Origin of the sequence: Rhabdobacter roseus (genome assembly GCF_014202275.1) — a bacterium.
Lineage (GTDB): Bacteria > Bacteroidota > Bacteroidia > Cytophagales > Spirosomataceae > Rhabdobacter > Rhabdobacter roseus.
Window position 1 is genome coordinate 1,132,698 of the sequence record NZ_JACHGF010000002.1, and the last position, 56,597, is coordinate 1,189,294.

The window sequence follows — 56,597 nt, forward strand, 5'->3', positions numbered from 1 at the left end:
CCCCACGGGCATGGGGGTACTCTATGGCAAAAAAGAACTCCTCGACGCCATGCCTCCTTACCGCGGGGGCGGCGAGATGATCAAAGAAGTTACGTTTGAAAAAACAACCTATAACGAGCTTCCCTATAAGTTCGAAGCCGGCACGCCCAACATTGCCGATGTAGTAGCCGCCCGCACCGCTCTGGACTACGTAGATGAGCTGGGGAAAGAGGCCATAGCCGAGCACGAACACCAACTGCTGCGGTACGCTACCGACGCGCTGGAGGCTATCGAGGGGCTGCGCATCATTGGGCGCGCCAAGGAAAAAATTGGGGTACTTTCCTTCGTCATGGAGGGTATTCATCACCAGGACATCGGGGTACTGCTCGACCAGCAGGGCATTGCCATCCGGACCGGCCACCACTGTACCCAGCCTATGATGCAACGTTTTGGTATTCCCGGAACCTCCCGGGCCTCTTTTTCCGTTTACAACACAATGGAGGAAGTAGACAGCCTGGTGCGGGGCCTGCACAAAGTAAAGAAAATGCTGGGCTAGGCTCTAGCAGGATCAGCAGTGGCCCTCAAAATGGCGGGAAGCTATCCTTTCAACTACCTCACGAATCAGTAGTTACCGAAGTTGGAAAGAATATGAGCATCAACGAAATACAGGATGAACTTATCTCCGATTTTGAGTTGTTTGATGATTGGGAAAGCAAGTACGAGTACATCATTGATCTCGGCAAGCAACTACCCCCGCTCGAAGAACAATACAAAACCGAAGAGAACATTATCAAAGGCTGCCAGTCACGGGTGTGGCTGCATACCTACCTGGAGGGCGACAAGCTGCACTTTGCCGCCGATAGCGACGCGATTATTGTACGCGGCCTGGTAAGTATGCTGGTCAAGGTACTTTCGGGCCATACGCCCGAGGCCATTGCTAAGGCCGACCTGTACTTTCTCGAGCGCATCGGTCTGCACCAGCACCTGGCTCAGACCCGCTCCAACGGGCTGGCCTCGATGGTGAAGCAAATGAAACATTACGCCATTGCTTACCAGGCCGTTGACTAGCCGGTAGTGGACCCACAGAATCACCTTTTTTCGACAATAGAAATGACCGAAGCTGAATTAAAAGAGGAAGTAGTGAAAGCGATTAAGAGCGTGTACGATCCGGAAATTCCCGTTGATGTGTACGAGCTGGGCCTGATCTACGACCTGAAAATATTTCCCGTCAACAACGTTTACGTTTCGATGACCCTCACCTCTCCTTCCTGCCCCTCGGCAGGTACCTTGCCCGGAGAAGTAGAACAGCGGATACGGGAGGTAGAAGGCGTCAACGACGTGAGCCTGGAGCTTACCTTTGATCCCCCTTACTCCACCGAAATGATGTCGGAAGAAGCAAAACTTGAACTGGGCTTCATGTAGAAGCCCGGCCAAACGCAGATATTTCATTTAAAACCATAAACTTTCAATACTATGTATCCCCCCCAATTAGTAGCACCCATGAAGGCCGACCTGACCAGTGTGGGATTTCAGGAGTTGCTAACCGCCGACGAAGTGGATAGCTTTTTCAAAGATGCACAGGGCTCTACCCTGGTGGTCATCAATTCCGTCTGTGGCTGTGCGGCGGGTGCGTGCCGTCCGGGTGTCAAAGCGGCCCTGGCTCGTAGCGAAGCCAAACCCGACAACCTGGTTACGGTTTTTGCCGGGGTAGATCACGAAGCCGTCGCCAAAATGCGCGAGTATACGCTTCCCTATCCGCCGTCGTCGCCCGCCATTGCTATTTTCCGGGATGACGAACTGGTCCATTTCATCGAGCGCCACCACATCGAAGGCCGCTCGGCCGAAATGATCGCCCAGCACCTCCTGATGGCTTTTGAAGAATTCTGCGGCGAGAAAGCCTGAGGATGATTTGATTTTCGGGAAAAGTACCTAAAAGTACCCCAAGGCCTTGCCGACTCAAGCTGTCCGGCGAGGCTTTTTTTGTAAACTATCCTGCCTAAATTAACGTTGTTATTTCTGATTATCTCAGGTACTTATGCGCGGACACCGTTTTTTCAAATACATTCCCCAAGAGCAGGGAGGCAACAGTAAGTTCGATCAGCTGTTTTCCATTTTCCAGCAGCTGCTGCTCATGACTTCTGGCGACGTGTCGCAGGCAATGTCGTGGCTCAGCGAGCTCGATCGGCAGTATAATCTTACCAGCGACCAGTACGGTATCGGCGACTTCTTCGAAGACATGAAGAAGAAGGGGTACCTGACCGAAGAAAACGAAGAGGGCCGCGTGGTCATGACGCCCAAAAGCGAGCAGAGTATTCGCCGGAGCGCCCTGGAGGAGATCTTCGGGAAGCTGAAACGCTCCAAGTCCGGCGGGAACCACCACTCGCCCCACCTCGGTGCCGGTGATGAGCTCAGCAGCGACGTGCGGGCCTACCAGTTTGGCGACACGCTGGAACAAATCTCCATGACCGAGTCCATCAAGAACGCCCAGGTCAATCACGGCATCGGTGATTTTCAGTTAATGGAAAATGACCTGGAGGTGGTCGAAAAAGAGCAGAAGATCACCACGGCCACCGTGGTGATGATCGACATCAGCCACTCCATGATTCTGTACGGCGAGGACCGCATTACACCCGCCAAAAAAGTAGCGCTGGCCCTCGCGGAGTTGATTCGTACCAAGTACCCAAAGGATTCTCTGGATATTATTGTCTTTGGCAACGACGCCTGGCAGATCCAGCTAAAAGACCTCCCCTACCTGGAGGTAGGCCCCTACCATACCAACACCGTGGCGGGCCTGGAGCTGGCGATGGACCTGCTGCGGCGGCGCAAAAACCGCAACAAGCAGATTTTCATGATTACCGACGGCAAGCCTACCTGCCTGAAAGAAGGGATACGGTACTACAAGAATAGCTTCGGGCTGGACCGCAAGATCATTAGCAAAACCCTCACGCTGGCCGCCCAGTGCCGCCGTTTGGACATCCCCGTCACTACCTTCATGATTGCCACGGATCCTTATTTGAAGCAATTCGTACAGAACTTCACGCAGGTAAACAACGGCCGGGCCTACTACAGCAATTTACAGGGACTAGGAGGCTTTGTGCTGGAAGACTTTCAGCGCAACCGCCGCAAAAACATCCGGTGATTTTTGAGCGACCAGATACCATACAAACGCCCCGACTTCACCAGCCGGGGCGTTTGTTTTAAGGTATGAAAGTACCTCAGGAAGGTACCTGCCTAGTTCGTCACCAAATTCGGGATTCGAAGCACCTGGCCGGGGTAAATCTTATCGGGGTCCGAGAGCATGGGTTTGTTGGCTTCAAAAATGGTGGGGTACTTCATCATGTCTCCGTAGTATTCTTTGGCAATTTTTGAGAGAGTATCACCCTTCTCCACCGTATGGTACCTGGCCTCCGGCTTCGTTTCCCGGACCTTCATGCGGTTATCAACCACGGCTACGCCATCCACGTTACCTACGGCCAGCGTAATTTTCTCGGAGTCTTCCTGCTTTTCTACCTCCCCTTCCAGCACCACGGTATCTCCCGACGTTTTCACCGTAAGGTTATGGTAAGGCAGGCCGAGCTTCTTCACGTGGTTGAGCAGCACGCTCGCGCGTAAGGGCTCCGCTTCGGCTGCTTTTTCGGGGGTAGCGGCGGGTTGGTCTTTGGTCAATATTTTTTCACCGGCTCCTTTAAGAAATGAAAACAATCCCATCTTGTAGTTTGGTTTAAGTTCGTTTTTGATTGAGCAATCGCTATACGTTTATAACAATAGAACTTCTTAATAGGTTATAATACTGTGCCAACGGTAGGCTTTTGAAAGTAGTAGCTACTTTTTGAAGTCCTTAACCACCGACCGGTCACCCTGACATTGGTCAGTAAGGTACCTCCAAGGAATGCTTTTCGTCATGTTTGGGCTCTGAACGTTGCTATCCGTTCAATCTCTGCCTATACTAGCTCCCGCTTAGGAACATCCTACAAATACCACTCACAATTCTGTTAATGCCATGCAAGTAGCTTTTTTTAGTACCAAGTCGTACGACCGCACTTTTTTTGATCGCTTCAACAACGGGCATTCATTCACGTACTTTGAGAACAAACTCGACCATCGTTCCGTGGCCCTGGCCTCAGATCACGACGCCGTCTGCGTTTTTGTAAACGATGTCCTGGATCAACCCATCCTGGAAGCGCTGGCCAAAAGCGGCATCCGGCTCATTGCCCTGCGCTGTGCGGGCTACAACAACGTAGACCTGGACGCCGCCAAGCGGCTCGGAATCGGGGTAGTACGGGTACCGGCCTACTCGCCCCACGCGGTAGCCGAGCACGCCGTGGCCCTCATCCTGACCCTGAACCGCAAAACCCACAAAGCCTACAACCGGGTACGGGAGGGGAATTTCTCGCTGGAGCGCCTGGAAGGTTTCGATCTGTACGGAAAAACCGTAGGTGTAGTAGGTACCGGGAAAATCGGGGAAGTATTTGCTGGCATTCTGCAGGGATTTGGCTGCCGGGTCCTGGCGTATGATCCGTACCCGAACGCGGCTTTGGAAAGCCGGGGGATTGCCTACGTGGAAAAAGATACGCTTTTGGCGCAGTCGGACATTCTCTCGCTTCACTGCCCGCTCACGCCCGAAACCCACCATTTCATTGACGAAGCAGCGCTCCAAAAGCTTAAGCCGGGTATGATGCTCATCAATACCAGCCGGGGTGCCCTCATTGACACGCACGCCGTGGTGAAGGCACTAAAAGACCAGCGCGTAGGGTACCTGGGCATCGACGTCTACGAGCAGGAAGCCGATTTTTTCTTTCAGGACCTATCCGACTCCATCATCCACGACGATTTGCTGATGCGCCTGCTCACTTTCCCGAACGTGCTCATTACCTCGCACCAGGGATTTTTCACCGAAGAAGCGCTTACCCAAATTGCCCAGATCACCCTGGCCAACCTCTCGGCCTGTGAGCAAGGCAAGTACCTGGACGAAAATACCATCGTGAAGCCCGCCTGAGGGCATGGCGTTCATGCAAAAGGTGCTTGCTAAGGTACCTTTTGGTACTTTTTTTATTAAAATGCGTTAATTATCCTTTCAAGATGGTTAATCCCGCCACCTGATTGACTTTATAAGGGTAAGGAGGCCCGTTTTGGTTTCCGAAAGCCTACCCTGATCCACAAACGCATGAGCCAGCCACAACCCGAAACGGTACCTAGCGAAACGACCCCTTCCCACTACACCCACGGCGACCGAATCCTGGTAGCCATCGACTGCATCGTCTTTGGCTACGACGAAGAAATTGGATTGCAGCTCCTGCTCGTCAAAAGGCACATCGAGCCCGAGAAGGGAAAATGGGCGCTGATGGGCGGGCTACTGAAGCTACACGAAAACTTAGACCAGGCCGCGCAGCGAATTTTGCACCGGCTCACGGGCATGCACGACGTGTACTTAGAAGAGCTGAAGGTTTATAGCAACACCCAGCGTGACCCCGTGGAGCGTACCATCTCGGTGACGTACTTTGCCCTCATCAACATCCATAACTACCAGCACCAAATCACCGACGACTACGAAGCGCACTGGTTTCCGGTGTCGGATATCCCCGAGCTGATTTTCGACCATACCCAAATGGTGCAGCAGGCCAAGGAACGCCTGCGGTACAAAGCGGCGCTGCATCCCATTGGCTTCGAGCTACTTCCGGAACGGTTTACGCTTACCCAGCTCCGCAATCTGTACGACGCCATCTACGAAACCGAGCTCGACAAGGGTAACTTCCGGCGCATGATCCTGGCTACGGATCTGCTGATCCGCCTGAAAGAAAAGGACAAGGCAAACTCGAAAAAAGGGGCCTACTTCTACCAACTCAACGAGGAAAAGTACCGGGAAAATCTGACCCATTTTTTGAGCCTGCCCGCAGGTTATAAAAATTTTAATAAGTAGGTACTCGGCAACCCTTCTGCCCGGGTATTCCTATGTAAAGGAGGCTACAGGTACCTTTCCCTCGCTTCGCAAATTTTGGTAGCGTAAGTACTTTAATGCTTTCATTAGCGGCCAAAAGCTGGTAGTTTTGCATGGCCCTACCCCCTTCCGCATGAACCGCTCCCCCAATTTACGACGCTTACAAGAGGAAACCTTTGACATTTGTATTATTGGAGCCGGGGCCAGCGGGGCTGGCTGTGCGCTCGACGCCGCCCTGCGGGGCTACCGGGTAGCCCTAATTGATAAAAAAGATTTCGCCTCCGAAACATCTTCCCGCTCTACCAAGCTTATTCACGGCGGCGTAAGGTACCTGGATCAGGCCTTCAAAAACCTGGATTTTGCCCAACTCACGCAGGTACGGCACGGTTTGCAGGAGCGGCATATTGTGTTGAAAAACGCGCCTCACCTGGCCCGTCCGCTGGCCTTGCTCACCCCGGTTGGCTCCTGGCTGGAGGGCTTGTACTTCAGCATCGGCCTGCGGCTGTACGACTGGTTTGCGCAGCAGGATTCGCTTCCCGTCAGTCGGTGGCTCAACAAAAAAGAGGTACTTCGCCGAATGCCTACCCTCAACCCAAGTACCCTCCACAGCGCCGTGCTCTACCACGACGGACAGCTCGACGACGCCCGCTACTGCCTGGCGCTGGTGCAGTCGGCGGCGGAGGCGGGCGTAGCTGTGGCCAACTACCTCTCGGTCTGCGCTTTTGAGAAAGATTCGTCGGGCAAACTACAAGCCGCCCTGGTGGAAGATCAGCTCGGTGCGGGTACCTTCCCCCTGCGGGCGCGCCTGTTCATCAATTGCACGGGTCCTTATTCAGACTTTATTAGACTTCAAGCCAACCCGCAGCTTCCACCGCGGATTCGCCCCAGCAAGGGGGTACACGTGGTGCTGCCCCGAGAGGTACTTGGCAGCCAGGACGCCATGCTGATTCCGAAAACGAGCGACGGGCGCGTGGTGTTCGCCATTCCGTTTGAGGGGGAACTGCTGCTCGGCACTACGGATACGGAGTATACCCAGCTCGAAAAGGAGCCGGTGCTGGAGAAAAAAGAGGTGGATTTTTTGCTAAGTACTTTGCAACCTTTTTTAGCCCAAAAACTGGATCCCAGGCAGGTGAAGGCGGGCTTTGGCGGTTTACGCCCTTTGCTGGCGGCCGATCCCCGCAAGGCTACCAAGCGCCTCACCCGCGACCACGAGGTAGAACACGACGAAGTTTCCGGCCTGCTGAGCCTGCTGGGCGGCAAGTGGACCACCTACCGCCTCATGGCCAAGGATACCCTCGACGCCGCCGACCAGCTCCTGGGCCACCCCCACCCCTGCCGCACCGCCGACCATACCCTGGCCGGAGGCGAAGGGTACTCGTACGACCATTGGCAAACCCTCCAAAGTACCTACCAGCTCCCGCCCGACGTGTGCCAACACCTGGTTCTCAAGTACGGCTCTCGGGCCGAGCGAGTGGCCGGGCTCACCGTAGCCAACCCGGTACTGGCCGAGCGGCTGGTGCCCAGGTACCCTTACCTCAAAGCGGAGGTACTTTACGCTACCCAGCACGAAATGGCCGTCGTGCCCCGCGACGTGCTGGCCCGCCGCCTCCGGCTGGAGATCACCGACTGGCAAGCCACGCTGCACTGCCTACCCACGGTCGTAGCGCTCATGGCGCAGGTACTTGGCTGGGAAGAAAGTACCCAACAGCAGCACATCGAAGCTTATCAAAAAGAGTTGAATTTTTTTAGGACGGAAGCGGAGGGTTAGCTACAAAAAAGTCAACCCCAATTTGTAATCGAGTGCTGGCTCTAACTCGCGTTTAAAACGCTACATGACAGCGTCCTGATTACAAATCAGGACGAGCGGCAAATCAGGGAGAGCGTCATTCTAAAATAACATAAATTCCATTTCCCAGCCAAAGGTACCTACTCCGCCATCAGTTCCTGGAGAATTTTTTGGGCGGCCACCGAAATGATGGTACCGGGGCCGAAGATACCCTTCACGCCCGCTTCGTACAGGTAGGGGTAGTCCTGGGCGGGAATGACGCCCCCCGCAATGACCATTATATCCTCCCGGCCCAGCTTTTTCAGCTCCTCGATGAGCTGCGGTACCAAGGTTTTGTGCCCGGCGGCCAGGCTGGAGGCACCTACCACGTGCACGTCGTTCTCGGCGGCCTGACGGGCTACCTCCTCGGGCGTCTGGAAAAGCGGACCGACGTCTACGTCGAACCCCAGGTCCGCAAAGCTCGTGGCGATTACCTTAGCGCCCCGGTCGTGGCCATCCTGGCCCATCTTGGCCACCATGATCCGCGGACGGCGACCTTCCAGCTCCGCAAACTGATCGGCCATGGCTTGGGCCTGCCGGAAGTTCTCGTCATCGGACACTTCGGCTTTATAAATTCCTGAAATAGATCGTATCACGGCTTTGTAGCGTCCAAATATTTTTTCCATCGCATCCGAAATTTCCCCCAGGGTAGCACGCTCACGGGCAGCCTCTACGGCCAGGGCCAGGAGGTTGCTGGGCATGTCGGTACCGCCAGCCTGGGTGCAAGCTTCGGTAAGGCGAGCTAGCGTGGCCTGCACGCGCTCCGTATTGCGCCCGGCTTTTACTTCCTCCAGGCGCTTGATCTGCGCCAACCGCACGGCCTGGTTGTCGATGTCCCGAATCTCGATGGTTTCGGGCTCGTCGGTCCGGTACTTGTTTACGCCCACGATCACGTCCTTGCCCGAGTCGATGCGCGCCTGCTTGCGGGCGGCGGCCTCTTCGATCCGCATCTTGGGCAGGCCCGTTTCGATGGCCTTCGTCATGCCGCCCAGCTGCTCTACCTCCTCGATTAGCGCCCAGGCTTTCTGCACCAGCTCGTGGGTAAGGTACTCTACATAGTACGAGCCGCCCCAGGGGTCCACGGCCCGGACGATGTCGGTTTCGTGCTGCAGGAAAAGCTGGGTATTGCGGGCAATACGGGCCGAAAAGTCAGTAGGCAGGGCAATGGCTTCGTCGAGCGAGTTGGTGTGCAGCGACTGCGTGTGGCCCAGCACGGCGGCCATCGCCTCCACGCAAGTACGGGTCACGTTGTTGTAGGGGTCTTGCTCGGTGAGACTGTAGCCGCTGGTTTGGCAGTGGGTACGCAGCGCCAGCGACTTGGTACTTTGCGGGTTAAACGACTGCACAATCTTCGCCCACAGCAAACGCCCCGCCCGCAGCTTCGCAATTTCCATAAAATGGTTCATCCCAATGCCCCAGAAGAACGAAAGCCGGGGCGCAAAAGCGTCAATGGACATGCCCGCCTGGAGGCCCGTACGGATGTACTCCAGGCCGTCGGCCAGGGTATAGGCCAGCTCCAGGTGCGCGGGCGCGCCCGCTTCGTGCATGTGGTACCCGCTGATGCTGATGGAGTTGAACTTGGGCATCATCCGCGACGTGTACGCAAAAATATCGCCCACAATGCGCATGGAGGGCGCGGGCGGGTAGATGTAGGTATTGCGCACCATGAATTCCTTCAGAATGTCGTTCTGAATGGTACCCGTTAATTTTTCCGGAAGTACCCCCTGCTCCTCGGCAGCTACGATATAAAACGCCAGCACCGGAAGCACGGCCCCGTTCATAGTCATCGACACGGACATCTCGTCCAGCGGGATTTGGTCAAAGAGAATTTTCATGTCCTCCACGGAGTCGATGGCCACGCCCGCCTTGCCTACATCACCCACCACCCGCGGATGATCCGAATCGTAGCCCCGGTGCGTAGCCAGGTCAAAGGCCACCGAAAGGCCCTTTTGTCCGGCGGCCAGGTTGCGGCGGTAGAAGGCGTTGGACTCCTCGGCCGTAGAGTACCCGGCGTACTGCCGGATGGTCCAGGGGCGCTGCAGGTACATGGTGGCGTAGGGCCCGCGCAAAAAGGGCGGTTGGCCGGCCCCAAAGTTCAGGTGCTCGGCGTCCTGGGTATCTTCCGGCGTGTAGCGCGGCTTTACTTTGATTCCCTCCGCCGTTAGTGCCGGTTTGGGTACCGCGCCGGAAGGTACTTCTGGCGCTTCCGCGAACTGATAAAGGCTTGTATCAAAAAAATTGGGTTTCATAGGTGTACGGTGCTTACGGCTAATCCTGGTTAAGAAGGTAGGTTTCCAGCCGTCGGTCTGGTAATAGATCAAACGGAAGTACCTCGCTACTTGTATTCTTTTCGGAGGAAGGTACCTGTTGGTAAGTACCCCCCGGCTCTTCGGCCTGATACTTATTGACCCCTACCAGCACCCGTCCCTGGGCATAGGCCGCTTGTTTTTCTTCCCAGGCTTTTTGGATTTTATCCTGAATAAAATTTTGCTCAAAAGCTTTAATCAAGCCTCCTCGTTCTTCCACGTCCAGAAACAACGCCCAGGCCGCGTCGGCGAGTTGCAGCGTGAGGGTTTCCAGGTAGTACGAGCCCGCCGCCGGGTCCGCCACAAAGCCCAGGTACCCTTCTTCTTTCAACACCAAAGAAACATTACGCGCCAACCGCGACGAAAACGCCGTCGGCTCGCCCAGGGTGCTGTCGAAAGGCCGGACGCTCAGCGCGTCGCATCCGCCCACAACGGCACTCATGGCTTCCGACGTTGCGCGCAGCAGGTTGTTGGGCGGCAGGGAGGTCGTTTCGTACAGCGTGGACGTACGGGCGTGGACATGCGTACGGCATAGCGCGTCGGGTAGTTGATACGCCCGGCTAATGCGCCGGTAGAGGTACCTTAGCGCCCGCAGCTTCGCGATCTCGGTCAAATAAGAAGTACCTACGGAAATAGAAAAGAACAACCGGTTTACGGCCAGCAGCGGCGGCACGCCGGCCTCGGTAAGGGCATCGAGGTAGGCAGTAGCAAGTGCCAGCGTGAAGGCCAGCTCCTGCACCGGATCGGCACCGGCGTTGTGAAACACCTGACTCCCCACGGCGCAGGTCCGGAACTCCCGCATGGCTTTGGTAGCCGTCATGGCTTCACCCACGGAGGCCAGGCACAGCTCGTACGAAGTACCCCGCTGCATCCACTGCGCCAGGGGGTCGGCAGCGATGCCGCCTTTGAGGTAGTAAGGCGCGTTGCGCGTCAGTTCGGTTACCAGATCGGCCGGCAAAATCCCGGACGTTTCAAAAATAATCGGAACGTCCGTAAGCCTGATTTTATGGAGTGTTTTGGGTACTTCAGTTGCCAGCAAGGACGTAGTGCCCAGGTCGAGCCAGAGCGCATCGGCCCCGCGGTCCAGGGCCTCGAGGAGTTGCCAGTTGGTGTCCGGGCTGGTGGTAAAACGAACCAGGGGTTGGTTGAGCCAACCGGGCTGGCTTCGCTGCGCGGCCCTCACCTCCCGGGCCCGTGGCTCGTCCAGCTCAGCGGCGGTGTAGTAGGGCTCCAGCGCCGCGCCGCCGCCAACTACCTGTTGAAGAGACTCGTACGAAGTACCTTTGAGATCAGTCCGGACTTGTTGCTGCCAGCTTTCTTTGGTCATAGCAGAAAAATCCGGGAACAAACGCTGCGGCATAGTAGAGTTGATTGAAGTGAATCGAAGCGTGGACGCTTCCCAAACAAAGCTACGAATTTGCGATTACATTTTTTTAATTGGATTCCCCATTGCAATCAATCCACCCTTGGACGGCCTTGCATTATTCTACTAGTTTTATTCTGCGGCTTGATTTCGCCGCTACTTGGTGTTAAATTCAACTTCCCGTTTAGTAAGGTGGCAATTTTATTTACGCAGCAATATGTATTTTTCTATCTTTGCCCTCCCGAAAAAAAATGACACCTGATCACCTGAATTTTACATTGGAACGAGTTACCGCCCCTAGGGAAGTTGACGTAGTCTGGGATAAATGCCTTCGCATTGTGCAGGAAAGCATTCCTGTGCAAAGCTATAAGACATGGTTCGAGCCCATCCGTCCGCTCCGTATCCAGGGCAAAGTACTTACCATTCAGGTACCTAGTCAGTTTTTTTACGAGTGGCTGGAAGATAACTACGTGCATTTGCTCCGAAAAGCGCTGGACTATTCCATCGGCCGGGATGGTATGCTGGAGTACTCCATCATTGTGGATACGGGCAATGAAAAGCACCAGCCCCTGACCATGAACGTCCCTACGGTGAAAACGCCGGCTTCATCGCGCCCAGACAATTTTCAGACCGACCCGCGGCTGGCCGCCAATAACCACGTAAAAGATCAGGATTCGCTTCAGCTTGATACGTACCTCAACGGAAACTACTCCTTCGATAACTTCATCGAGGGCGATTGCAACCGCCTGGCGCGCTCGGCGGGCTTCGCGGTGGCGCAGCGGCCGGGGCTCACCTCCTTTAACCCATTGATGGTGTACGGAGGCGTAGGATTGGGCAAAACCCACCTGGTGCAGGCCATCGGGAACTACATCCGGAACCACTACGACGACAAAATGGTGACCTACGTGTCGTCTGAGAAATTCACCAACCAGTTTATCAATTCCATCAAGAACAACAAACTTTCTGACTTCACGGACTTCTACATGAAGGTAGATGTGCTGGTGATCGACGACGTGCAGTTCTTGTCGGGAAAAGAAAAAACGCAGGACACCTTCTTCCACATCTTCAACCACCTGCACCAGCTCGGCAAGCAGATCATCATGACCAGTGACCGCCCGCCGCGCGAGTTACAGGGCCTGCAGGACCGCCTGCTGTCGCGCTTTAAGTGGGGACTTACCGCCGACTTGCAAACGCCCGACTTTGAAACGCGGATCGCCATTATTCAGAAAAAACTCCAGTCAGAAGGCATCAACATCGAGTACGATGTGATTGAATACGTGGCGCATAGCGTCAATACCAACGTGCGGGAGCTGGAAGGGGTGATTATCTCGCTCATGGCGCAGGCGTCCCTCACCCGCCGCGAGATCGACGTGGAGCTGGCCAAGAATACCCTTAAAAACATTGTAATGGACGAGGAGAAGGAAGTAACCATTGATACCATCCAGGAGATCGTGGCCGACTACTTCGAGATCAATATTGCCAACCTGAAAAGCAAAAGCCGCAAAAAGGAGGACGTCTATCCGCGGCAGCTGGCCATGTACCTGGCCAAAGATTATACCGACCTACCCCTCAAGTCCATTGGCTACCACTTTGGCGGCCGCGACCACAGTACCGTGATTCATTCCATCCAAAGCATCAACGACCTCATGACGAGCGATCCGGATGTGGAGGAAACCGTTCAGAAATTGCGGAGCTACTTCAAGTAGGTACTTCGCGGCTGCACTTTCTGCCTTTTTTCTCGCTGCCATGCCCTCACCCGTTTTGCTCAGCCGCTCCCAGATCGACGATGCCCGCTGGGACCGGGCCATTGCGCTTTCGGCGCAACGGGTGGTGTACGGCTACGCCTGGTACCTGGACGTAGTAGCGCCGGACTGGATGGCACTGGCCTGGCCTTCGGCCGATGACTACCAGGTAGTCATGCCCCTTCCGCTGCGTCGAAAGTGGGGCCTGCGCGTGGTGCAGCAGCCTTTTTTCTGTCAGTACCTGGGGCCGTTCTCGCAAGTACCCCTCACGCCCGAGATGCTTTCTGCGTTCCTGGCGGCGCTGGGCCGTTCCTTTTCGTACATTTCCAGCTACGCTTTTCATCCGGCTCATACGCCCCTGCTGCACCAGCACCGGTCCCAACTACCCAATTATTCCTTCCGCCTGCACCACACGTACTGGCTCAACCTTAAGGAAACCTACCTGGATCTGAAGCAGAAGTACTACCACGAAGACCGCCGAAAAAACCTCAAACGAGCCCAAAAGTACACCTGGGAACGGGTGGAAGACACCACGGTGGAGCCGCTCATTGGGTGGTTCAGAACGTACCACGCCCCCGGCGTAGCCGGAGGTGTGAGCGAGGCCGCCTACGGTACTTTACGCCAACTTTACGGGGTACTTCAGAAAAAAAACTGCGTGCGGGTGAGCTACGCCCGGCGCGCCGGAACGTACCACGGGGGCATTATGGTAGTAGAAGAAGGAAACCAAAGTACCTACCTCTTCAACGCCGCCGATGCCACGGGTCGCCAAGGGAATGCCCGTACCTACCTGCTGGACCGGTACTTTGAGGAAAAAGCCGCGACGAAACGTTTTTTTGATTTTGAAAGCCCGGACATCGACTCCATTGCCCAGTTTTACCGGAGCTTCGGGGCGGAGCAGGTACCTTTTTACAGCCTCCGGCGAAACGCCCTGCCCTTTCCGCTGCGGGTACTTCAGGAGTGGCGCGTGCGCCGAAGTACCTAGAGCCACACGAGGTCGGTGCGAAGGCCCCGGTACGACTTCATGTCCATCTCCAGGGCCCCGATCACCAGATCTACCTGTACTTTGATGGGTACTTTGTTATCATCGTCCGACACCCAGATCCGCAGCGCATTTTCGCCTTTGAAAAATTTATTGTCCGGGATTTGGGGCGTTAGCTTCAAGACCTTTATTTTACCAAACTTGGTCTTAACTACGTCCCTGCCCCCGTAGCGCACTCGTAGCTTGTATACCTCTCCATCGAAAAACGTAGGTACCTCCACGATTTCTCCCTCACTCACCCGATTGAAATTAACGGTCCGGAGAAAATAGTAGCCACTGATGATGTCGTGTACGTTGTCAGGTACCTTGAAGGATTTTTTCTCGTCCTTTTCGCTAGCCTGCGCGGTGTTGTTTTTGTGGTTGAACACCACCGTCTCTTCCTTGCGGTAGTTATTTTCTTTGATTTCCCGGTAAAACATGTGCGGCAAAATGGCCGAAGTATCGATGTACGACCGCCACTGGTCGCGCACGCGGGACACCAGATCAAAAGCCCCGACCGTCCGGCCCGACACATTGACCCGGTAGCAGGGACGGCTATTGATGTACGAAATGGATTTGTTGACTTCTACGCGGGCTTCGGCGGCATTGATGAAGCCGTAGTGCACCCGGTACTCCATCCGCTCACCCGCGCCGAAACTCGTATTGGGAATGTACCGGTAGTTGTCGGCGGGTGTGAAAGCGAAAAGCAAGAAAACCAGGGCCAGCCCAGGGCTGAAAATTTTCGCTTTAGGAAGACATTTCATGGCGCTATTCGTTTGTTCACAACGAAGGATATTTCTTTTTCAGGTAGTCTAGGTAGTTTTTAAAATCTCCCCCAAACTTATTTTCAAACTCTTGCCGGAAGCTATTCTGCTTGGATTTATAGGTTTGGTAGCTAATAAAATACGCGTTATTGGGCAAAATAGTTTCGCCGTCCTTTTTCTTCTTAGTCAACGTAAGCTTACCGCCCAGTAGTGTATCGGCGTCCTGGACTATCTGCCGAATGAGCTGGAACTTGAGGGAATCCTTCTGCGCGTCGGGCTCCCGGTTGGGAAACGTATTGTACAAACTATCCAGGCGGTTGGCCCCGCGTAGTACGTGCTGCGCGTAGGCGTCGTTATAAACTTTAGAAAACTCATAGCGCTTCAACTGGGGCGAGTCGGGTCCGTACTTTTGGTTCAGGAAGCGTACAGCGCCCACATCGCCCACAAAGCTGGCCAGGTTCTCATTGAGTTCCAGGTCGCTTTTCACAAAGAGCGTTCCGTGCGTGAGCTCGTGCAGGATCAGGTTGGCCAGGCTGCCTTCCGACCGCGCCAGCATACTCGACAGGATGGGGTCTTTCAGGTACCCCAGCGTCGACCAGGCCGAGACCTCCCCGATGTCCGTATCCCAGCCTTCCTCCAGGAGGGCGGCTTCTTCGCGGGCCGCGCGGGTAGAGTCAAAAAAACCTTTGTAGGGAAAACTACCGATGATGGGAAAACTCCACTCCCGCGCCTTGATCCGGTAGCGCTCCGAGGCGGTGATCACCCACAGGATGGGTTTCCCCTGCTGGTCATAGAAAGTAGTATAGTTTTCGGAGGGCGTCAGGCCCAGGGAATCTACCCCGAAGCGCTTGATTTCTTCGATCAGTCGGATGCGCGCTTTGAGGGAATCCGGAAAGGCGGGATCGGCCAGTACCTTTCCGACGTCCTCCACCTTCATCAGGATGGATACCTGCCCTTTTGCCTGCATCCAGCCATAGCTGACAAGCTCCCGGTAGTATAACCCCACTAAAAGTAGGAACAAAAATAGGAAGAGCAGGACTTTCTTAACCATCTAGAATCAATTTTTCCCAAAGATGGCATTTGAAATGCGAACTACCCAAAAAACAACAAACCCGGCTTTGTAAAAAACCGGGCCTGCCTGCGTACTGTACCTGCGTCAGGCACCTTTACATGTAGTTGAGGTCGTTGTTGGGTTTGAGCTTGATCACGTGCAGGGCGTTCAGGAGCAAAATGAGTGGATAAGTTGGATCAAACTCGTGCCATTTGATGCCAAAATTGGCTCTACCGCCAAACTTGTGGTGGTTGTTGTGATAAGACTCCCCCATCATCAGGAAGTCGAACGGCATCAGGTTGCGGGCGGTGTCGTTTACTTTGAAATTCACGTAGCCGTACTTGTGCGCGTACCAGTTGATGATTACCCCGTGGACCGGCCCCATGAGGTAGTGAATGGGCAGCAACAGGAACATCCACCAGGCCGTGGCAAACTGAATATAGATCAGGGTATAAAGTACCCCCCAGCCCAGGCGCGACATCCAGCTGTCGCCCAGGCGCTCCATAAATTCCCAGTGAGGTACCCCTTTTTTAAAACGGGCCTCGATGCTATCCGTGCGGTGGACTATTTTGTTGTAATAGTTTTTGGTTTTCCACATCATATCAAAAAGATTGCTGGAAAAGCTGGGCGAGTGGGGATCATCCTCCGTGTCGGCGTGGGCGTGGTGGAGCCGGTGCATCACACCGTAGGCGTAGGGACTTAAAAACGAGGAGCCTTGAAAAATCCAAGTCAGGGTATAGAAGAACTTCTCCCAGCCTGGACTCATGGTGAACATCTTGTGGGCCGCGTAACGGTGGAGAAAAAAGGTTTGCATCAAAAGCGAAAGGTACCAGTGAGCTACAAAGAACAGAAAAATGACCATAGCGATTCTTAGGATATAACAATTAGGAGTACTTTTTTGACAAAGGTACCTTGGGTACTTTCAGCAAAGGATGAGCTAGGTCAGTTTTCAAAAATGAAGTACCTTTTTAGCGCGGAAGGTACCTGACGGCCCATGTACCCGAAGCATTTTCCGTGCTTACGGATCAAGAAAAAATAGCGTCAATCAAACCCAAAAAAAGTACCTACTAAGGCAAGAATTCATCGCCGGATATATTTGTTTTCTTGGATAAATTGCGCTAGATTTACATTCTTATATTATAATAGCACCAGGCGGTTTTGGCAGCATCCGTAACCGCCTTTTTTATGCACTAATCAACCAATTATCATCCCTTTATGGCACAGACCGTTGATAAAGACAGCAAGTTAAAAGCGCTGCAAACTACCCTGGAGAAACTCGATAAAACCTACGGCAAGGGGACCGTCATGCGCCTCAGCGACAGCAAGGTACTTGACATCCCGGTCATCTCTACGGGCTCGTTGGGCCTGGATCTGGCGCTGGGCATCGGGGGCGTTCCGCGCGGGCGGGTCGTTGAGGTATACGGCCCCGAGTCGTCCGGTAAAACTACCCTGGCCATGCACTGCATCGCCGAAGCCCAGAAAAAAGGTGGCCTGGCCGCCATTGTGGATGCCGAGCACGCTTTTGACCGCTCCTACGCCGAGAAGCTGGGGATCGACACCAAAAACTTGCTGATCTCGCAGCCCGACAGCGGCGAGCAGGCCCTCGAAATCACCGAACACCTCATTAGCAGCGGCGCGATTGACATCATCGTGATTGACTCCGTGGCCGCTCTGGTACCCCGCGCCGAGCTAGAAGGTGAAATGGGAGACAGTAAAATGGGATTACAGGCCCGCTTGATGTCGCAGGCGCTGCGTAAGCTGACCGGGGTCATTAACAAAACCGGTTGTTGCTGTATATTCATCAACCAGCTGCGGGAGAAGATCGGGGTGATGTTCGGAAATCCCGAAACCACGACCGGTGGTAACGCGCTGAAGTACTACGCTTCCATTCGGTTGGACATTCGCCGCGTGGGCCAAATCAAAGAAAGCGCCGACAACATTCTGGGGAACCGCACCCGCGTGAAAGTAGTCAAAAACAAGCTGGCGCCGCCTTTCAAAGTCATTGAGTTTGACATCATGTACGGCGAAGGTATTTCCAAAGCCGGAGAGGTCATTGACCTGGCCGTGGAGCTGGATATTATCAAGAAATCCGGTTCCTGGTTCAGCTACGACGGAAATCGTTTGGGGCAGGGACGGGATGCCGTGAAGGCACTCATCAAAGACAACCCTGAGCTGATGGAAGAGCTGGAAAACAAAATCCGGGCGAAAGTGGGCGTAGATGCCGACGTGCTGGTAGACACCAGTGAGCCTAACGTAGTAGACGAAGGCTCGCCCGAATAAGTCGAAGTTTAGTTTTTAAAGTAAGAAAGGGATCCTGTTCAGGATCCCTTTCCGTTTATAAACTAGAACAAGTTGGTATCATCATCCTCGTCATCCTCAAAATCAAAGTCTTCGTCGTCGCCCCCCGGACCCGAAAACATACTGCTTACGAGGTCTTTGAAATGCATGCCCTGATCCAGCGACTGCTTGCCAATGAGCGAATACTCGGCCATTCCGTGGAGGGCAAACTCCATCATGAAGAGCTTTTCTTCCCGGCTCAGGCGGGAGGTAAATTCATCCACAAAATCATCCAGTCCTTCGATGGTCTTGAGGCGTGCCTGGTACTCACGGTCTGTCATGTCGCTGAACAGGTCGATCTCGTTGCCACTGCCAAACCACTCCACAATTTTGGCAAAAAAGTTGCGCTTTCCTTTTTTGGCTTTTTCCGGGTCGGGAAAGAAATTGAGGAATTGAGTCCGAATGGCCTTGGCAATCAAGTTTTGTGCCACGATGACGGGTCCTTCCACCTCGCCTTCGTACACGAGCTCCACTTTCCCGCAGATGGCCGGTACCACGCCGTACAGGTCTGATACCCGCACGTAGGTAGACTTCTCGCCGTTTAGCAAGGCGCGTCGTTCGGCGGCACTCACCAAACTCTCGTAGGCCGAAATGGTCATCCGCGCCGAAACGCCACTTTTAGCATCTACGTATTCACTAGCGCGCGCCTCAATGGCCACTTGCTCAATAAGTACCTTGGCCAGGTCATTGACCTTCACCATTCCTTTTTGCTCGGTTTTGATGTGGGCCTCCTGGCCGGTAATTTTCAGTCCGGTTTCCAGCGTTTTGGGGTAGTGGGTCACGATCTGGCTGTCGATCCGGTCTTTGAGGGGCGTCACAATACTACCTCGATTCGTATAATCTTCTGGGTTAGCCGTAAAGATGAACTGAATATCCAGGGGCAAACGAAGCTTAAAGCCCCGGATCTGAATATCACCTTCTTGCAGGATATTAAAGAGAGCTACCTGAATACGTGCTTGTAAATCAGGCAGTTCGTTAATAACAAAAATACCGCGATGCGAACGGGGAATCAGCCCGAAATGGATCACGCGCTCGTCGGAATAGGGAAGCTTGAGGGTAGCGGCTTTGATAGGGTCCACGTCGCCGATCAAGTCAGCGACTGACACGTCGGGCGTAGCCAGCTTCTCGGTATAGCGATCGTCGCGGTGCAGCCAGGCGATGGGCGTCGCATCCCCGTGCTCAGCAATGATATCTTTGGCGTGGCGCGAGAGGGGCTGAAGAGGATCATCGTTCAGGTCAGTCCCCACGAGCGTGGGTATGTACTCATCGAGCAGGTTTACCATCATCCGGGCGATCCGCGTTTTGGCCTGCCCCCTTAATCCCAGCAAGTTAAGATTATGCATGGAGAGGATGGCGCGCTCTACGTCCGGGATTACGGTATCTTCATAGCCCCAGATTCCCGGAAAAACCTCCTCCTTGCGTCTTATTTTCTCAATCAGGTTATCGCGTAGTTCCTGTTTGATGGAGCGAGGGCGATAGCCTGCGGCTTTTAATTCACCAAGCGTAGCTAATTGTAATCGTTGTTGGGTACTTAATTGGGTATAGTTCATGAAATGGTAGTCAAGTAGCGGGTAGTTTCCAATGCACTAACAAGTGCTTATCCAAAATGGTTTTAGAAGGCGTTTGAATTAGTTTCTTTGAGCTGCAACTTTGTCTTTCCGGCTGCAACTTCGGCACTTTTTCAGCCCGTAGCCTCCGGCTATGCGCTAAAAAAATGCCTCGTTTCGCTATCATATTAATACTTCAAATACCTTCTTAGACCTTATAAAACTTCATAAGAATGTATTCGAAGAGACGGTCGGGAAGAAAAACTTTGAGCCAAACGGAAAATTTCTGCAGAAAGGGCCCCACGGTATAATGCAGTCTTGGGCGGGGCTTTTCCATAATTCGAGCAATCAGCTTGGCTACAATAATGGGGTCCGAGGCATTGGCTACTTCGTGGTTAATTTGGCTCTGAATGCGCTCGAAGGTAGTTTGGTACACGGAGTTAGGTACCAGGGGCACCACCAGCCGGTTCGTGTTGATGGGCGTGGCGATATCACCGGGCAGTACACTGCAAACGCGTATGTTTTGTGCCTTCAATTCCATACTCAGCGCCTCCGTCAGCACTTTTACGGCGGCCTTGCTGGCACTGTAGATCCCACGGTAGGGTAAGCCCATCGCTCCGGCAATAGAGCTCACGTTGATAATCATCCCTCCTTCGTGGTGGCGCAGGTAGGGCAATGCCTGTCGACATACCCGAAGTACCCCTAAAAAGTTAGTCTGAAGTACCCTTTCGATCAAGGTATCCGGCGTTTCTTCCAGCGGACCAACGATGCCCAGCCCGGCGTTGTTGACCACTACATCCAGGCGCTGGGCTTTTTCCCAAACGCTGGACATCGCTTGCCGAACCGACGTTTCGTCCGTCACATCCATAGCGACCCACTCAAAGCTATACTGACCCGACGGCCGACTCCGACTGGCTCCAAATACTCTATACCCTTTCTCTGCTAAGTATGTGGCAGCGCTCCGGCCTATTCCCGAAGAAGCACCGGTGATAAGAACTACTCTGGATTCCAATGGCATTGGTTTTAACAAATCAGGGCGCACATGTGTGTAGGTTTGCTAGTAGCACGAAGCCGCCAATCGCCTGGCTTTGCTGTCCCTCCCTTCAACTCCCTTACTATAAAAATGGCCTGCCTACTACGGCAGGCCATAGTACTTGTAATACCACCAATGCTATCGGGCATAGGCTACAGCCCTCATCTCACGAATCACCGTGATCTTGATCTGTCCTGGATATTGCATTTCTTTTTCAATCTTCTGGGAAATTTCGAACGATAACATGCCCGCTTTTTCGTCGGTGACGTTCTCAGCATCTACGATAACCCGGAGCTCGCGCCCCGCCTGAATGGCATAGCACTTTTCCACGCCATCAAACGAAGTAGCCATGTTTTCGAGGTCGCGCAAACGCTGGATGTACGACTCCATCATTTCGCGCCGTGCGCCCGGACGGGAGCCGGAGATGGCATCACACACCTGGATAATCGGCGAGAGAATACTGGTCATCTCGATTTCGTCGTGGTGAGCTCCGATGGCGTTGCAAACTTCCGGATTTTCCTTGTATTTTTTGGCCAGTTCCATGCCCAGAATAGCGTGCGGCAGGTCCGACTCCTCCGGCCATACTTTACCAATATCGTGCAGTAGGCCGGCGCGTTTGGCCAGTTTGGCGTTAAGCCCCAGCTCGGCAGCCATGGTAGCACAAAGCTTGGCTACTTCGCGGGAGTGTTGCAGGAGATTCTGCCCGTAGGAAGACCGGAAGCGCATCCGACCGATCATCTTCACCAGCTCAGGGTGCAACCCGTGTACCCCCAGATCGATGACGGTACGTTCACCAATTTCCACGATTTCGTCTTCGATGTTTTTGCGGGTTTTGGCCACTACCTCTTCAATGCGGGCCGGGTGAATACGCCCATCCTGCACCAGGCGGTGCAGCGAAAGACGGGCTATCTCGCGACGAACCGGGTCGAAACCGGAAATAACGATGGCTTCGGGCGTATCATCCACAATGATTTCGACGCCCGTAGCCGCTTCCAGGGCTCGGATGTTGCGCCCTTCGCGGCCAATGATTTTCCCTTTGATGTCGTCGTTTTCGATGTTGAAAACCGACACGCAGTTTTCGATGGCGTGTTCGGCCGCGGTACGTTGGATGGTCTCAATCACGATCTTCTTAGCCTCTTTGGTGGCCGTCAGTCGTGCTTCTTCCATGGCGCTTTTCACGTAAGAGCCCGCTTTGGAGTCGGCCTCGGCTTTTAAAGCATCTACCAGTTGGTCACGGGCCTGGTCGGCGGTCAGGTTGGCGATTTTTTCCAGCTGCGCTACTTGCTGCTGGAGCATCTTTTCGGCTTCTTCCCGGCGCTTTACCGCTACCTCGGTCTGCTGGGCCAAGTTGGTTTTAAGCTGCTCAAGCTCGGTTTCCCGGCGCTTGTTTTGCTCCATCATCTGCGAAAGATGCTGCTCTCGTTGCTTGAGTTTCTGCTCGTTGGTCTGAAGGATATTCCGCTTTTTGTTGGCGTCCTCTTCAAATTCCGTTTTTAAACGCAGGTACTTCTCTTTAGCTTCCAGAATGCGGTCTTTCTTGATGTTCTCGGCCGACAGCTCGGCATTTCGGATCAGCTCCGCCGCCCGTTCCTGGGCTTCCTGCTCCTTCTGCTTGAAGGATTGCCGGAAAATGTACTTCCCGGCAAGAATACCGACCCCCAAAGCCAGAAGGTCTGATATTAATAAAACTAAAAAGTCTGGCATGTTGCTCCTGTTTACGAATAGTTGGGTTTAAAACCGCTGAACCTATTCAGGTCTACACTGCCGAACTGCTGCTATACAAAAGACTGAGTAATGAGAGAGATAGATTTATTTACCGAGTGCCCGCGTAACCGACGAATCCATGTGATCCACCCGTTCTTCCAGGGCTGCGATTAGGCTTTCCAGTTGTTCCTGGGCTTTTTGCAAAGCGACTAAACACTCGATCGAAGTAAGCGCTATCGCTTCGAGGTCATCGTAGTGGCCTCCTTCTTTTTTATGAATTGCTACTCGTTTCATGAATACCTCATAACCATCCCGGTAGTATGTTTCATGATCGGCAGGGACGCTCAATCGGAAGCCCCTGTCCAGCAACTTGATAAAAACTGTTGCGTCCGGTTTTGATCTATCGTTACCTGTCATAAGGTTTCTTCGAGCATTTCTATGCACTTATCTATCTCTTGAATATATCGCTCAACCGATTCTTTCAGTTCGGACAATCCGCCTGTTGGTGTCAGCTTGTTAGTGACAATCTTAGCGAAATTTTGGGATTTATTAAAGTCTTTTTGCAAAGAACTGTATTTTTTCTTGGTTTCCTTCAACTCTTCCTTTAACAAAGCAGTAGTACTTCGTAATTCGGCATTTTCGCGCTGAAGCTCCGAAATGGACCACTTAAGCTGTTGCCTGGCAAAGATGAGCATCTGCATCTTGTCTTCTAGTGTCGCCAGTTTTTTAGCAATTCCTTTCGGGAGGGTAGTTTCCATGCGATGCGGAATAACGTTATTTGCGGATTACGGCCCCTAGTTCTCGCTCAAAAGCGGCCATCAGGCGCTGCATGGTTTTGTCAATGACCTTGTCGGTGAGCGTCTGCTGGTCGTCCTGCAAAGTAAAACTTAACGCGTAGGCCTTTTTGCCCAATAAATTTTCTCCTTCGTACACGTCGAAGGCATTTACTTTACGGAGTAGCTGCTTTTCGGTGCGCTCAGCAAGTTGGCGGAGTTGCTCAAAGCTAACCGTTTTTTCCAGTACCAGCGACAAATCCCGCCGTACTTCGGGGAAGCGAGGTACCTCGCGGTACTCCACTACGGCGCTGTATTGTTTTAGGAGGTAATCCCAGTCGAAGTCGGCGTAGAAGACGGGCACCTTCACCTCAGCCAGGCGGGCCAGCTGCGGATCGACCAGCCCCAGGCTCACCAGCGGCTTCCGATTGAGCGTGTGCGTGAGCCCGTACTGAAAGAGCGAGCGGTCGGCTTCGGTAGTTTCGGTACTTTTTACCCGCAGGGCCGCCAATAGCTGCGTTACGGAACTCGCCAGGTCATGAAACTGTACCTCGCGGGCTTTCTCGATCCAGGTTTCGGGCCGCACGTGGCCGGTGATCAGCAGACTCAGGTGGTTTTTCTCTACGTACTTTCCATTTACTTTATGGTAGGTTTTGCCAAATTCGAAGAGCTTCAGGTCGCGCTGCTTGCGGTTGAGGTTGTAGGCTACGGTTTCAAGGCCCGAAAGCAGCATCGTCTGGCGCATCACCGACAGCTCTTCGCTCAGGTAGTTCAATATCCGTACTTCTTCTCCGAGCAGGCTCTCACGAAGTGTCTCCTGCGCAATGGGCTTGGTGAGAGAATTGGTAATAATTTCCTGAAAGCCGTTGGCCGCCAGCAACTCCGTGGCGCGGAGCCGGAGCTTGTCGGGATCGTTGACGGGGAAGTCGGAGATGTAGTCCGAGCTGAGGGCTTCGGATAGCTCCAGGTTATCAAAACCATAAATGCGCAGGATTTCTTCCACCACGTCGGCTTCGCGCTGCACGTCTACTCGGTAGGGAGGTACTACGGCCGTAAAGCCGCCTTCGTGTACGGCTTCGACCCGAATGTCCAGGCTCTCCAGAATACGCTGGATTAAGGCCCGATCAAGTACCTTCCCGATGAGGCGATCTACGTTTCGGTACTTGACGGGTACTTGGAAATCAGCGATGGGACTGGGATACACATCAAGTACCTCGGACGAGACTTGCCCTCCGGCCACTTCCTGAATGAGCAGCGCTGCGCGCTGGAGCGCGTAGAGCGGCAGGTTCGGGTCCGTGCCGCGCTCGAAGCGGAAAGAAGCGTCGGTCTTGAGGCCGTGGTGTTGGGCCGTACGCCGCACCCAGGCGGGCGAGAAGTAGGCCGATTCCAGAAAAATGGCCGTCGTAGCTTCCGTCACGCCCGACTTCGCGCCCCCAAACACGCCCGCAAGGCACATGGGTTCTTCGGCGTTGCAGATCATGAGATCCGTAGCCAGCAGCTTGCGCTCCTGGCCGTCGAGGGTCGTAAACAAAGTACCTTCCGGCAGCGTCTTCACCACCACCTGGTTGCCCTTGACCTGGCTCGCATCGAAGGCGTGCAAGGGCTGGCCCAACTCGTGGCATACGTAGTTGGTGGCATCTACCACGTTGTTGACCGGCCGGACGCCGATGGCCGTCAGACGGGCTTTCAGCCAGGCGGGTGAGTCTTCTACCCGCAGGCCCGTGAGGGTTACGCCCGCGTAACGGGGGCAGGCCTCGGTATTATCCACCCGTATCTCGATGGGTAGTTGGTGATTATCCACCCGGAAAGTAGCCACGGCGGGTAGTTGAATGCGTTTGCCCAGCACGGCTTTGAGGTCACGGGCTACGCCGTAGTGCGAGGCCGCATCGGCGCGGTTGGGGGTCAGTCCAATTTCAATAGTATAGTCGGAAGACATCCCCAGGTACTCGGCGGCGGGCGTTCCGTTCGGCAAGTTGGTGTTCAATACCAGAATACCCGCGTGCGAAGTACCTAGCCCTAGCTCGTCTTCGGCGCAGATCATCCCCTCCGACAGCGCCCCCCGGATCTTGGCTTTCTTCATCACCAGCGGCTGCTCGCTGCCGGTAGGGTACAGCGTGGTACCTAGCGTGGCCACCAGTACTTTTTGGCCCGCGGCTACGTTGGGTGCCCCGCACACGATCGAAAGCGGCGCTTCTTGCCCCACGTCTACGGTAGTGAGCCGCAGGCGGTCGGCGTCGGGATGAGGCTCGCAGCTAAGTACCTCCCCTACCACTACACCGCGTAGTCCACCCTTCACCGTTTCTACTTCTTCAATTCCTTCCACTTCCAGGCCCGTGGCGGTAAGCCAGCGTCCCAGTTCGTCGGGCGTTTCGGTGAGTTCAATCAAATCATTAAGCCACTTATAGGAAATCTTCATGCGGGTAAGTCTTCAATAAAATTCAGGAACTTTGTTTTTCAAAAACTCGAATCAAGCCCCAAAAGTACTATTTTTCTGCTTGATATTTTTCACCCGCCCGAATCGCTACCCGCAGGGTGTTTTCAGCCGGGGGAAGTGGGCACGCAAAGGACGGATTGTACGCGCAGTAGGGATTGTAGGCTTCGTTGAAATCCAGCACCAGCGAATCACTACCTACCTCGGCGGTCGTAAAATCCAGGTAGCGCCCGCCGCCGTAGGTCTCGGAGCCGCTGGTAGCATCGCGGAAAAATACCGAAACGGTTCCCTCATTTTTGAGCAAAAGAAGGCGTTGTGGCTCATTATCAAGGAAGAAATCGGCGTAGAATAGCCGCTCGAAGGTCTCGACGGTGCCGTCGGTGTAGGTAATTTTCAGTTCCTTGTCCTCCGCCGTGTAGGGTACCAGCGCGGCCCGAACGCGGTAGCTCAGATCGGGCTCAAAGTAGCTCAGGCCCTTGAAGGTACCTTTATCCGTAATGGGCGAATCGTTGGAATGGTGAAACAGTTCGTCTTTCTCTTCCCGATCGCGCCGGAGCTGCCGGGCGTATTCCTCGGGCGAGAGCGTCTGCTCGGCTTTCTTTCCGTCCGTCTTGGTATCGGATGAGAACGTCTCAACAAAAAAGTAGGCGAGTATCGCTATGAGCATCGCCACCGTACTCCACCGAATTATTTTATTTTTAAACATGCGAATCGTTGCATTTTTTGGCAAAAATCCGATGTTCCGCTTTCCCGAACAAGCAAAAGCCTAAAAAGCTAAGTAAGTGTCCCGGATCAATCGCGTTTCGTACTGCGTACTACCAGTAGAGGGCAATCCCTAGGCGAAGGGTCGTGGCGGAGCGGTCGCGGTCGAACCTACCGTGGTTCAGGAAACGGTAGTGCGCCTCGGCTTCCAGGGCTATCTGAGGCCCCACAAAGTAGGCCAGTCCCGCCCCGGCGGCGGCCTGCCACCCATCATCGCCCCGGAAGCGTACCAAGTCGCCGGTTCCATCCAGTCCGTGGCCCCGGTTCCAGCCGTACCCCGCCAGGATCGTGGCGTAAGGCTTAAGTTTTGCGTTGCCGATGTAGTAGCGCGCCTGGCCGTAGGCACTTGTCGCATGGCTTTTTAACGTGGTATTTCCCCTGTAGCGACTCTCTCGCTGGTCGAGCGAAAGCTGCGCTCCCAGGGCCAGGTTACGGGCCACAAAGTACCCCAGCTGCGGAGCCAACTGAACTTGAGAAAGGCGATTGAGTCCGTCTTTTTGGAATGAGCCATTCCCCGACAACCCCACCAGCCAGGTACCTTGGTCGGTCTGGGCGTAGGTAGTGAGGGAAATCAGGAAGCAAAGAATGAACAAGGTGCAGGGCTTTTTCATGGGATTGAATCGTTTGGTTTGGATACATAAAAAATAGAAATACCGGCGGCAAGCACGACGAAGGGTACTTTAGGAACAAGTTAAAAAAAGATACTTCCCCAGGAAGGGGTGAGCGATTTCCGGGGAAGTGGAGCGGAGCAGGGCCATTAGGTTGAATAGTGTGGAAATAGTCATAGCTAATACGGTAGGTGAGGTATTCAGCGGTGAAGATAAATAAAGCATAACCAGCTAGCAAGCAGGAATAAGGGACAGCGCCATAATTTAACATAGCCTTAAAATACCGTTCGCCAAAGTACCTTATACCGCTTGGGTCCGCGTACGAAAACGGGAGTTGCCTCGCCCAAATTTTCTGGTTTCCCCATTTAGCCCGTACTTTGGGGCAGTGCTAGAAACAGGTACCTGGCAAGTACCTGTTGGGTACGATCATTCGTTTTTTTCAAGACCTCTTTATTCTTCTCCTGAATTTATGTTTACGGGCATTATCGAAAATCTGGCGACGGTCGTGGGCCGCACCGCCGAAGGGACCAATATTACGTTTACGCTACGCTCTAGCCTGGCCCCGGAGCTGAAGGTAGATCAGAGCGTGAGCCACAACGGCGTTTGCCTCACGGTGACGGCCATCGAAGGCGACACCTACACCGTTACGGCCGTGGACGAAACCCTGCAAAAAACCAACCTTGGCCAGCTCCAGACCGGCAGCCTGGTAAATCTGGAGCGCTGTATGCCCGCCAGCGGGCGCTTCGACGGGCACATTGTGCAGGGACACGTGGATCAGGTAGGTACCTGCAGCCAGGTGCAGGAGGTGGACGGCAGTTGGCTGTATGACTTCAGCTACGATTCCAGCCTGGGCAACATCACCGTAGAAAAGGGCTCGATCTGCATCAACGGTGTGAGCCTGACGGTTTTTAACTCCCAGCCCGACGCCTTTCGGGTCGCGATTATCCCCTACACCCACGAGCACACCAACTTTCATCAGCTCCGGGCGGGTGATCGCGTCAATCTTGAATTTGATATTTTGGGCAAATACATCCAACGGATTCTGAAAGGCTACTGACAAGAAGATGTTGGCGGGGTGAAATATTCGCGCTATTTTTACCGTTCAGAAACGAAAAGTTTACCGTAAGCCCATGGCTCAAATAAGTACCAAGTCCCGCAAGGACCTATTCATTCATATTGGCATCATCCTCGCGCTGATCACCCTCCTGTTCCTTGGCTTTTTCTTTGTCTACCTCCCCTTCACCACCAACCACGGGGAGTCCATTACGGTACCTGACCTGCGCAAAATGAACGCGGAAGAACTGGACGACTTCCTCGACAGCCGCGACCTGCAGTACGAGGTCATTGACTGCACCTTCGTGGCCAACATTCCCCCCCTGACGGTCATTTCGCAAAACCCGCAGCCCAACTCCAAGGTGAAGCAGGGACGAAAAATATACATCGGGGTCGTTTCGCGCACGGCGCCGCTGATCAAAATGCCCAAACTCACCGACCTGACTTACCGCAGCGCCCAAATGCTCATGAAAAGCATGGGCCTCGAAATAGGTACCTTACGCTACGTGCCTGACCTGGCCCAGAACTCGGTCCTGAAGCAGCTGTACAACGGCAAAGAAATTTTGCCCGGCCAGCCAATCGCCAAAGGCTCCAAGATTGACCTGGAAGTAGGCAATGGCCTGGGCAATACGACCTTCAGCGCCCCCAGCCTGATCGGAATGCCGCTCGATGAGGCCAAATTCCAGATCGACGGGGCGGGGCTCAAAACGGGGCAGGTGATCATTGTCGACGAGGAAGGCAAGGAGCCTGGTACGGTGGTACGACAAAATCCCGAAGCAGGCAATAAAACCCGGATTGGTGACGTAATTGACCTGTGGGTAGTGCGCCCGAACGAAGAGCCCGACGCGAATGATGAATCTCAACAGTTTTAGTTTTTTGAGGAAAAAAGTACTGGTAGGGTTCGTCTTGGCGCTGGCCTACCTGGGCTCAATAGCCAGTGCTCAGGCGCAGCTCGAGCTGGTGCCGCTAGGTACCTTGCCGCCTCCAACCGGCCCGGTTCAGGCAGCTCGTACGAAGGCGCTGACGCTTCCCTTTTTCGACGATTTTTCTACCTCCCCGCTTCGCCCCGACGCCAGCCTTTGGGAGCCGGGCAGTGGGGTGTACATCAATAACACCCTTACCACGACCCACCCTTCCATCAACATCGCTACTTTCGACGGACTGAACGCCCAAGGTACCCCTTACAACCTGGGGAGTGAACTCGCCCAGGGCGACACCGATACGCTTACTTCGCAGCCCATCAACCTGGGTGGGTTAACGGCCGCCGACTCGGTGTACCTGAGCTTTTACTGGCAGGCCCGAGGCCTGGGCGAACTACCCGACGGGGCCGATACCTTCCGGCTCGAATTCCTGAATCAGGCCGGGACGTGGATCACGGTGTGGCGCCAGGGCGGGGCCGAGTTTGACTCGCTTTTTCAGCAAACCTTCGTACCCATCCGCGAAGCGGCCTACCTACACGCCAACTTCCGCTTTCGGTTCCGGTCGTACGGCCGGCAGTCGGGCTCTTTCGATACCTGGCACCTCGACTACCTCTACCTTAATAAGGGCCGCTCGGCCCAAGACCGCTTCATCAAAGACGTAGCCGTGCGGCAGCCGCTCTCGCCGCTGTTTAGGCGCTACACGGCCCTGCCGCTAAAACAGTACCGCCTGCAACCCCAGGCGGAAATGGCCGACTCCGTCCGGACCGACATCAATAATTTGTTCAATACCTTCAATTTTACCTCCTTCTCGTTCAGCATTCAGAACGCGCAAACGGGGCAGGTACTTCAGCGCTACGAAGATCCGCTTTCGGTATTTATCGGAGCGGGCGAAACCCAGTCCAAGGCCGCCCGGGTTGGTCCGCTCAACGTTCCGGCAGGTACTTCGAGCCTTCGGTTAAAGTACACCTTTGACCTACTGACCACCGACGACCAAAACCCTTCCCTACCGACCGTCAACCTCCGCCGCAACGATACCATCAGCGCCTACACGGAGCTCTCCGACTACTACGCCTACGACGACGGCTCGGCCGAGTACGGCGTGCGCATGAACCAGCGGCTGGGACGTACCCTGGTGCGCTTCATTGGAAATGAACCCGATACGCTGGGCGGCGTCCGGATGGCCCTGGTCCCTTTTCGCACTGATCTTACCGGCCAGAATGTGACCATCCAGGTGTACAGCAACGCCAACGGCCACCCCGACCGGGTACTGCACCAGCAGTCGGTGCCGATCCGGTACGGTACGCGCCGCAACGAGTTCATCGACTATCCTTTTACGCAAGGCGTGGCCGTGACGGACACGTTTTACGTAGGCTGGCTGCAAATCGGGGAAGGCGCGCTGGTGGTGGGTTTCGACCGAAATTCTACGCTGGGTACTTCGCAGCTTTTCACCAATCTCTCGCAGGAGTGGGTGGGTAATACCGAGCTGCAAGGTGCCGTCATGATTCGCCCCTACGTGGGTGGCCGGGCCAGCGAGGTGGTGACGGGCCCGGAACCTACCCTACCGCTTGAGGTGCAGGTGTATCCCAATCCGTCGGACGGGTACCTGCGCTGGGACAACGACCAGATCCGGCAGATTGACGTGTATTCGCTGAAAGGTACCTTGCTTCGTAACCTCAGAACTACTCCCGGCATTCGCGAAGCGTACCTCGACAACCTCCCGGCGGGCATGTACCTACTGCGGCTCTCGGACGGTCGGCGTACCGTTACGCAGAAATGGGTACTTGTGAAATAGAATTGGCCCTAAACGAACTTTTAGCGCTGAAAACCTATTTTTGTGTTTAGTTAGGATAAAGCCCGATTTCATTTCCTTTTAAAGTACATACGCAATGGATATTACGGTACAAGAATTAAAAGAGCGCCTCGACAACGGCGAAGATTTTGTCTTCATCGACGTGCGGGAAGAGCACGAGTACGAAGCCGACAACCTGGGCGCACGGCTCATTCCCCTGGGCGACCTACCCGACCACCTCGACGAGCTGGAATCTCTGAAAGACGAAGAGATAGTGATCCATTGCCGCTCGGGGGCCCGCAGCGGCAATGCTCAGAAGTACCTGCAAGCCAACGGCTTCACGAACGTACGGAATGTACTTGGCGGCATCCTGGCCTACCGGGAGCTGGAAGACGAAGCATAACGTTTGTTAGTTATTATTCAAGCCTTCCAAGGTACTTTTCATAAGGTACCTTGGAAGGCTTTAGTATAGGTCAAAGTACCCCAAGGTACTTTCCCGAATGTAGCCAAGTACCCCGGCGTAGTCGTCGGCCCCAAACCACCGGAAACTACCCTGGTGCCTAAACCAGGTGAGCTGCCGCTTGGCGTAGCGGCGGGAGTTTTGCTTGAGGAGCCGCGTCATTTCGTGGTAGTCGTAGTCGCCGTCCAGGTACCCAAATACTTCTTTGTAACCCACCGTTTGCAGGGCGTGCTGCTGGCGGTAAGCCGTCAGGCCGCGTACTTCCTCCACCAGCCCCTCGGCCAGCATGGCATCCATCCGCTGCTCGATCCGCCCGTAGAGCTCCGGCCGCTCGCGCTCCAGCGCTACCAGTACCGTCCGGAATGGCCGCGCCGTTTTTTTGTTTTCCTGAAACGAAGAAAGTGGCCGCCCCGTGGTGTAAAATACCTCTAGCGCCCGCACCACCCGCTGCGGATTATGTACCTCAGCCGTGGCCGCAAAATCCGGATCGAGCCGATGTACCTCGGCTTGCAGTTCCTCCAGCCCTTCTTCGCGCAGGCGGTGAGTTAGCTCCTCGCGCAGGCCTGGCAGCGGCTGGGGCAGGTCATCGAGCCCTTCACACACCGCCTTGATGTACAGGCCCGAACCGCCCGTCAAAAGTACCACGTCTTTCTCGACAAAGAGCTGATCAAGTAATGCCAGGGCGTCGCGCTCAAAGTCACCGGCGCTGTAGGCCTCGGCCACGGAATGCGTATTGATGAAATGATGGGGTACCTGGGCCAGCTCGGCGGGCGTAGGCTTGGCCGTACCGATGTTGAGCTCCCGGAAAAACTGCCGCGAGTCGGCGGAAATAATGTCGGTACGGAGCTCCTGGGCCAGTCGCAGGCACAGGCTCGTTTTGCCCACGGCCGTGGGGCCCGCTATCACGATGAGGTACTTTTCAGCCACGGCAGGTACTTTGCTTGTTTTTCAAATTTTTATTCTCCTTTCGGCTCCACCAGCACCACCTCTTCCTTATCCACCACAACGGCCCCCTCGGGTAGTCCTTTGGGCTTTCGCACAAATTTCTTAGGCGTTACGATCACCGGGCACAGGCTGTCCGTGCGGCGCTTGGAGTACCAGGCGGCCATTTGGGCGGCCCGCTCCACCACCGGAGACGGGAACTTCTTGCCGGCCTGGTACTTGATCACCACGTGCGAGCCGGACACGTCACGGGCGTGCAGCCAGAGGTCTTCTTTGTAGGCATACTGGCGCGTGAGGAGGTCGTTGTTGCGGGCGTTGCGGCCTACCAGAATGGTGTACCCCAGGTAATCCACTTTGCGGAACAATTCCCCCTGATCCACCACCACGCTACTTTGTTTCAGCGCATTTTTTTTGATATACGCCCGTAGCTCCCGCAACTGTCCGATGCCCTCAATGGCCGCTACGTGCGCCCGGAGTACGTTTAGCTCCTGCTCCCGCATGCCGATGCCCTCCTCCATTTTTTCTACTTCAATCTTCTCGTTTTTGGCTTTGCGGTAGTACATCTCCGCATTTTTTTGGGGCGAGAGTTCTTTTTTTAGCTTAATCAGGATGGGCTGGTCGCGGTAAAAATCGTAGAGCTCCACGCGCTCGGCCCGCTCGGGTACCTGGTGCAGGTTGGCCATCAGGATGTGTCCCATCTGCTCGTTGCGACCACCCTCTTCCAGTTCCATCAGCTTGCGCAGGTTATTCTCCAGGTAGTTTTCGGTTTGCTGGATGCGCTTGCGAAGCAGCCGAAGTACCTCCCCCTTTTCCTTTTCCAGGTTGCCCAGCCGCGCGTAGGCGTAGTAGAAGCGCGTAACGGCCTCCATCGGGTCCGTAAACGGCTCCCGGATCTCCCCCAGCGGCAGCAGCGAAAGTACCGGCTGGTAGTCGATCATGGACAGGTAGTAGGTGGCGGGCTGTTCGAGCGTCTGCACTACGTCCTGGATAATGGCCCAGCGCTCGGCAGCGTCGGATTGATCAGCCAGCTTTTCCCGAAGGTACGTATTAACTAATTTCCCAAAAGTAGGAAACAGCGCTTCGTGCCGCCCGTTGGCGCGCAGGTAGGCCTCATAAGTTTGGTCCAACGGCCGTGACAACTCCTCGATCCGAAGGTATTGATCGCCCAGTAATTTATTATTGAAAAGGTTGACGGTACGTCCGGTGGTATCAAAATGAACGATGTTGGAGCGATTCCCGAAGAGCTTAAAAACCAGCGTCTCGCCACTTTCGAGCCCGATGCCCAGCGCGCGTTCGTTTTCGTAAGCAAGTACCTGCGTCACGGCCTGGTCGTAGAGGTCAGTAAAGAGGTCCACGCTGTTGCGCCGGGCGCGCTCAAACTGATCGGGGAAACAAAGGCAGGCAAAGTCGGCCCGGAGGGTGGCTTTGAGGAAGAACGGTTTGTAAAAATTGATCTTCCCGCGCGCTTCGGCAAATACCAGGATGATTTCGTCCTTATCCTGGCTGAAGGCCTCCATGAAGCGTTTGCCCCCGATGGCCTCGTGGAGGCGGGGGGCCAGCTGGCGCAGGAAGTAATGATTCTGATGCACGAAGAAAGGTCATTGATTGGAGAGCAAAGGTAGGAAATTGCCCGCGCCCGTCACCGCACCTCTTTCAGAAGTTCATGCACGGCCTGATCGATGACCGCCTCCCGCCGCCGTTCGTTGCTGGGAATACTGCCTTCGGCGGCACCGTGCCACACCATGTGGTTTTGCCGGGCATCGACCAGCTCCAGCGAGAGGGTACCTTCGCGGTAGCGGCCCACTTCTACCTCCTGGCTTCGCCACGAGTACCGCCGTTGCCCCATGTAACGCGGGATGCCGTCGGTACGGAAGTCGGTCTGGCGGGTTTGGATTTCTTCATTGACCACAATCCCGATGTTCACCCTCAGCGCCGGATCGTTGGACTGCGTCAGGCCCCGGCCTTCCAGCTCCCGGATGATGGCCAGCTTGATGGCCCCCACGTTGCGCAGGAATCGGCCCGGTGTGGTATCGCCCGAGGCTTCAATTTCGTAAAATCCAAACGTGGGGTAGTCTGAGAGGCGGAAGTCTTCGGATTTCTCAGCCTGAAGTACCTTTATGCGGGGACTGCACGAGGTAACGGCCAGGAAACTAAGCAAGGCTAAAAGGGACAAAAGGGTACTTTTCATGGTTGACGAGATTTTTGCGGAGATAGGCAAAAAAGTGTACCACTTGCATCCTGGGGAGAGAAAGTACCTAGGAAGGTACCTGGAGGTACCTTACAGCTCGATGCGGAGCCCGTCGTAAGCCAGCCGGACGTTGGGCGGCAGCTCGGCCTCTACGGCACCGTGCAGACCAATTTTATGGCTCATGTGGGTGAGGTAAGTCATGGGGGCGTTGAGCCGGTCGGCCAGCTCGGCCGCCTGGGCCAGGGTAAAATGCGAGATGTGCGCCTCCCGTTGCAGGGCATTCAGGACCAGCACGCGGGTACCTTCAATTTTTTTTAGCTCCTGCTCGGTGATGTAGTTGGCGTCGGTGATGTAGGTAAAATCGCCCACCCGAAAGCCAAAAACGGGTAGCTGGTGGTGCATCACTTCGATAGGCGTAAAAAGTACCCCTTCGATCAGGAAAGGTTGGTTGTCGATGGTGTGCAGCTGGAGGCGGGGAATGCCGGGGTAGCGTTTTTCGGCAAAAGCGTAGGCAAATTCAGTACGTACCTGGTTAAGTACCTCCTGCCGTCCGAAAAGCGGCATGTCTTTTTGCTGTAGGAAATTAAAAGCCCGCACGTCGTCCAGCCCGGCGGTGTGGTCTTTGTGCTGGTGGGTAAAAAGGACGGCGTCCAGCTGCCGAACCCGCGCCCGCAGCATTTGCTGGCGAAAATCGGGGCCGGTGTCAATCACAAACGACTTGCCGTTCACTTCCACCCAGACCGACGACCGCAGGCGCTTGTTGCGGTAGTCGAGCGAGCGGCAAACGGCACAGTCGCAGGCGATAACGGGTACCCCCTGCGACGTGCCGGTTCCTAAAAAAGTAACATTCATGGACGCTATTCCGTCAGTTTTGCCACCACTTCCACCAGGCGATCAAAGTTGAGGGGTTTCATGAGTGCATCCGTGAAGCCTGCTTCCTTGAAATCTTCGTCCGAGTAGTTTTTGGCGTTTCCGGTAATGGCCACGATGGGCGTCTGGGCCTTCTTAGGATCACTGAGGGCTCTGATGCTCCGGGCACACTCCATGCCATCCATGACGGGCATGTTGATGTCAAGCAGAATAATATCAAAGTCTTCTTTTTCGAGCAGTTGAAGTACTTGTTCTCCGTTCTTTACGGCCGTAATTTCGTAATTCTGGAACTCGAGGATTTTACGAGCTAAGTTCTGAATGACCGAGCTGTCTTCGGCTATCAATACGTGTTTCGTATAGGACATAGGGGCCTTGGTCGGGTTAAAAGGTTATTTTTGCCAGGTGAATTTAGGTATATTTCGATCAAGAACGCAAATAAGTACCGCCAGTACCTCGAAAATCACTAAAAAAATGAGAATCTTACTCTTTGTCTCTTCTTTGGGCTTCCTCCTGCTGGCGCTCACAGGTACCTGTCCAGCTCAGGATTTTGGGCAGCAAATCCGCTCACACCGAGAGACGTACCGGCAAGAATTCCTTGCTTCGGCCAGCTCGCCCCTTAAAAAGAAGGATCTGAAGTACCTGCGCTTCTACGAACCGGACGAAACCTACCGGCTGGAAGGTACTTTTGTCCGGACGCCCGAAAGCGAACCCTTCGACATGCCTACCTATAGCGGGCAAAAACAGCCTTACGTCCAGTACGGCGAGGTACTTTTCGAGCTCCGGGGCGAGCGCTGCCGCCTGGCCGTATACCAGAGCCTGAACCTGCGCACCAACCTCCAGTACCGCGACTACCTTTTTATTCCTTTCAAAGATCCTACCAACGGAAAGGATTCGTACGGCGGTGGAAGGTACCTGGATTTTCGCACCGGCGACATTCACGAAAATCGCCTCACGCTCGACTTCAACAAAGCCTACAATCCCTACTGCGCGTATAGCGACAACTACAGCTGCCCCATCCCACCCGCCGAGAATCACCTCAAGGTACCTATCGAGGCCGGTGAAAAAAACTTCGGCAAAGCCCACTGAAGCGGGGGTACTTTGGTACTTACAGCCAGGCGTCCAGCTTTTGCGGGTAGATTTCCAGAAAAATAGCATAGGCCGCTTCCAACTGCGGCAGGGCCTCGGCCAGGGTGCTGGTGTCGTTGTGTTTTAGGCGGCCTTCCGCTTCGCGGGCAATGTCCGCCACCTGCATCACGCCCACCGTACCGGCACTGCCCTTGAGCGTGTGCAGGTGACTCTTCACGGTGGCGATGTCGTTGTTGGCAAAGGCCTCCAGCGCTTCCCGGATTAGTTCGTCCGACTCGGTCACGAAGTCTTCGTACACCGACCGCACCAGCTCCGCGCCACCGATGCCTTTCAGCTGGTCCACAATGTCCCGATCCAGCACGGGCGAGGTACTTTCAGGTACCTGCGGCGAGGGTACCTGAGGCACCTGATGCTGCTCGTAAGTAGTAGCCAGGATCTCCTTCACCTTGGCGATGAGGTGCTGCGCCCGGATGGGCTTGGCCACGTAGTCATCCATACCCTGGCTGATAAACCGGTCGCGGTCTTCCTTCATGGAGTAGGCCGTCATGGCCACGATGGGCGGCAGCTGCTCTCCGAACCGCCGACGGAGCTCCGCCGTGGTTTCGACGCCGTCCATGTCGGGCATTTGTATATCCATAAAGATGATGTCGTAGTTTTGCCGCTCGTCGGACCCAAGTACCTCTTCTACTTTTTCCAGGGCCTCAAATCCACTCTTGGCTACGGTTACTTCACATCCGGCCTTTTTCAGGATTTCGCTGGCGACCTTGCGGTTCACGGCATTGTCATCCACCAGTAATATGCAGGGATGGTAGGTAGTGAAGGTATTGGCAATGAGGGAGTCTTCCTCCTGCTCGCTCATGGAAGGCGGCGGCGTGGTCGTTTCCTGGGTTTCGAAGGTAAACCAAAAGGTACTTCCCTGGCCCACGCGCGATTCTACCCCAATGTCGCCGTTCATGAGCCGACCTAGCTGTTTGGAAATAGACAAGCCTAAACCCGTGCCGCTGAACGACTTCCGCGAGGAGTTATCGACCTGGGTAAAGGACGTAAAGAGCATTTCCTGATCCTCTTCTGAAATCCCGATCCCGGAGTCGTGTACGTCTACTTTGATCATGCGGAAAGGCCCGCGCTTGTTGAGCAGGGATACCTCCAGGTGCACGGAGCCATTTTCGGTAAACTTCAGGGCGTTGGAGGTGAGGTTGGAGAGAATCTGCAGGAGTCGCGTCTGGTCGGCTACGATGTAGCGGGGCAGGTCGTCGGCCAGGTGGTAAGTCAGCGTATTGCCTTTGTTGCGGGCGGTTTGGGCAAAGAGCGACACCAGCTTCTCGAGGAGCTCCCGCAGCGAAAGCGGGGCCTCGTGCAGTACCATCTTGCCCGCCTCAATCTTGGACAAATCCAGGATGTCGTTCAGGATGTGCAGGAGCGTCTCGGAGGAGCGCTTGATCGTCAGGACGTAGTCGCGCTGCTCGTCGTTGAGCTGGGTATTAAACATCAGGTCGATCATCCCGATCACGCCGTTCATGGGTGTCCGGATCTCGTGGCTCATGTTGGCCAGGAAGCCCTCCTTTACTTTGAGGGAGCGCTCAGCCTGCTCTTTGGCTTTGAGCAGCTCCTGCTCGTTGTGCTTGAGCTCCGTAATGTCGCGGGCCAGCACGGCCACTTCCATGGGCTTGCCCTTTTCGTCGGTAAACATCAGCATGTTGAACATAAACTGCCGCTCACTACCGTCTTTGATGCGCATACTTACCTCAAAGTTCCGCAGGCTTTTGTCCCGGCGCAGCCGGATCAGCGCCGCGTGGATGCGCGCTCGGTCGAAGAGAAAGTCCGTGACCGGCCGGCCCAGTACTTCACTGGGCGTATAGCCGGTACGCTTGAATACCGACGGGCTGATCATCGTGATCCGGCCCTGGCGGTCTACGCGGCAGTAAATATCCTGGAGGTTTTCGAAGATACCCCTAAATACCTCCTCACTTTGCCGCAGCGCTATTTCGGCCTGTTTACGGCGGGTAATGTCGCGCGCAATGCCCGACACCTCCTCGATGACGCCACCGGTGAGCAGGATGGGGTTCAGGTAAAACTCCAGCCACATTTCAATACCTTCCCGCGTGTCGATCTTGATCTCGAAGTACTGCGCTTCGCCCCGGAAAGCCTGTCGGTACCGGTTTTCGAGCAGGCGGCGGTTCTGCGAATCCATCATACGCCAGCCCAGCTTTTCGGTACTTACGTACAGCGCCGGGGGCGTTTTGAGCTGCATCTGGATGAGGTCTGAGTAGTTGCGGTTGAAGGAAGTCAGCTGCAAACTCTTGTTGACCGACCAGATCAGGTGGGAGCTGCTGTCGAAGATCGCGTTCAGCCGGGCGGCGTACTTGCTGAGCTCTTCCTCGTTCTGCTTCCGGGCAATGGCCAACGCCACCTGGCCGGAGATAAATTCGAGCAGCTCCAGGTCACGGGCGTCGAATGTCTTGGAGTTATCGTACGACTTCACCCCGATGATCCCCGTCACGCGGTCGCCGATGCGCAGCGGTACGCACAGGAGTACTTTGGGCGTTTCGCCGTAGAGGTACAGGCTGTTGGTTTGGGCCAGCTCTTCAATGTCTTTTTCGTACAAGAACAACGGGCGGTTGGAGGCAATGGCGTACTCGGTAAGGCCGTTGCCCAGGCGGCGCTTGGTAAAGCGAAGGTTGCCCTGAAAGTACTCATCCACGTAGTACGGAAAGTACAGGTAGCTTTTGTTCTGGTCGTAGAGGGCAATGAAAAAATTCTTGACGTCGATGATCTTGCCCAGCTCCTGGTGGATGTTGTGGTACAGATCGTCGAGGTTTTGGGTACTGATGGTCCAGTTGGCAATGCTGTAATACAAGCTCTGCGCCTTTTCGGCCCGGATTTTTTCCGTAAAATCGTGCAGGATACACCGGAAGGCCGTGGGCTTGCTCTGGTCAAACCGGCAATTGACGCTCCCCGTCAGGAAGATCCGCCGTCCCGCGCGGCTCAGGAACACTGTCTCAAAGTCGGGCATGGGCTGCCCGGCCTGGATGCGTTCGAGCTGGGCAAAGGTACTTTCCTTGAACTGCGGGTCCAGGATGTCCGAGATCGTCATGGACGCAATCTCCTCCAGCCCGTAGCCAAGTACTTCGCGCCAGGCCCGGTTCACAAAGATAAATTTCCCTTCCAGCGTAATGAGCTGAATAAGGTCACTGGTGTTATCGACAAGGTCCTGAAGCTGGGAGTTGGATTTGGAAAGGGCCGTTTCCATGCGCAGGCGGCGCGTGATGTCCTCGCCCACCAGCGTGAGGGAGCTCAGGGTGCCGTCGTCCTCGCGCTGCATCAAAACGGTATTGATGGAAAGCGTCCGGACGGAGCCATCCTTGGCCAACAGCGGCATTTCCCGGCGCTCAAGTTTTATTCTCCCCCGAATCCCCTCTTCTAAAGTATCCTGTACCTCTTCCTGCTCGTCGGTCGGCACGAGCGTTTCTACCAGGCTTTTGCCTACTACGTCTTCGGCGGTCCAGCCCGTTTTGCGCAGCATGAAGGGGCTTACGGCCCGCACCCTCAGCGCCGGGTCCAGTGTGAGGCCGATGAGGTTCAGCGAGTCGAGAGAAGTATGAATCAGCTGCCACTGGGGCAGCGAAGGGATGGTTTCCATAGGTAGGTAGCGAAATCAGCGCAACGGACGCTTTCTAATTCTTTAAGAAGCGGTTTGAGTTATTCATTTAATGGCGAAACGAAGGCTTTTCGAGCGAAACGAGGTACTTTTTGGACGGGGGGCGCCCTCGACCGTAGCCGTAGCTACGGAACGGAAAAGTAACGAGGTTGTAGCCGAAAAGACAACGTTGCAGCTTAAAGAAACTAACTCAGACAGCTTCCAATGGATAAATCTACGAATTTAGCCGTAATTTTAGCCTTTGTTTTACGATTACCAAACGAAGAGAAAACTTTTGAAAGTACGCGCAAAAAAGCACCTGGGGCAGCACTTCCTGCGGGACCTCCGCTCGGCCGAGCGCATTGTGGACAGCCTGACGGGCCACCGCCAGTACGGGCAGGTACTTGAAATTGGTCCCGGCATGGGGGTACTTACCCAGTACCTGCTCGAAAAGCCGGACTTCACTACCTACGTTATTGAGATTGACACCGAGTCCGTGGCCTACCTCCAGACGCACTACCCCGCGCTGGCGCCCCGCATCATCGAGGCCGATTTTTTGCGCTGGCCAGTGGCCGAGGTACTTGAGTCGCCCTTTGCCATCATTGGTAATTTTCCGTACAACATTTCCTCCCAGATCTTTTTCAGGGTACTTGAGCTTCGCGCCCAGGTACCCGAGGTAGTTTGTATGCTGCAAAAGGAGGTAGCCCGCCGCATCGCCTCACCGCCCGGCAGCAAGGAATACGGCATCTTGAGCGTGCTGTTGCAGGCCTACTACGACATCGACTACCTGTTTACGGTACCTCCGGGGGCTTTCGACCCGCCGCCCAAGGTACAGTCTGGGATCATCCGGCTGCGGCGCAACGGTACTTCACAGCTAGCCTGCGAGGAGCCGCTTTTTTTTAGGGTGGTCAAAACGGCTTTCAACCAGCGCCGCAAAACGCTCCGCAACGCCCTCAAGCCCCTGGGTGAAGTACCTGAGCACGCGCTGCTGGACAAACGGGCCGAACAACTGGGCGTAGCCGACTTTGTGATTCTCACGAACCTGATTGCCTCGGCCCGGCCCGTTCTGGATTAACTCACAATCCGTACCTTTGCCCCTAGATACCCCATTCGTCCGACGGGTCGCCCGGATGCCCGTTTTTTTGAATAAAAAAACGGCTCCGCCCCCAAAGACCGACTAACTGTGCGCTGATCATGACGTTTGAGCTAACCAAAGAATTTGTCGAGCATATCAAGGAGCTGGTACAACAGGAAAATGCGCCTGCCATCCGTACCGAGCTGAAAGAACTTTTTCCGGAGGATATTACGAGTATCCTCTACGAATTGGAGACAGAACAGGCCCGCTTCGTCGTCAACCAGCTCGACACCAAACTGGGCGCCAAGATCCTGGCCGATCTGGACCCCAACGAACGGCGCGACTTTCTGAAAGAATTTACCTCGGAGGAAATTTCCCGTTACGTGAATATCCTGGACTCCGATGACGCCGTGGATTTGCTCAACGAGCAGCCTATCCGCGTGCGGGAGGAGGTCATTGCGCTGCTGGAAGACCGCGAACAGGCACGGTTTATCCTGGATCTGTTGCACTACGACGAGGACGTGGCCGGGGGTTTGATGCAGAAAGAGCTCGTGAAGGCGAACGTCAACTGGACCGTAAACCAGTGCATCGAGGAGCTACGCAAGCAAGCCGAAGACGTGGAGAAGGTCTACGCGGTGTACGTAGTCGATGATCACGACCGGTTGCTGGGGCTGCTGTCTTTGAAAAAAATTGTTCTGGCGCACAAAAATACCAAGATTGAGAGCCTCTACGACTCGGACATGCACTACGTAGAAACCTACCGCCCCGCCGAGGAAGTGGCCGAGCTCATGCAGCGCTATGACCTGGACGCGCTACCCGTCGTGAACGTGCAGGGACGGCTGCTGGGGCGCATCACCATTGACGACATCGTGGATGTCATCACCGAGCAGGCCAGCTCCGATACGCTGGCGATGGCCGGGATCACGGGCGACGTGGAAGAAGACGATACCGTCTGGGAACAAACCCGCGCCCGCCTACCCTGGTTGCTGGTGGGCATGATGGGGGGCATTTTGGCGGCCAAATTCATCAGTTTTTTTGAAGACGATCTGATCATCGTACCCGCGATGGCGGCCTTTATCCCCATCATCGGCTCCACGGGCGGCAACGTGGGCATCCAGACCTCCTCCATCATTTTGCAGAGCCTGGCCGACAAGTCGGGCCTGGACGCGGGCGTTTGGCAGCGGCTGCTGCGGATGTTTGCGGTGGCTTTCATCAACGGACTGATCATCAGCAGCATTGTCTTTGGCTTCAACCTCCTCATTGGCAACGAAGTGCAGCTGGCCGTGGTGGTGTCGTCCGCGCTGATTTCGGTTATTTTTCTGGCTTCCTTTATGGGTACCGTTACCCCGCTGCTGCTGGACAAGCTGGGCATCAATCCGGCGGTTGCTTCCGGTCCTTTTATTACCACGGCCAATGACCTGATCGGTTACGGCGTGTATTTTGGCCTCGCACATTTGTTATTGGATTTATAAACTTCCTATTTTATGCCCGAGGTACTTAGGTACGCAAAGGGTACTTTATAAAATCAAATTAATTCTTCCAAAAGTACCCCTGGCACGTTTTTTATAGCTGCTCTTGTTACCCCTGGTAGTTGCCTTTGCGCGGCCAGGCGTAGAAGCTAGCCCAGCAACATCTATGGCGAAGTGTGTCAAGTACCTCATTCCCTCCATGCTCTCTCTGACGTTCCTGTACCTGACGTGGTACTGGGACTATTACTATTTTTTCCTCATTCTGCTCCTGGCCAACGTACTCAACGGGGCTTGGGGTGAGTTCACCAACGAAGAAATCCGGGCTGAACTTCACTTCTTTTACAAAAGTACCCGCGCGCGGTTCGTCAAAATCCTGAATGCCATTATCCTGCTGGGCGTGTTTGGGGTTTACCTGTACGTCGTCGATAGCGGAAGGCTCAGTTCCTGGCACCTGGTGGGCTTCACGGTGTCGGTGGGGGTACTTACGGGTTGCTTCGTGGTAACGCTAGCGCACGACCTGCTGCATTCGCACACGCACCTGGAGCAGTCCCTGGCTAGTCTGCTGCTGTTGGTGGCTGGGATTCCCCACTTCACCAACGACCACCTCTTCGGCCACCACCGGATGATCGGCCTGCGCGAGGACGAAACCACGGCCAAGCTCGGCGACAGCTTTTATACTTACTTCAGGAAAGCGGCCTGGTTCCGGCTTAAGTGCAGCTATTTTTCGTCCTACCCGCTTCCGCGCAAAATGCGTTTCCAGATTAAACTCGCCAACGTAGTGATGGCGCTGTCGCTGCTGACGATCTACGCGGGCATCTGGCTCTTCGCCCAGCGCCCACTGGCGGTCCTTGGTTTTTTTGTGGGGCAGGGGTTCGTATCCTATGTACTATATGAGCTCATCAACTACATCCAACACTATGGCTTGCAACGAAAAATAGAACCCAACGGAAAGCGCGAGCCCATCCGGCTGGAACACGCCTGGAACTGCTATTACAAGTACACCAATTACATTCTTTTTCTGCTGCCCATCCACTCGGTGCACCACCTGCCTACGGCGCGCAAAGCGCGAAACCTGATGGGCCCCCGCCTCCCGTACCTGTACTTCGTGATGGTGGCCCTGGCGCTGGCTCCGAAGCTGTGGTTCGAGAAAATGAATCCCTTAGCCGCACGTCACCAGGACAAAAAGTAGCCCTATGTACCTTCGAAGCCGCCTTTTTTATTGCTCTTTGTTTATGCTGGTACTTGGTATGGGGTTCCGCTCCTGGGCTCAGGGGAACGTCGGGCTGCGGTTTGTGTTCGGGACGGTACACCCCAACGGCAGCGAGATGGCTTTTTTGATGCCCCACCGGCTGGATAGCCGCGCCGTGCTGGTGGCCAACTGGGGCTTTATTGGCTCCTACCAGCACTACCTGTATCGCAAAAGGATTTCGATAAAGATAGCGCAGGGCATGTACTCCGACTGCGCCAAGCTCTTTGCGGGGCACACGCACCTGGGGTTTCGGCTCAATCTGCTCAACGGCGACCGCCACTACCTCGAGCTGGGCTTTGGACCTACCTTCGTGTACCGGGAAACCTGGCACCGCTTTCCGGAATACCGGCAGGAAAACAAGTACCTGATCAGTACCGATCGCTGGCAAAAAGCCTTTGTGTGGTACGGCGGAGAAGTGGAGTACGACTACCGAATTACGCCTAACGTGGACCTCACGCTGAACGCCATTCCTGGCTTTCCGGATTTCATTACGTTTGCGGTGGGAGCCCGCTACTGGCTCCGCCCCATCCCGTCTAACCGCGACTGGCCCCGGCGGATCAAAAAACAAAGCCCGCACTGACTTCAACAAAGGAAGCCCGAAACCCGTAGGCTTTGATGGAAGTACCTACGTACATGCCTTGGGGTACTTCGCTGTTAAACCGAAATGGGTAGTAGGCAACGCCCACTTTTTCGTACAGAAAACCAGTATCAAAGGCATTGTAGACGGAGCCGCCCAGCAGGTACCTTACGCCCAGCCGCCCAAAAAGTACCTCTTCGCCCAGCAAGATACCTACCTGCCGCAGCTGCCCCTGCCGGAAAAGTGCCTCCGCCCCGCCCAGGGCCCGAAAACGCAAATCGTGCTGAAAAACCGCCAGGGTACTTAGCTGCCAGTCGAACTGGTGCGGCCCGGCCTTTCTCTGCTGGGATACGCCCAGCGCCAAGCTCGGGCTCCACCCCCACCGGCTTCGGCGGCGGTCCAGGGTACCTGGCCGGGAAGGGGCAGCAGGAGCGGATGCCCACTGCAAGCCCGCGTACAGGCCCAGGGTATTGAGGCCCAGGTTGGGTAAAAAAAGATTTCCGTTAGACAAGTGCCTGAGATCCAGACCACCCTCGGCCAGTAGGTACTTCCCGAGCCGGGCTTCGAGGCCTACTTTCAGAAAAGAAGCTGCATTGAGGTGGGTACTTAGGAGTTGGTTGTCGGGGTTCCGGCTCGGCTCGTGCCGCCGCGTAACGTACCCCAGGCCCGTGCCGTGCCGTACATGCACTGCCGTGTGCGGGCGGCGCAGCAGGTTGAACTCCAGAAAAGGCACCAGCGAGGCATCGTAGCCGTACAGCGCGGGATTGCCCACGTTCCGGATGGCGAGTGAAAGCCCCAGGTTGGGCAGCCCGTGAGCCCGCTGCCAGAGTTTTTCGCCGCTGGTGGCGCGGAGCCAATTTACCTCCATTCCCAGCACGGGAAGGCGAGTAGTGTTGCGCTCCGAAGCGCGGGTGGCCAGCTTACCTACCTGCTTAAGTACTTCCCAGCTGGACTGAGCCAGGCAACTACCCGTACCCAGGTACAGAAGCGTTAAGCCCAGGAGGCAATAGGTCGTGGCTCGGCTTTGCACTTTGTCACAAAACAGGAGTTGGCTCATCGACCGCCTGCCCCGATCGAAGTACCCGCTCGTTCATGAGGGCAAACCAACGGGCCGGCCAGTAAGCGGTCAGCATCATTTGGGCAAAGGGGAGCGGCATGCGGTGCCCGGCAAAGTGGGTAATCTGCGCCAGCTGGGGGCGCGCTACGTGATGGATGGAGTGTACGGGCATCATGAAATAAAGGTAGTTGTTGAGCCGGAAGAAGCTGTTCCAGGCGTGGTGGTACTGCACCGGCTCGTAGCCGCCCGCCGCCAGGCGATTCCGCCGCAACCCGTAGTGCTGGATGTAGGTAATGGATTCGTAGATCAATACCACGAACAGGAACTGAAAAACAACCCAGGTACCTACCCGTGCCCCGGCCCAAAAAGCCAGCGCCAGGTACCCCAGGCAGGCCATTAACCGAACCACATTTTGCCGCACAATGCGGGTACTTTTTGGGGCCGGAAATACCCCGCCATCGGTAAAAATCAGACGCGCTCGCGCCCCTAGCGACCGGCGCAGGTACCTATAAACCGACTCCCCCAGCAGCGGCGAAGCGGGGTCCTGGGCCGTGCCGACGTGGCGGTGGTGAATGTAGAGATGATCCGATTCGAGGTAGAAAAAGCCATTTTGAAGCAGCAAAACGGTAGCCAGCCAGCGGTCGGGCCGGCGTGGCGAGTGCATGAGGTCGTGGGCGAGCGAAATGGCGAAGTTGCTATTGAGCAAAATCAGGCTATATATATAAAGGATCAAGTACCCGCCCGCCAGCGCGTGGGTAGCCAGGAAATAAAACGACCAGCCGTTGAGCCCCACGAAGAAGATTCCGTTCAGGGTTTTAAAACGGGCCATGGCCCGGCTGTGGTGAAAGAAATCGTACGCTTCCACCACCTCCCGTACGGAGAATTCGCCAGCCGCGGGAGTGGCTTTTCCGAGCAAAAAAATGACGAGTGGCGTAAGCACAATCCAGCCGCTGGCGGCCGTGGTTACGAATACGGCGCTGATCAGGAGGGGCAACGTGTACGGGAAAATAGTTTTTGCCATAGCCCTTTGACGAAAGTACCTTTACCGAGCCCGTACGCCAAAGCTGAGCCCGGCGTAGATGTCTACGCCCTGCGCTTTGATCCGGCCGTTGCGGGCAAATACCCCCAACAGGTTATCCGAGCCCAGTACCACCGGCCCCAGCCGCAGCGAGGTACCTACCGCCCAGGCTCCGTTTTGCTGTATGATGGGCAGTACTACGCCCAGCTTCTGGCTCTCGTAGCGGGGCGCCACGGCCCAGAGCGACGTTTGCCGCCAGGCGGGTGCCTGCGCCTGCTTGAATCCCTGCACCAGAGTCGTATTGACGTAAAAATTTCCCGCCAGGCGCAGGTCAGCGCTAAGATTAAGCGCTCTGGGCGTAGCAATGGTGAATTGGCTTTGGCGGTTGGTCTCGTTCAGGCCAAACTCCTGCTCCAGCATCCGGCCCACGGCACTCAGGGTACTTTCGCCTTCCTGCGGGGTGGTGTAGCCTTCCCAGGTAGCCTGGGTCATTTGCTGCCCGCCTGTCTGGATGGTATAGTCGCTTACGGCGGAGCCTTCGTAGCGGATTCTGCCCAGGTCCGTCAGCGAGGCCCCCAGCTGGAGCACGGGCGTCTCCCCATCCTGAGCCAGCCATTCGTAGGTAAGGCCCAGGTCCAGGCCCCAGCCTTGCCCCACGGTATTTTGTCCGAAAAGCCATTTGGGCGAAAGGAAAGAACGGTTATTCACCTGTGTGTAACCCATGTCTGCGTCGAAGCGGTCCACCTGGAGCATCACGCCGTTGGGAGATTCCGGATCGGGAATAAGCTGGTAGTTGAGGCTTCGGTTCTGGACGTAGCCCCCGGCGTTGCCAAAGAGGCGCTTGACGGTTACGCCGCCCTTGAGCCGGTGCGTCTCGCTTTCGGAAAGTACCTGGCCCAGCGCTAGCGCCCATTCCGAGTACGCCTGCGTCACGGCGTTGAAGGCATTGTCGGTCTGGGTAGCGTAGAGCGCCAAAAAGCCCAGATCCTGGTAACTTTCGGCATTGGCAAGGCCCAGCCGCGCTACCGTGAGGAGCCGTTCGGAAGCGTTAGTGATCTGAAAACCACTCCGCACGCGGGTCATGAGGGCAACCTGTGTCTTCTCTCCCAGTCGAAACGCCACGGCCGGTCCGCGTATCTCGGCGCTCAGGGTACCATTTTTGGGTTTGCCATCCCGGATTTCCTCCAGGTCGTAAGGGTCGAGGCTACGGGGGTTATTGCCCCGCAGCAGATCAATCATGGAAAAAGGAGCCGCGTAGCGGACGTAGTTATTATCCAGATGAAGCCCGGCGGTAGCCACGTGAAAGCGAAAGGCGTAGCGGCTGTCGGCCAGCGTGGCCGGGTTCTGGTAGACAGAATGCAGGCCGGCGTTGGACTGCGTGGCGATCCCGATGAAACGTTGCGCCTGCGCCGAGCCCACCAAAAGGAAGAAGCCCAGGGCAAAAAGGTACTTTGCTACGGATGAATGCATGGTTGTGATGGCTAATTGTGTATAGTGCTTCTCCCTCTTCCAAAAACAATACCTGCACCGGTAGACAAAACGGCAAAAGAAAGAATCTGGTATGAAAAGTACCTCGCTTTGGGTTTCAGTTTTCCAGAATCACCAGCTCTACCCGGCGGTTTTTGGCTTTATTTTCCTCGCTGTCGTTAGGAGCGCGGGGCTTCGTATGTCCATAACCCCGAAACCGCAGCCGATCGGGGGCGATGTTTTTTCTGAGTAAATCATAATAAATGACGCGAGCGCGATTCTCGGACAAGAGTAAGTTCAGCCGCGCGTCGCCCACGTTGTCGGTATGGCCCGCTACCTCTACCTTGAGTCGGGGATGGTCGCGCAGGGTTCGGTATACTTTTTCAAGTTCCTCCCGGGACTCCGGGCGTAGGTAGTAGCTGCTCTGATCAAAGTAAATTTTATCCAACTGAATGACGTCGTGCACCTTTAGTTCACTGTATACCGAATCGACTTGCTTTTCCAGCCGAGCCGTGTAGGCATAAAACCCGCAGGTATCGCAAAGTACCAGCACGATTTCCTCCATACTAAAGTACCCGGCGCTGCTGGTATGAATGGTTACCGTATCCGACTCTATTATTAAAAAGGAAAAAGGAGTACTTCCCGGCTGGCTGGTACCTTGGTAGCGCTGGCCGGCTTTGTGAAGGTAGGCTTCAAAATCAGCGACAAGCTCCTGACCCGACAGCTCGTCTACTGCATTTAGCGTCAGCCGGGTGGTAGTCGTTGGGCTACCTTGCGCCCAAGCTACACTGCCCGCGAACAGGCTCAGAACCGTACAGACGGCTATTTGTACCCTTTTTCTCATTTCTACGGAGGTACTTTATAAGGCGATCAGGAATCAAAATAAGGTACTTCGTATCCAAAATAGCAAGAAAAGCACCATAGATCGGGGATTTTTCACCCCCTATTGTTTCGTTTTGATGCGCTTCTGAGGAGAAAACACGCTTAAATAGTACGTAGAATAGGGTTGGTTGGCTGGCACAACCTTTTAAAATACTTTAAGCATAATACGATTGTTTCACTCCTAAACGAACATTAGTCATGCTTAGATGGACCGTAATATTTCTCGTAGTCGCCATCATCGCCGGTATTCTCGGATTTGGTGGTATCGCCGCCGGAGCGGCTGGAATAGCCAAGATCTTGTTCTTTGTGTTCCTGGTACTTTTCGTCATTAGCCTCATCAGCGGACGGATACGAAGTTAGCGCCGAAAACAAAGTCAAAAAAAGAAGAGCGGGTTCATCAGAATCCGCTCTTCTTTTTTTATTCCCACTCGATGGTTGCCGGTGGTTTGGAAGAAATATCGTACACCACGCGGTTGACGCCCTTCACCCGGTTGATGATGTCGTTGGACACCTCGGCCAGAAAGTCGTACGGCAGGTGGGCCCAGTCGGCCGTCATGCCGTCTACGGACGTAACTGCCCGCAGCGCCACCACCTGCTCATAGGTACGTTCGTCGCCCATCACGCCTACGCTCTGGATGGGCAGCAGCATGGTACCCGCCTGCCACACCTCGTCGTAGAGGCCGCGCTTTTTCAGGCCGTTGATAAACAGCGCGTCCACCTCCTGCAAAATCGCCACCTTCTCGGGCGTCACTTCCCCCAAAATACGAATAGCCAGGCCCGGCCCCGGAAACGGATGCCGACTCAGAATATGGGCCGGAACGCCCAGCGTACGCCCTACGGCCCGTACTTCGTCTTTGAATAAGGTATTTAGCGGCTCCACGATGCGCAGCTTCATGAAGTCAGGCAAACCGCCCACATTGTGGTGGGACTTGATGGTGGCCGATGGCCCTTTGACCGACACCGACTCAATGACGTCCGGGTAGATGGTACCCTGGCCCAGCCACTTGACGTCCTGAATCAGGTGCGCTTCCTGGTCGAACACTTCAATGAAGGTACGTCCAATGGCTTTTCGCTTGGCTTCTGGCTCCGACAGCCCCGCCAGAGCGGCGTAAAACTGCGCCTTGGCGTCAACGCCTTTGATATTCAGGCCCATGTCTTCGTAGGAGTGAAGTACCTGCTCGAATTCGTCCTTGCGAAGTACCCCGTTGTCCACAAAGATGCAGAACAGGTTGTCGCCGATAGCCCGGTGCACCAGCGTGGCAGCTACGGTGGAGTCAACCCCGCCCGAAAGCGCCATCACGACGCGGTCGTTACCGAGTTTCAGGCGGAGGCTCTGGATGGTCATGTCCGCAAACGACTCCGACGTCCAGGTTTGTTTGCAGCCGCAAATATCAACCACAAAGTTATGCAGGAGCTTTTTGCCTTCGGTGGAGTGCGTTACTTCCGGGTGAAACTGAATGCCGTAGGTGAGCTCGTCGGCAATCTTGAAAGCGGCGATCTCTACTGACTCCGTAGAGGCGATGATCTTGAAATTGTCCGGAATGCGTCCTATAGTATCGCCATGTGACATCCACACCTGCGATGCGTCCGATAGGCCCGCCAGCAAGGAGGAGTCGGCATCTACTACATCGAGCCGGGCGCGGCCGTACTCGCGGTGGGCCGAGGGAAGTACATCGCCCCCCAGGAGCTGGGCCATCAGCTGGGCACCGTAGCAAACACCCAGCACGGGTACCTGCTTGCGGAAGAGATCCAGGTCGATCCGGGGCGCTTCCAGGTCGCGCACCGAGCAGGGACTACCGGATAGGATTACCCCTTTGATGTCGGGCGTCAGTTCGGGGATGTGATTATAAGGATGGATTTCGCAGTAAACATCCAGCTCGCGTACACGTCGGGCAATTAACTGGGTATATTGCGAGCCAAAATCGAGGATAAGAATTTGTTCGTTCATGGATGGGCTTTCTAAAATGCAAAGGTATAAGAAAGCCAGTAAACTAAGAAAAGGAATACAATAACTCTTTGATGCAGGGGGTTCGGCCCCGGACGGCAAGCTAGTTTGCTTCTCCTGTTCACTGCTTTTTATTTTATCCCATTCGAAGCTTTTTCTCAAAAAAGATTGCAAACCAATATTAATCTACTACATTTGTAAAAATTATATATAATAAAATATCATGAACGAAGGAACAGTAAAATTCTTTAATGACTCAAAAGGTTACGGATTCATTAAGGATGCAAAAACAGGACAGGATTATTTCGTACACATTTCAGGGCTTGTAGATGAGGTCCGTGAGAACGACGAAGTTACCTTTGATCTACAGGAAGGCCGTAAAGGCCTTAATGCCGTGAATGTTAAGCTTGCATAAACGAGACTTATCATACACTGATTGAAGCGAAGGCCCCATCCATGTGGGGCCTTCGTTGTTTTATGGGCTTATCAAAAGTACCCCGCTCGTGCCGAGCGGGGTACTTTTATTTCTTTTTCTTCTTCATGGCCACGGGGTCCCAGTACACTACTTTTTTGTCGAAGTAGCTCTCGTTACAGGCCAGTACCGGTGCCGCCGCCCGGAAGCCAAACACCGGGTCTTCGATGGTACCTACGCTCCCCTTCTGAATATTCTCGAAGAAATCCTTGAAGTGGTTGGCGTGGGCGTCGTCCTCTTTGGGTGCTTCGAAGCGTACTTCCTTCACGGGCGCGGCCTTGCGGGTATCGGGGGGGTACTGCACGTCGTACTGCTTCACAAATTCCTTCTGTACCTCTTCGGGAAACGTAAAGAAACTGTCGTAGTTGCCGTAGCCGGGTGCGATGGGTAGTTTGCGCTTGGTGAGCAGCAGGTTGTTTTCCGTAAATTCAATCTGCCCCTCGGTGCCGATGATCCGGGTGTTGTTGGTGATGGAGCCCGCGTTGGCAAAATTGACCCGAAGTACCATCTGGAAGTTGGCGTGGGTACTGGTTTTGGGGTACTCCAGCACCGACACCAGCACGTCGGGTACGTCGCGGCCGTCTTTCCAGTAGCTGAGCCCGCCCGACGAAAAGATCCGCTCCGGCCCCAGAGAGCTGGTCACGAAGTGCGCGCCCGTGATCAGGTGCACGAACAAATCACCGGCTACGCCCGTGCCGTAGTCGCGGTAGTTGCGCCAGCGAAAAAACCGCTTGGCGTCGAAAGGTACCTTGGGGGCATCGCCCAGGAAGCGGTCAAAGTCCACGGTCGAGGGCGAGGCATCCGGCGGGATGGAGTAGTTCCAGGCCCCGATGGCGTTAAAGCGGTCGTTGTTGGATTCGATGTAGTTGATCTCCCCGATTTCCCCGGCTTCCAGCAAGCGCTTGGCTTCCTTGAACGAGGCCGAGCTGATGCGCTGGCTACCTACCTGCATGGTTTTACCGGATTTTTTCCAGGCGTCGATCACCGACAGTCCTTCGTCGATGCGATGTACCATCGGTTTTTCACAGTACACGTGTTTGCCCGCCTTGAGGGCGTCTTTGGTGATGTGGTCGTGCCAGTGGTCGGAGGTCACGATCAGCACGGCGTCCACGTCGGGGCGGGCCAGTACTTCGCGGTAGTCGCGGCTGGCAAAGAGGTTTTTCCCAAACACTTCCCTGGCCTGCTTGAGGCGGCCGTCGTAGAGGTCGGCCACGGCAACCAGCTCGGTGCCGGGTGTGGAGCGCAGGGCGGCTTTGGTATCGTAGTGCCCCTGGATACCCATCCCGATGGTCGCGATGCGGATCTTGTCGTTGGGGCTTTGGCGGGCGAGGTTCGGGATAATCGAAAACGGACGGGCGATACTCTCGGTAGCGAGTAAAGCCGAGCCGGCCGCGATTCCCTTAATAAACGTTCGGCGGGTTGGTTTCATAGGCTTTCGGAATTAAGTCATTTTCAAAAATAAAAACCCAGGAATATAGGTATTCTACTACTTCAAAACCAACAAACCGCCAAGAAGCGGTTTGAGTTATTAATTCAATGGCGAAACGAAGGATTTTCGAGCGAAATGAGGCACTTTTTCGACGCGTAGCTGGAAGCTACGGGTTGAAAAAGTACTGATGTTGCAGCCGAAAAGACAAAGTTGCAGCTTGAAGAAACTAACTCAAACCGCTTCTAAGTACCTACCAACGAAGGCAGGCCACCGTTCCGATAGCCTGCCTTCGTTCTTCTATTTACCAGCAAAAGGTCAACGACCTCATTTGGGTAAAAGTACCCCATCCACCACGTGAATCACTCCATTAGACTGGAACACATCGGCGGTGGTCACCGTTGAAGTACCTCCGTTGGCATCCATGATCACCACCTTTTTGCCCTTCATGGAGGCCGTCAAGGTACTTCCGGCGGCGGTAGTGAGGGTCGTTTGGCCGCCGTCGGCTTTGATTTTTTTCATCAAATCATCCGCGCTGAGGCGGCCCGGCACTACGTGGTAGGTCAGGATTCCCTGCAAAGTACCTTTGTTTTCGGGCTTCACGAGGGTTTCCACCGTTCCGGCGGGTAGTTTGTCAAAGGCTTTATTGGTGGGTGCAAATACCGTGAACGGGCCCGCTCCCGAGAGAGTCTCCACCAGTTCTCCCGCCTTCACCGCCGCTACCAGCGTGGTGTGGTCTTTGGAGTTGACAGCATTCTCGACGATATTTTTCGAGGGGTACATGGCCGCTCCGCCCACCATGACGGTTTTTTCCTGCGCTATGGCCGGGGTCAGGCTGAGCAGAGCCAGGCACGACACCATTAGTTTGAACATTTTCATCTTGGTTGATTCTCGTTTAGTTTTTGAATAAAAGTAAGCTGGCGTGTGATCGATCTACACAGCTCCACTTACGCCGAAAGCCTGGGCTAGGATTGCCGCACGCAAAAAATAATCGGGCTAGGTACTTGGGCGCTTGGCATCCCAGCAGATCTTTCCCATCTTTACTTCTTTACCCCACCTTCCTACTTACCGTACCTCATGACCAAGCCATTTGAACTCCTACGCGCCACCCGGACCAACATCCTGCGCGCCATCGAAACACTCAGCGACGAGCAGCTCAACCTTACCCCGGCGGGCTTCAACAACAACATCATCTGGAACGTAGGCCACCTGGTCGTGACGCAGCAGGTAATCTTCTACCGCTTGTCGGGCCTGGAGCTACTGGTGAGCAAAGACTGGGTAGACCGCTACCGCCGGGGTACCCGCCCGGAACAAACCGCCTCGACCGACGAAATTGCGGCCCTGAAAAGCCAGCTCATGGAGCTTATCGGCGTGGCCGAGCAGGATTATCAGAAAGGCTGCTTCGGTACGTTTCAGCCCTACACGGTCAGCTATGGGGCGCAGCTGGAGTCCATCGAAGACGCCATGCTCTTCAACAACGTACACGAGGGGCTGCATTTGGGCTGTATTCTTTCGCTGAAAAAATTGGTATAAAGTACCCCTGTTCCGCCTTTTACAAAGTACCTTTTGCGCGCGTTTTATAGTATGAAAAATTGGATTCAAAGTACCTTTACCCTCCTCGTTCTTAGCCTATCCCCTTTCGTAGCTCCCGCCCAGGATACGCTCCGCTGGTGGAATCCTGTCCAAAGTACCTTTCCCGTACTGGAGGGGCAAGCCTGGCCGCAGGAAGTCAAAGCCTACTTCGACCGCCTGCCCGCCCGCGCCGAGGCTGAGGTACGTAAGCCCGTCTGGGATTTATCCACCCAAAGCGCCGGACTGATGCTCCGGTTTCGGTCCAACGCCAGCCAGATCAAGGTACGGTACGTCACTACCACGAGCCGCCAGGGGCTGCCCCACATGCCCGCCACGGGCGTGAGCGGCCTGGATCTGTACGCCATTTCCAGCGACGGCGACTGGCGCTGGTGCGCGGGTAAGTACGCCTTTGCCGACACCATCGAGTACACCTTCCGCAACCTCGAACCCACCGACACCTACCACCCACTTGGCCGCGAGTACCGGCTGTACCTACCCCTCTACAACGGCGTTAAGTGGCTCGAAATAGGTACCCCCGAAAGTACCCTCTTTACGCCCTTGCCCGTAAGGCCCGACCAGCCCGTCGTGGTCTACGGTACGTCTATCATGCAGGGGGCCTGCGCCTCGCGGCCGGGCCTGGCCTGGACGGCCATTCTGGGTCGTAAGCTGGACCACCCGCTCATCAACCTGGGCTTTTCGGGCAACGGGCGGCTGGAGAAGGAAGTGTATACGTTGCTCGGCGAAATTGAGACAAAGGCGTACGTGCTGGATTGCCTGCCCAACCTAACGCCCATGGCCGATACTTTCCCCCAAAAGGTACATAATCGAGTACTGGAAACGGTCAGGTACCTACGGCAAAAACGCCCGACTACGCCCATTGTCCTGGCCGAACACGCGGGCTACACCGACGAAGCCCTCAATGCAACCAGCCGACGGCTCTCCGTGAACGCCAACAAGGTACTTCAGGCGGCCTTCGCGCAGCTGCGGGCCGAGGGCGTCCAGGGCCTGTACCTGATCCCGAAGGTGGCCTTTGGGCAGGACATCGAAACCATGGTAGACGGCACCCACCCCAACGACCTGGGCATGATGCGCTACGCCGAAGGCTACGAAAAGTACCTGCGCGACATCCTGCACGAGCCCATTGGTACCTTTTCTACCACCCAGCCTCGTCCGCAGCTGCGCGAGCTGGCCCGCTACGACTGGGAGGAGCGCCACCGCCAGATCCTAACCCTCAACCAGCAGGACCCGCCGCAGGTGGTACTCATCGGCAACTCCATCACGCACTTCTGGGGTGGCGAGCCGCGGGCGCACACGCGCCGGGGTGCCGACTCCTTTGAAAGTACCTTTGGCCGCACGGGCGTGCGCAACCTGGGCTACGGCTGGGACCGCCTCGAGAACGTACTTTGGCGCGTCTACCACGGCGAGCTCGACGGCTACGCGGCCCGGCAGATCTACGTCATGATTGGCACCAACAACCTGCACCTCAACTCCGACGAGGAAATCCTGGCGGGCTGGCGGCTCCTGATCGAGGGCATCCGGCAGCGGCAGCCCACCAGTACCCTTACGATGGTGGGCATCTACCCCCGCCGCCAGGAAGAAAAACGCGTACGGGAGCTGAATACAAAGCTGGCCCAACTAGCCCAGCAAACGGGCGTGAAGTACCTCGACGCCGGAAAGGTACTGCTCAAACCCGACGGCAGCCTCGACGAATCCCTCTTTTCCGACGGCCTCCACCCCAATGAGGAAGGGTACCGGCAGCTGGGAAAGATGTTTAAGTGAGGGGGTAATTTGGGATATGCGTAAAAAATTCGCTGTCTTCCGTTTGAAACCGTGGGATAGTGCCTGCTTGGCAAGTCAGAGACTTGCTTGATTATTCATCACCAGCGGTCGCCGCGCGGTTGGTAAACTGACGATAGCGGAGGTCACCGATCAGATGAATGATTTGTGTCAATAACAGAAAAGTACGACTTGCAAAATCTAATAGAATAAACATAAAGTGCTAATAAATACAAAAAGTACGACATTATTTTCTCATATTTATGTGTTGGGCGTCATTTTACCGAGACAAGAGAACACATGGATTTCATAAGAATAGGACAACAAGACGGAGAGTTGATATTTGAGAGGTTAAAAAGAGCAGAGATTCTGTTCGTTAATAACGACATAAATATGGTCTAACCCCCTATTTCTTGGAGTCGGATTCTACAAATTGGTACAAGTTAATATTCTTTGAATAATCTACTATCACAGTGCTTTCTTGGTAAT

Annotated in this window: 51 protein-coding genes (1 of these 51 only partly in view); 24 read left to right on the forward strand and 27 right to left on the reverse strand. The window is 55.0% G+C overall.

Annotation, left to right across the window (positions count from 1 at the left end):
* The 5 genes from HNQ92_RS09790 to HNQ92_RS09810 form a co-directional block, all read left to right on the forward strand.
* Positions 1 to 535, forward strand: partial view of a cysteine desulfurase gene (locus tag HNQ92_RS09790; RefSeq protein ID WP_184173601.1) — the final stretch only. It extends 701 nt beyond the left edge of the window; 535 of the gene's 1,236 nt are visible here — the last part of the coding sequence; its start codon lies beyond the left edge, outside the window; the stop codon is at positions 533 to 535.
* 92 nt (positions 536 to 627) lie between these two features.
* A complete protein-coding gene (locus HNQ92_RS09795; protein ID WP_184173603.1) occupies positions 628 to 1,047 on the forward strand; it encodes a SufE family protein in 420 nt (139 codons plus the stop codon).
* A 42-nt stretch (positions 1,048 to 1,089) separates the two neighbouring features.
* Complete coding sequence (locus tag HNQ92_RS09800; protein ID WP_184173605.1) at positions 1,090 to 1,401, forward strand: SUF system Fe-S cluster assembly protein; 312 nt, start codon at positions 1,090 to 1,092, stop codon at positions 1,399 to 1,401.
* Positions 1,402 to 1,452: 51 nt separating this feature from the next.
* Entirely contained in the window at positions 1,453 to 1,881 is a 429-nt protein-coding gene (locus HNQ92_RS09805; RefSeq protein ID WP_184173607.1) for a BrxA/BrxB family bacilliredoxin, read from the forward strand.
* Between the two features lie 133 nt (positions 1,882 to 2,014).
* On the forward strand, positions 2,015 to 3,118 hold the full coding sequence (locus tag HNQ92_RS09810) for a vWA domain-containing protein (protein WP_184173609.1): 1,104 nt from the start codon (positions 2,015 to 2,017) through the stop codon (positions 3,116 to 3,118).
* Between the two features lie 92 nt (positions 3,119 to 3,210).
* Here the strand turns inward: HNQ92_RS09810 and lysM are convergent, their stop codons facing one another.
* Complete coding sequence (lysM, locus tag HNQ92_RS09815; RefSeq protein WP_184173611.1) at positions 3,211 to 3,687, reverse strand: peptidoglycan-binding protein LysM; 477 nt, start codon at positions 3,685 to 3,687, stop codon at positions 3,211 to 3,213.
* Positions 3,688 to 3,979: 292 nt separating this feature from the next.
* Between lysM and HNQ92_RS09820 the strand changes: the two genes are divergently transcribed.
* The 3 genes from HNQ92_RS09820 to HNQ92_RS09830 all read left to right on the forward strand — a co-directional run bounded on the left by HNQ92_RS09820 (position 3,980) and on the right by HNQ92_RS09830 (position 7,682).
* On the forward strand, positions 3,980 to 4,975 hold the full coding sequence (locus HNQ92_RS09820; protein ID WP_184173613.1) for a 2-hydroxyacid dehydrogenase: 996 nt from the start codon (positions 3,980 to 3,982) through the stop codon (positions 4,973 to 4,975).
* Positions 4,976 to 5,143: 168 nt separating this feature from the next.
* Positions 5,144 to 5,896, forward strand: coding sequence for an NUDIX hydrolase (locus HNQ92_RS09825; protein ID WP_184173615.1), 753 nt, complete (start codon positions 5,144 to 5,146; stop codon positions 5,894 to 5,896).
* Positions 5,897 to 6,047: 151 nt separating this feature from the next.
* Complete coding sequence (locus HNQ92_RS09830) at positions 6,048 to 7,682, forward strand: glycerol-3-phosphate dehydrogenase/oxidase (protein WP_184173617.1); 1,635 nt, start codon at positions 6,048 to 6,050, stop codon at positions 7,680 to 7,682.
* A gap of 158 nt (positions 7,683 to 7,840) precedes the next feature.
* Here the strand turns inward: HNQ92_RS09830 and scpA are convergent, their stop codons facing one another.
* Positions 7,841 to 9,988, reverse strand: a complete 2,148-nt coding sequence (gene scpA, locus HNQ92_RS09835) for a methylmalonyl-CoA mutase (protein WP_184173619.1) — start codon at positions 9,986 to 9,988, stop codon at positions 7,841 to 7,843.
* A gap of 19 nt (positions 9,989 to 10,007) precedes the next feature.
* Positions 10,008 to 11,372, reverse strand: coding sequence for a methylmalonyl-CoA mutase family protein (locus HNQ92_RS09840; RefSeq protein ID WP_184173621.1), 1,365 nt, complete (start codon positions 11,370 to 11,372; stop codon positions 10,008 to 10,010).
* A gap of 287 nt (positions 11,373 to 11,659) precedes the next feature.
* Between HNQ92_RS09840 and dnaA the strand changes: the two genes are divergently transcribed.
* Both dnaA and HNQ92_RS09850 read left to right on the forward strand, forming a co-directional pair.
* The gene (gene dnaA / locus HNQ92_RS09845; RefSeq protein ID WP_184173623.1) at positions 11,660 to 13,114 is read left to right on the forward strand and encodes a chromosomal replication initiator protein DnaA; all 1,455 of its coding nucleotides are present in this window, start codon (positions 11,660 to 11,662) and stop codon (positions 13,112 to 13,114) included.
* Positions 13,115 to 13,154: 40 nt separating this feature from the next.
* Complete coding sequence (locus tag HNQ92_RS09850) at positions 13,155 to 14,132, forward strand: GNAT family N-acetyltransferase (RefSeq protein ID WP_184173625.1); 978 nt, start codon at positions 13,155 to 13,157, stop codon at positions 14,130 to 14,132.
* Here HNQ92_RS09850 and HNQ92_RS09855 read toward each other — a convergent pair.
* The 3 genes from HNQ92_RS09855 to HNQ92_RS09865 all read right to left on the reverse strand — a co-directional run bounded on the left by HNQ92_RS09855 (position 14,129) and on the right by HNQ92_RS09865 (position 16,845).
* A complete protein-coding gene (locus tag HNQ92_RS09855) occupies positions 14,129 to 14,932 on the reverse strand; it encodes a DUF3108 domain-containing protein (protein WP_184173627.1) in 804 nt (267 codons plus the stop codon). The two genes, HNQ92_RS09850 and HNQ92_RS09855, sit on opposite strands and share 4 nt — an antisense overlap.
* A 16-nt stretch (positions 14,933 to 14,948) precedes the next feature.
* Positions 14,949 to 15,983, reverse strand: a complete 1,035-nt coding sequence (locus HNQ92_RS09860) for an aminopeptidase (protein ID WP_184173629.1) — start codon at positions 15,981 to 15,983, stop codon at positions 14,949 to 14,951.
* 115 nt (positions 15,984 to 16,098) lie between these two features.
* Entirely contained in the window at positions 16,099 to 16,845 is a 747-nt protein-coding gene (locus tag HNQ92_RS09865; RefSeq protein WP_184173631.1) for an acyl-CoA desaturase, read from the reverse strand.
* Between the two features lie 353 nt (positions 16,846 to 17,198).
* Between HNQ92_RS09865 and recA the strand changes: the two genes are divergently transcribed.
* Positions 17,199 to 18,263 (forward strand): recombinase RecA, encoded by a 1,065-nt coding sequence (gene recA, locus HNQ92_RS09870; protein ID WP_184173633.1) that lies wholly within the window; start codon positions 17,199 to 17,201, stop codon positions 18,261 to 18,263.
* Between the two features lie 62 nt (positions 18,264 to 18,325).
* Here the strand turns inward: recA and HNQ92_RS09875 are convergent, their stop codons facing one another.
* The 8 genes from HNQ92_RS09875 to HNQ92_RS09910 form a co-directional block, all read right to left on the reverse strand.
* A complete protein-coding gene (locus HNQ92_RS09875) occupies positions 18,326 to 19,870 on the reverse strand; it encodes a sigma 54-interacting transcriptional regulator (protein WP_184173635.1) in 1,545 nt (514 codons plus the stop codon).
* Between the two features lie 205 nt (positions 19,871 to 20,075).
* The gene (locus HNQ92_RS09880) at positions 20,076 to 20,885 is read right to left on the reverse strand and encodes an SDR family oxidoreductase (RefSeq protein ID WP_184173638.1); all 810 of its coding nucleotides are present in this window, start codon (positions 20,883 to 20,885) and stop codon (positions 20,076 to 20,078) included.
* A gap of 153 nt (positions 20,886 to 21,038) precedes the next feature.
* Complete coding sequence (rny, locus tag HNQ92_RS09885; protein WP_184173640.1) at positions 21,039 to 22,604, reverse strand: ribonuclease Y; 1,566 nt, start codon at positions 22,602 to 22,604, stop codon at positions 21,039 to 21,041.
* A 105-nt stretch (positions 22,605 to 22,709) separates the two neighbouring features.
* The gene (locus HNQ92_RS09890; RefSeq protein WP_184173642.1) at positions 22,710 to 23,021 is read right to left on the reverse strand and encodes a cell division protein ZapA; all 312 of its coding nucleotides are present in this window, start codon (positions 23,019 to 23,021) and stop codon (positions 22,710 to 22,712) included.
* Positions 23,018 to 23,362 carry a hypothetical protein gene (locus HNQ92_RS09895; protein WP_184173644.1) on the reverse strand — a complete coding sequence of 115 codons (345 nt, stop codon included), beginning with the start codon at positions 23,360 to 23,362 and terminating at the stop codon, positions 23,018 to 23,020. The genes HNQ92_RS09890 and HNQ92_RS09895 overlap by 4 nt, the downstream gene beginning before the upstream one ends.
* Before the next feature lie 16 nt (positions 23,363 to 23,378).
* Complete coding sequence (gene pheT, locus HNQ92_RS09900; protein ID WP_184173646.1) at positions 23,379 to 25,793, reverse strand: phenylalanine--tRNA ligase subunit beta; 2,415 nt, start codon at positions 25,791 to 25,793, stop codon at positions 23,379 to 23,381.
* A gap of 67 nt (positions 25,794 to 25,860) precedes the next feature.
* Positions 25,861 to 26,475 (reverse strand): DUF1684 domain-containing protein, encoded by a 615-nt coding sequence (locus HNQ92_RS09905; protein WP_246439854.1) that lies wholly within the window; start codon positions 26,473 to 26,475, stop codon positions 25,861 to 25,863.
* Between the two features lie 148 nt (positions 26,476 to 26,623).
* Positions 26,624 to 27,181 (reverse strand): outer membrane beta-barrel protein, encoded by a 558-nt coding sequence (locus tag HNQ92_RS09910; protein WP_184173650.1) that lies wholly within the window; start codon positions 27,179 to 27,181, stop codon positions 26,624 to 26,626.
* Positions 27,182 to 27,647: 466 nt separating this feature from the next.
* Between HNQ92_RS09910 and HNQ92_RS09915 the strand changes: the two genes are divergently transcribed.
* The 4 genes from HNQ92_RS09915 to HNQ92_RS09930 all read left to right on the forward strand — a co-directional run bounded on the left by HNQ92_RS09915 (position 27,648) and on the right by HNQ92_RS09930 (position 31,343).
* Complete coding sequence (locus HNQ92_RS09915) at positions 27,648 to 28,235, forward strand: riboflavin synthase (protein ID WP_184173652.1); 588 nt, start codon at positions 27,648 to 27,650, stop codon at positions 28,233 to 28,235.
* A gap of 73 nt (positions 28,236 to 28,308) precedes the next feature.
* Positions 28,309 to 29,103 (forward strand): PASTA domain-containing protein, encoded by a 795-nt coding sequence (locus HNQ92_RS09920; protein WP_184173654.1) that lies wholly within the window; start codon positions 28,309 to 28,311, stop codon positions 29,101 to 29,103.
* Positions 29,081 to 30,943 (forward strand): T9SS type A sorting domain-containing protein, encoded by a 1,863-nt coding sequence (locus tag HNQ92_RS09925; RefSeq protein WP_246439856.1) that lies wholly within the window; start codon positions 29,081 to 29,083, stop codon positions 30,941 to 30,943. The genes HNQ92_RS09920 and HNQ92_RS09925 overlap by 23 nt, the downstream gene beginning before the upstream one ends.
* Positions 30,944 to 31,037: 94 nt before the next feature.
* A complete protein-coding gene (locus HNQ92_RS09930; protein WP_184173656.1) occupies positions 31,038 to 31,343 on the forward strand; it encodes a rhodanese-like domain-containing protein in 306 nt (101 codons plus the stop codon).
* 60 nt (positions 31,344 to 31,403) lie between these two features.
* Here the strand turns inward: HNQ92_RS09930 and miaA are convergent, their stop codons facing one another.
* The 5 genes from miaA to HNQ92_RS09955 all read right to left on the reverse strand — a co-directional run bounded on the left by miaA (position 31,404) and on the right by HNQ92_RS09955 (position 35,765).
* A complete protein-coding gene (gene miaA / locus HNQ92_RS09935) occupies positions 31,404 to 32,327 on the reverse strand; it encodes a tRNA (adenosine(37)-N6)-dimethylallyltransferase MiaA (RefSeq protein ID WP_184173658.1) in 924 nt (307 codons plus the stop codon).
* A gap of 29 nt (positions 32,328 to 32,356) precedes the next feature.
* Positions 32,357 to 33,931, reverse strand: a complete 1,575-nt coding sequence (locus HNQ92_RS09940; RefSeq protein WP_184173660.1) for an NFACT RNA binding domain-containing protein — start codon at positions 33,929 to 33,931, stop codon at positions 32,357 to 32,359.
* A 50-nt stretch (positions 33,932 to 33,981) separates the two neighbouring features.
* Positions 33,982 to 34,530, reverse strand: a complete 549-nt coding sequence (locus HNQ92_RS09945) for a DUF4136 domain-containing protein (RefSeq protein WP_184173662.1) — start codon at positions 34,528 to 34,530, stop codon at positions 33,982 to 33,984.
* 90 nt (positions 34,531 to 34,620) lie between these two features.
* Positions 34,621 to 35,382, reverse strand: coding sequence for an MBL fold metallo-hydrolase (locus tag HNQ92_RS09950; protein WP_184173664.1), 762 nt, complete (start codon positions 35,380 to 35,382; stop codon positions 34,621 to 34,623).
* Between the two features lie 5 nt (positions 35,383 to 35,387).
* Entirely contained in the window at positions 35,388 to 35,765 is a 378-nt protein-coding gene (locus HNQ92_RS09955) for a response regulator (RefSeq protein WP_184173666.1), read from the reverse strand.
* 106 nt (positions 35,766 to 35,871) lie between these two features.
* On the opposite strand from HNQ92_RS09955, the gene HNQ92_RS09960 reads away from it, so the two are divergent.
* Positions 35,872 to 36,486, forward strand: a complete 615-nt coding sequence (locus HNQ92_RS09960) for a DUF1684 domain-containing protein (protein WP_184173668.1) — start codon at positions 35,872 to 35,874, stop codon at positions 36,484 to 36,486.
* A gap of 19 nt (positions 36,487 to 36,505) precedes the next feature.
* Here HNQ92_RS09960 and HNQ92_RS09965 read toward each other — a convergent pair whose 3' ends face one another.
* Positions 36,506 to 40,126: a PAS domain S-box protein gene (locus tag HNQ92_RS09965; protein ID WP_184173670.1), complete on the reverse strand. Its 3,621-nt coding sequence runs from the start codon at positions 40,124 to 40,126 to the stop codon at positions 36,506 to 36,508.
* A gap of 292 nt (positions 40,127 to 40,418) precedes the next feature.
* On the opposite strand from HNQ92_RS09965, the gene rsmA reads away from it, so the two are divergent.
* The 4 genes from rsmA (at position 40,419) to HNQ92_RS09985 (ending at position 44,496) form a co-directional block, all read left to right on the forward strand.
* Entirely contained in the window at positions 40,419 to 41,198 is a 780-nt protein-coding gene (gene rsmA / locus HNQ92_RS09970) for a 16S rRNA (adenine(1518)-N(6)/adenine(1519)-N(6))-dimethyltransferase RsmA (RefSeq protein WP_246439859.1), read from the forward strand.
* 119 nt (positions 41,199 to 41,317) lie between these two features.
* On the forward strand, positions 41,318 to 42,670 hold the full coding sequence (gene mgtE, locus HNQ92_RS09975; RefSeq protein ID WP_184173674.1) for a magnesium transporter: 1,353 nt from the start codon (positions 41,318 to 41,320) through the stop codon (positions 42,668 to 42,670).
* Between the two features lie 163 nt (positions 42,671 to 42,833).
* Positions 42,834 to 43,856, forward strand: coding sequence for a fatty acid desaturase (locus HNQ92_RS09980; RefSeq protein ID WP_184173676.1), 1,023 nt, complete (start codon positions 42,834 to 42,836; stop codon positions 43,854 to 43,856).
* Between the two features lie 4 nt (positions 43,857 to 43,860).
* Positions 43,861 to 44,496, forward strand: a complete 636-nt coding sequence (locus HNQ92_RS09985) for a hypothetical protein (RefSeq protein WP_184173678.1) — start codon at positions 43,861 to 43,863, stop codon at positions 44,494 to 44,496.
* Here the strand turns inward: HNQ92_RS09985 and HNQ92_RS09990 are convergent.
* The 4 genes from HNQ92_RS09990 to HNQ92_RS10005 all read right to left on the reverse strand — a co-directional run bounded on the left by HNQ92_RS09990 (position 44,474) and on the right by HNQ92_RS10005 (position 48,879).
* Positions 44,474 to 45,550 (reverse strand): acyloxyacyl hydrolase, encoded by a 1,077-nt coding sequence (locus tag HNQ92_RS09990; protein ID WP_184173681.1) that lies wholly within the window; start codon positions 45,548 to 45,550, stop codon positions 44,474 to 44,476. The genes HNQ92_RS09985 and HNQ92_RS09990 overlap by 23 nt on opposite strands.
* Positions 45,528 to 46,571, reverse strand: coding sequence for a fatty acid desaturase (locus tag HNQ92_RS09995; RefSeq protein WP_184173683.1), 1,044 nt, complete (start codon positions 46,569 to 46,571; stop codon positions 45,528 to 45,530). The genes HNQ92_RS09990 and HNQ92_RS09995 overlap by 23 nt, the downstream gene beginning before the upstream one ends.
* A 21-nt stretch (positions 46,572 to 46,592) precedes the next feature.
* Positions 46,593 to 48,038, reverse strand: coding sequence for a DUF5723 family protein (locus tag HNQ92_RS10000; protein ID WP_184173685.1), 1,446 nt, complete (start codon positions 48,036 to 48,038; stop codon positions 46,593 to 46,595).
* 115 nt (positions 48,039 to 48,153) lie between these two features.
* The gene (locus HNQ92_RS10005; protein ID WP_184173687.1) at positions 48,154 to 48,879 is read right to left on the reverse strand and encodes an OmpA family protein; all 726 of its coding nucleotides are present in this window, start codon (positions 48,877 to 48,879) and stop codon (positions 48,154 to 48,156) included.
* 236 nt (positions 48,880 to 49,115) lie between these two features.
* On the opposite strand from HNQ92_RS10005, the gene HNQ92_RS10010 reads away from it, so the two are divergent.
* Positions 49,116 to 49,277, forward strand: a complete 162-nt coding sequence (locus HNQ92_RS10010; protein WP_184173689.1) for a DUF1328 family protein — start codon at positions 49,116 to 49,118, stop codon at positions 49,275 to 49,277.
* A gap of 58 nt (positions 49,278 to 49,335) precedes the next feature.
* Here the strand turns inward: HNQ92_RS10010 and guaA are convergent, their stop codons facing one another.
* Positions 49,336 to 50,865, reverse strand: coding sequence for a glutamine-hydrolyzing GMP synthase (gene guaA / locus HNQ92_RS10015; RefSeq protein ID WP_184173691.1), 1,530 nt, complete (start codon positions 50,863 to 50,865; stop codon positions 49,336 to 49,338).
* Between the two features lie 220 nt (positions 50,866 to 51,085).
* Here guaA and HNQ92_RS10020 point away from each other — a divergent pair, with 220 nt between their 5' ends.
* Positions 51,086 to 51,277: a cold-shock protein gene (locus HNQ92_RS10020; RefSeq protein ID WP_184173693.1), complete on the forward strand. Its 192-nt coding sequence runs from the start codon at positions 51,086 to 51,088 to the stop codon at positions 51,275 to 51,277.
* Between the two features lie 106 nt (positions 51,278 to 51,383).
* On the opposite strand, the gene HNQ92_RS10025 is transcribed toward HNQ92_RS10020, so the two are convergent.
* Positions 51,384 to 52,763 (reverse strand): Gfo/Idh/MocA family protein, encoded by a 1,380-nt coding sequence (locus HNQ92_RS10025; protein WP_184173695.1) that lies wholly within the window; start codon positions 52,761 to 52,763, stop codon positions 51,384 to 51,386.
* A gap of 324 nt (positions 52,764 to 53,087) precedes the next feature.
* Complete coding sequence (locus HNQ92_RS10030) at positions 53,088 to 53,639, reverse strand: fasciclin domain-containing protein (RefSeq protein WP_184173697.1); 552 nt, start codon at positions 53,637 to 53,639, stop codon at positions 53,088 to 53,090.
* A gap of 198 nt (positions 53,640 to 53,837) precedes the next feature.
* On the opposite strand from HNQ92_RS10030, the gene HNQ92_RS10035 reads away from it, so the two are divergent.
* Together HNQ92_RS10035 and HNQ92_RS10040 are read left to right on the forward strand one after the other, a co-directional pair.
* Positions 53,838 to 54,293, forward strand: coding sequence for a DinB family protein (locus HNQ92_RS10035; protein WP_184173699.1), 456 nt, complete (start codon positions 53,838 to 53,840; stop codon positions 54,291 to 54,293).
* Between the two features lie 51 nt (positions 54,294 to 54,344).
* On the forward strand, positions 54,345 to 56,111 hold the full coding sequence (locus HNQ92_RS10040) for an SGNH/GDSL hydrolase family protein (RefSeq protein WP_184173701.1): 1,767 nt from the start codon (positions 54,345 to 54,347) through the stop codon (positions 56,109 to 56,111).
* Positions 56,112 to 56,597: the final 486 nt, after the last annotated feature.

Bases quoted from the DNA above. Each gene is read 5' to 3' on its own strand.
- HNQ92_RS09795 (WP_184173603.1), top strand. From the start codon at position 628: ATGAGCATCAACGAAATACAGGATGAACTTATCTCCGATTTTGAGTTG.
- HNQ92_RS09800 (WP_184173605.1), top strand. From the start codon at position 1,090: ATGACCGAAGCTGAATTAAAAGAGGAAGTAGTGAAAGCGATTAAGAGC.
- HNQ92_RS09805 (WP_184173607.1), top strand. From the start codon at position 1,453: ATGTATCCCCCCCAATTAGTAGCACCCATGAAGGCCGACCTGACCAGT.
- HNQ92_RS09810 (WP_184173609.1), top strand. From the start codon at position 2,015: ATGCGCGGACACCGTTTTTTCAAATACATTCCCCAAGAGCAGGGAGGC.
- lysM (WP_184173611.1), bottom strand. From the start codon at position 3,687: ATGGGATTGTTTTCATTTCTTAAAGGAGCCGGTGAAAAAATATTGACC.
- HNQ92_RS09820 (WP_184173613.1), top strand. From the start codon at position 3,980: ATGCAAGTAGCTTTTTTTAGTACCAAGTCGTACGACCGCACTTTTTTT.
- HNQ92_RS09825 (WP_184173615.1), top strand. From the start codon at position 5,144: ATGAGCCAGCCACAACCCGAAACGGTACCTAGCGAAACGACCCCTTCC.
- HNQ92_RS09830 (WP_184173617.1), top strand. From the start codon at position 6,048: ATGAACCGCTCCCCCAATTTACGACGCTTACAAGAGGAAACCTTTGAC.
- scpA (WP_184173619.1), bottom strand. From the start codon at position 9,988: ATGAAACCCAATTTTTTTGATACAAGCCTTTATCAGTTCGCGGAAGCG.
- HNQ92_RS09840 (WP_184173621.1), bottom strand. From the start codon at position 11,372: ATGACCAAAGAAAGCTGGCAGCAACAAGTCCGGACTGATCTCAAAGGT.
- dnaA (WP_184173623.1), top strand. From the start codon at position 11,660: ATGACACCTGATCACCTGAATTTTACATTGGAACGAGTTACCGCCCCT.
- HNQ92_RS09850 (WP_184173625.1), top strand. From the start codon at position 13,155: ATGCCCTCACCCGTTTTGCTCAGCCGCTCCCAGATCGACGATGCCCGC.
- HNQ92_RS09855 (WP_184173627.1), bottom strand. From the start codon at position 14,932: ATGAAATGTCTTCCTAAAGCGAAAATTTTCAGCCCTGGGCTGGCCCTG.
- HNQ92_RS09860 (WP_184173629.1), bottom strand. From the start codon at position 15,983: ATGGTTAAGAAAGTCCTGCTCTTCCTATTTTTGTTCCTACTTTTAGTG.
- HNQ92_RS09865 (WP_184173631.1), bottom strand. From the start codon at position 16,845: ATGGTCATTTTTCTGTTCTTTGTAGCTCACTGGTACCTTTCGCTTTTG.
- recA (WP_184173633.1), top strand. From the start codon at position 17,199: ATGGCACAGACCGTTGATAAAGACAGCAAGTTAAAAGCGCTGCAAACT.
- HNQ92_RS09875 (WP_184173635.1), bottom strand. From the start codon at position 19,870: ATGAACTATACCCAATTAAGTACCCAACAACGATTACAATTAGCTACG.
- HNQ92_RS09880 (WP_184173638.1), bottom strand. From the start codon at position 20,885: ATGCCATTGGAATCCAGAGTAGTTCTTATCACCGGTGCTTCTTCGGGA.
- rny (WP_184173640.1), bottom strand. From the start codon at position 22,604: ATGCCAGACTTTTTAGTTTTATTAATATCAGACCTTCTGGCTTTGGGG.
- HNQ92_RS09890 (WP_184173642.1), bottom strand. From the start codon at position 23,021: ATGACAGGTAACGATAGATCAAAACCGGACGCAACAGTTTTTATCAAG.
- HNQ92_RS09895 (WP_184173644.1), bottom strand. From the start codon at position 23,362: ATGGAAACTACCCTCCCGAAAGGAATTGCTAAAAAACTGGCGACACTA.
- pheT (WP_184173646.1), bottom strand. From the start codon at position 25,793: ATGAAGATTTCCTATAAGTGGCTTAATGATTTGATTGAACTCACCGAA.
- HNQ92_RS09905 (WP_246439854.1), bottom strand. From the start codon at position 26,475: ATGCTCATAGCGATACTCGCCTACTTTTTTGTTGAGACGTTCTCATCC.
- HNQ92_RS09910 (WP_184173650.1), bottom strand. From the start codon at position 27,181: ATGAAAAAGCCCTGCACCTTGTTCATTCTTTGCTTCCTGATTTCCCTC.
- HNQ92_RS09915 (WP_184173652.1), top strand. From the start codon at position 27,648: ATGTTTACGGGCATTATCGAAAATCTGGCGACGGTCGTGGGCCGCACC.
- HNQ92_RS09920 (WP_184173654.1), top strand. From the start codon at position 28,309: ATGGCTCAAATAAGTACCAAGTCCCGCAAGGACCTATTCATTCATATT.
- HNQ92_RS09925 (WP_246439856.1), top strand. From the start codon at position 29,081: ATGATGAATCTCAACAGTTTTAGTTTTTTGAGGAAAAAAGTACTGGTA.
- HNQ92_RS09930 (WP_184173656.1), top strand. From the start codon at position 31,038: ATGGATATTACGGTACAAGAATTAAAAGAGCGCCTCGACAACGGCGAA.
- HNQ92_RS09945 (WP_184173662.1), bottom strand. From the start codon at position 34,530: ATGAAAAGTACCCTTTTGTCCCTTTTAGCCTTGCTTAGTTTCCTGGCC.
- HNQ92_RS09950 (WP_184173664.1), bottom strand. From the start codon at position 35,382: ATGAATGTTACTTTTTTAGGAACCGGCACGTCGCAGGGGGTACCCGTT.
- HNQ92_RS09955 (WP_184173666.1), bottom strand. From the start codon at position 35,765: ATGTCCTATACGAAACACGTATTGATAGCCGAAGACAGCTCGGTCATT.
- HNQ92_RS09960 (WP_184173668.1), top strand. From the start codon at position 35,872: ATGAGAATCTTACTCTTTGTCTCTTCTTTGGGCTTCCTCCTGCTGGCG.
- HNQ92_RS09965 (WP_184173670.1), bottom strand. From the start codon at position 40,126: ATGGAAACCATCCCTTCGCTGCCCCAGTGGCAGCTGATTCATACTTCT.
- mgtE (WP_184173674.1), top strand. From the start codon at position 41,318: ATGACGTTTGAGCTAACCAAAGAATTTGTCGAGCATATCAAGGAGCTG.
- HNQ92_RS09980 (WP_184173676.1), top strand. From the start codon at position 42,834: ATGGCGAAGTGTGTCAAGTACCTCATTCCCTCCATGCTCTCTCTGACG.
- HNQ92_RS09985 (WP_184173678.1), top strand. From the start codon at position 43,861: ATGTACCTTCGAAGCCGCCTTTTTTATTGCTCTTTGTTTATGCTGGTA.
- HNQ92_RS09990 (WP_184173681.1), bottom strand. From the start codon at position 45,550: ATGAGCCAACTCCTGTTTTGTGACAAAGTGCAAAGCCGAGCCACGACC.
- HNQ92_RS09995 (WP_184173683.1), bottom strand. From the start codon at position 46,571: ATGGCAAAAACTATTTTCCCGTACACGTTGCCCCTCCTGATCAGCGCC.
- HNQ92_RS10000 (WP_184173685.1), bottom strand. From the start codon at position 48,038: ATGCATTCATCCGTAGCAAAGTACCTTTTTGCCCTGGGCTTCTTCCTT.
- HNQ92_RS10005 (WP_184173687.1), bottom strand. From the start codon at position 48,879: ATGAGAAAAAGGGTACAAATAGCCGTCTGTACGGTTCTGAGCCTGTTC.
- HNQ92_RS10010 (WP_184173689.1), top strand. From the start codon at position 49,116: ATGCTTAGATGGACCGTAATATTTCTCGTAGTCGCCATCATCGCCGGT.
- guaA (WP_184173691.1), bottom strand. From the start codon at position 50,865: ATGAACGAACAAATTCTTATCCTCGATTTTGGCTCGCAATATACCCAG.
- HNQ92_RS10020 (WP_184173693.1), top strand. From the start codon at position 51,086: ATGAACGAAGGAACAGTAAAATTCTTTAATGACTCAAAAGGTTACGGA.
- HNQ92_RS10025 (WP_184173695.1), bottom strand. From the start codon at position 52,763: ATGAAACCAACCCGCCGAACGTTTATTAAGGGAATCGCGGCCGGCTCG.
- HNQ92_RS10030 (WP_184173697.1), bottom strand. From the start codon at position 53,639: ATGAAAATGTTCAAACTAATGGTGTCGTGCCTGGCTCTGCTCAGCCTG.
- HNQ92_RS10035 (WP_184173699.1), top strand. From the start codon at position 53,838: ATGACCAAGCCATTTGAACTCCTACGCGCCACCCGGACCAACATCCTG.
- HNQ92_RS10040 (WP_184173701.1), top strand. From the start codon at position 54,345: ATGAAAAATTGGATTCAAAGTACCTTTACCCTCCTCGTTCTTAGCCTA.